The organism is Mesorhizobium sp. M0060, assembly GCF_040323155.1.
Taxonomy (GTDB): Bacteria; Pseudomonadota; Alphaproteobacteria; order Rhizobiales; family Rhizobiaceae; genus Mesorhizobium.
On sequence record NZ_JAMYUP010000034.1, the window covers coordinates 1 to 56,645 of the forward strand.

The following is a 56,645-nucleotide window of genomic DNA, read 5'->3' on the forward strand; positions in this document are numbered from 1 at the left end:
ATTGAGGATTGCGGCCCCGCCGCTGCCTGCCTTGTCGGCCTGTCCGAGCCGCCCCGCCGCTAACGGGCCGGATAGGTCGAAGCGCGGCGCGTCCGCCATCGTCACCTTGGCGCCGAAACGGCCGTAGCCGAGATTGGGCCAGTAGCAGACGTCGCCGTTGCGGATGCGGACGATGTCGGACAGCCCATCACCCGACATGTCCGCCAGGGCGACCGTTTGCATGGTGTCGCTCTGAAGCGTTCTCAGTCCGCCGGGACCGCCGTCCACGGGAAGCGACGCGCGCGTCGAGGGGCCGAACCCATCCTCGGCGAGCGAGGGGTGCCAGGTCAGCGCTTCGTTTTCGGTCAGCACTATGTCAGGCAGGCCGTCGCCGGTGAGGTCGACGAAGCGCAGGCCGGGATCGTTCCAGTCGACCTTCGGGGTAGAACGGAAGGCCTGGAAGGCCGCCCAGCCACCGTCTTCTGAGCGCTCGAAAAAGCCGGCTGCAGGGCTTCTCATGTCGACCAGGTCGACGCTGCCGTCGCCGGCGAGGTCGAGGAATTGCCAGTCGCGCAGGGATGGCGCGTTCGGCATCGCCTTTATCTGCTCGGCTGCCGCGAAACGGGCGGCATTGTCGTCGCCGGTTTCGCGCGCTAGCGGCGATTGGTTGCGCCGGTAAATCCAGCCGCCGGGATGGTCGGTTAGAAGGCCGGCGAGGCCCTCGCCGTCGAGATCGACCCAGCGGCTGTGCTCGCCGGCCGCATCGGCCATGTCGCCGAGGGTCACCGTGTCGAGCCCGCGCACCTCCTGGCCGACGACCGGCAGGCTGTAGTCGAACTCAACGGCGGGCAGGGATTTCCTCAGATAGCCGTCGCCCGTGCGCTTATAGCCCGATTGCGTGGCCGAGGCGAGGAAGGACGCCGCCGGCTCGCCGCGGTAGGCAAAATCCGTGGAGCGGACGAGGCCGTCGATGCCGATGTCGGGCTCGCCGGGAAAATGATGAAACATCAGAACGCGCTGGCACAGGCGGTACGTCCTGACGTCGAAACCGGCGCGGAAGGTCGAGAAAGGATCGTTACGGCGCAGCCAGTCGCCCGCGTCGCTTGGACCGGGAGCGACGGCGTCGTGTTCGCCATAGTCGAACACCACTTCGAACATCCAGTCCGCCGCGGCCAGAATGGCGGTGGCGATGAAAGGCGGGCGGCGGCCTTCGCCGTCGACGAGCGGCTTGCGATTGCCGTAGCGGATTGATTTCAGGTGGCGGTTCCCGACGCGCGGCGAGCCGTCGTCGTTCCAGCGGTTGCGCTCCTGTGGCGAGCGGCGGTCGACATCGCCGCCATCTTCGGCCTTGTAGGCGTAGACGATAGCGTTGCCCTTGTCGTCGCGGCTCTCGGAGATCAGCCAGGAGAAGACGCGGCTTTCGTCGGCCGGATCGTAAAGGCGGGACCCGCGGTCCTTGCCGTAGAGTGTCAGCACATTGTCCTGCGATAGGGATCGCCAATGGACATCGCCATCGGCGCCTGTCCAGCGCTCGATGCGGGCGAACGTGCCCTCGATCCGCGGCCGGTAGCGGTGGATGACATAGCCGTCGGCGGTCGTCTCGAAACGCCGGCCATCGGGCTGGAGCACCGGCACCAGATCCTCCGACGAGGATAGAAGGAAGACATCCGACTGGATTTCGTCCAGGTAAAGTGGCAGTCCCTTGTCGGTCTTGCGGGCGATGGCCGGAAGCGCAAGCGACCAACCGAGGCCGAACACGCCGTTTCCTGAACCGGAATTGTAGGTCAGCGTGAGGTTAGGCCCGAAGCCGGCACGGCCGGGGCTGGTGGCGATGGGGATCGACGCGGCCGCGGTGCCAAGTACGGGATTGCAGGTGAACTTCTCGCCTATGCCGCGAATGGCACCGCCGCCTGCGGGAAGGGAAAGCCCGGGAGCACGAAAGACATGCCCGATAGCGTCGCCGGCTGCCCCGTGGGCAGCGTCAGGAGGCCCTGCTGCATCGACAGACTCCGACTGGCGCACGCCGCACCTATCCGCGAACCCTGCCTGTCCCGAATACATTGAACACAGTCACGGCGTACTTTGCAATGATACCTTGTGGCCTCGCCTCTCAAGCGTCTTATATCCGGCGACGCGCATGGTCTTCACTAGCCGAGATTGGGCGGGCATCGTAAAGTTATCGACAAGCCGGCACAGAGATGGCCAGCGAAGTCGGACTTCAAGCTGCCGCGACACGCGAGATCTCGCGCCACGTTTGCAGGGCAGCGCTGCGCAGATCACGATGGTCGGCAGATGAAAGAGCGTGGCGCGGAAAGTGAAACAGATTGGCGATCGGGTCGTGGATGGAGGCAAACCGCTGAAGCTGGCCCGGTGACTTGAATCGCTTCATGATCCGTTCACGTCGTCGCATCGGCTGGTGTGAGTTCTCCGCCCGATTATTAAGGCCTTTGTGCCGGCGGTGCTCGACCTCCGGCATTATCTCTCTGCCGGCGGCGGCGTAGGAGCCGAGCTTGTCGGTTATCATCACGCGCGGCGCATGACCTTGTTGCTTGAGGAGCTTGCGCATCAGCCGCTTTGCAGCCTTGGCATTCCTGCGGCTTTGCACCAGAACGTCGAGGACGAAGCCGTCCTGGTCGACGGCCCGCCATAGCCACTGCTTCTTGTTCTTGCCGGCGGTGGTGACGACCATCTCGTCGAGGTGCCATTTGTCACCCAGGCGGCCGGCTGACCGTCGCCTGATCTCATTGGCAAAATGCCGTCCGAACTTCTCCGCCCATGTTCTGATCGTTTGATGCGAAACAATGATGCCACGGGCAGCTAACAAATCCTCGACCATCCGCAGGCTGAGCGGGAAGCGGAAGTACAGCCACACAGCATGTGCGATGATCTCGACGGGGAAGCGGTGACGACGATACAGCGGATCAGGGACAATCTTCGACATGTGCCTCGGATCGCAGATTTCCGTCAGCCTTCGGTTAACGTTACGGTGCCGTCGCCGCCTGCCATCTGGCTGAGAGTGATCACCGCCCGGTGATCTGACAACGAATGGCAGTTGGTCTTCCGAGAATAACGTTAAGCGCCGTCTGCCGGCGTCTGATCTCGCTGCGACGGGATTAGATTGGCCTACCACCACCCTCGCACGGCGGGGAGGCCGGAGCGGACGCGCGATTCGCGTCCGGGTGTGAAAAAGGTGAACTCCTGCGTGTCCAACAAGCCGTAGCGAGACGCGGATGTCGTAACAGCAAGCGGCCTCAACGCTGGCGGCGGCCTCTGCTCCACCGATGCAGGCCACCGAGCAATCCGATCTTGAAGATTACGAAAAGGGCCACGAGTGCAATCACTGTGTAAGAGATCGGATTTGAGGCGTCGCTTAGACCGCGCCACGATAGCCACCAGGGCGCGCCTGCGTGCATGGCGATCAGCGCGACAATGGCTAGCACTAGGCCTATGGTGTGCAGGTGGCTCATGGCTGCAGACCGTGCCGGGCCTGAGGGTTCTTCCGTGCCGAGAGCGACAAACCTATCGCGAATACGGGCGACGTCGGCGGCCGCCGTGGCTAGCACGAACTGCAGGTTCTTCGTGCCAACCGCGCCGCTAGCGACGATGTTGAGACCCGAGTCCCGGAATTCCGTTATGATGTCGTCGACTGTGCTGACGCCGTGATGGTGGAAGCGATCGATGAAGCCTCCATCCTGTGGCGCTTGCACGAAGTCGACGGCGAGTACGCGACCGGATGGCTTCAGGATTCTGTGTATCTCATGAGCCATCTGATTACGTCCATCGGCAGAAAGATGATGGAGCATCAGCGTCGTCGTTACGACATCGAATTCGGCATCCCGGAACGGTAATGCCTGGGCGGCGGCCTTTTCAAAGGTGACCTTCAGACCGACTCTTCGAGCCTTCGCACCCGCCCTGGTGATCATTTCCGGTGACGCATCGATCCCGTGCACGGTGCCCGTCGGCCCGACCTGCTGCTTGGCAAGTATAGCGAGCGTTCCCGTCCCGCACCCTATATCGAGGACGGACTCTCCAGGTTCGAGCTGCGTCAACCGGAGGATCTTTTCGCGAAAGGCGCGTTCGCGGCCTAAGGTGAACAGCCAAGTCATCAGATCGTAGCGTGCTGCCCAATGTATGACGCGGCCGGGCGCGCCGGCTCCGCTGTTGTTATGCCCATGTTTTCTCATCAGAGACTCCTTGGCCACTCTCGCCGGTTGATGGACATCATGTTCGGAAACTGACATGGTATCCGGGAACGCGTCAACGACCATTCGCGGCAGAATGTCCGGTACCGCACGGTCCTCTGCCATCTGAACGGAAAAAGCTCATGGGAACGGAAAAGACGATAGACCGCCGTGTCGCCCGGACCCGGTCGACTCTTCACCATGCGCTGATCACTTTGATCCTGAGAAAGGGATATGAAGCAATCACCGTCGAGGACATCTGCAATGAGGCAAACATCGGCCGATCGACCTTTTACGCGCACTTCACCAGCAAGGACGACCTCAAGCGCAGCGGCCTGGACGATCATCTGCGCGCCATGCTGGTCGAACGCCAGCGGCATGCGCTTGCAGCGCCAGGCGAGCTGAAAGATCGCAGCTTGGGGTTCGTGCTCGGTATGTTCGAGCACGCGCGTGAACATATAGATCTCTACCGAGCTCTGGCCGGGGGCCGCGGTGGGACTATTGTGCTCGGCAGCATCCGCGAGATTCTATGCGATCTCGTGCGCGCGGAGCTTGCCGCAAACAAGGACAGGAAGCACCCCGATGTCGTGCCGAACGAACTGATCGTCCAGTTCGTCGTGGGTGCCTTTCTGTCGGTGCTGATCTGGTGGCTCGACGGCGGCGCCAAATTGCCGCCGCAACAAGTCGACCAGATCTTCCGGCGTCTGGCCACCGAGGGCGTCCCGTCGGCTTAGATATCAGGCCGAAGAACTGTGTAGCAGTCAGTTGCACTTGCCGGCGTTGCCAATTCACCAACCACCGGCTTTGTTCGACGCATGTCCTTGAGGTCGCGATACACCGCCGTGAGGTCTGTCGACCAACGCCTCCGATACGTGGCTTGCGGCCGTCAGACGGCCGTCGGCGTGGACAGCAGCCACAGCCCGAAAACCGTATATCCGACCATAAAAACGGTCAGCGGAAATTGGCTGAGCGCCGCGCGGCTGCGCGCCGGATGCAAACGGAACGCCAGCCCATGCGCGACCAGAACGGCAAGTATATGGCCGCCGATGATCGCCGCCGCCTGAAAGTTCCAGATGATCCACGCTGCATCGGAGCCCATGATCACTCCCGCCCCGACATTCATGTGCGCCGTGCCGAATAGGTTCCATCCCCGATCAAACGGATCCGAAATAGCGACGAGCGCATTCTGGCCGTTCACCAGGAGGGCCGTCAGATAGTGGGAAAAATGATAGGCGAGCGCGATCGGGACGATCGACCAGACAAGGAGCCCGACCGCTTTTCCGAAAGAGATGCTCCCGGCCAACCGCTCACCGACAAACACTGCGGCGAAGAACACGGCGACAAGTGCGATAAACATCAGCACAAGACCGGCGCTGTTGATTCCGACTAATGCCGAGCGCCCCGGAAATTCGAGCGGATTGACACCATTCGCGCCCAGCCAAGAGAAGGTCTTCGACAGACCGTCGAAGGACACCGAGCTCAACGTCAGCAACAGAAAGAGCATACCGCTCGCCGGCAAGGCTTGCGCGCTCCACAATTTCGCTCCAGGCCAGCAGAGTGAGAGGGCGCGCCCCTCGCTTGGGTGGTCCGGCGTCGTTTCGACGATGGCGAAGCGTGACACCATGCGGAAGAACGCGGACAGAAACTCGCCGCGCCGGCTCCAGCCTTCGTAGCCGAAGATGATCATGCAGACGAAGGTCGAGAGCCAGTAGGCCATGAGAGCGAACGCAAGCCGCGCCGGATCTTCGGGCGCCGGATAGATCAGCTCGAACCAGGCGAAGCTTGCAAACAAAATCAACGCCGGCCAGTAAGCCAGTCCTTGTGGCATTGTGCGATCGCGGAATGCCGGGAAGACGCTGGAGAAAATGCGCCACGGCCCGTACCACGGGTTTGTCCACGACCAAACATTGCCGAATACGCCCTGAAGCAATGTCAGTCCGACCCAGACCAGCGTCCACACCGTTAGCGGAAGTGGATTCGACAGCGGATCTCGGCTGCCGAGAATTCCCGCCGCCACGAGTATGGCGAGAACCGCGAAGGCGAGCGTGCTGATCCAAATGCGCGCGGCGTCGCCGAATTGACCAATTGGCAGGCGGGATGCCGAAATGCGTTCGAGCAGCCTGGGCGGGAGGACAGCCAGAACCAGAAAACTCGCGGCTACGGCCACCGCCCCGCCCACGACATAATATCCGGTCGGCAGGAGCATGACATAGCCGCGCTCGGAAGCATGGGCAAAGGCTGGGGTTGTGAAATGCGGCACGAGGGCAGCAGCTGATAATGCGATGCCCAACGCTCTCGCAGAGATGCTTTTATGTTCGCTGTCCGCCGCCATCCATCCGTCTTGCCACATGGCATTTGCGAAGGAAAGCGGACTACTGCTCGCGCGAGTGGAGGTGCCAAAGTGGGTGCCCGACTTCGTGCTAGCCCCCAAAGCCCGCTTGGTGAACAGGCCGTATGATGCAGCTACGACTTCGAGTCGAGAGTTGCGTTGTGGACGACGTTCTCGTCCTCTGCCGTCTGCTGCAATACGTGGCAGCTGTGCCTGCGCCGGCCGGCGGCGCATTATCTTCGAAACAGGACCGGAGCGCCCACCGCCAGGATCGTCGACGTGCAGAAGTTGTGGGCCGAACATCTACCAATGGCCGGAACTCGCGGCGCTGTCGATCCTGTTTCGCGAACGCCTGGTGTATTCCTTCGAGAGTCGGCCGCGCTTGTTCGACATTATCTCGCGCAGCATCGAAGGCGTCGCCGGCCTGATCCTGGGCCGGCGTCGCGGTCTGGCAGGTCGCTGCGCGCTGACCAGGCCCCGGATGGATTTCTGATTTGCGTCTGCCCATCCGGCCGGCGCATGGGCTGGTGGGAGAGGTTCGCTAGTTCAGGATCTGGGCAAGGAACAGTTTGCTGCGCTGGTGACGCGGATGCGACAAGAATTCGGAGGGCGTGTTCATCTCAACGATCTCGCCCTGGTCCATGAAGACGACACGGTCGGCGACCTGGCGGGCAAATCCCATCTCGTGCGTGACACACAGCATGGTCATGCCATCCTCGGCCAGCGCGACCATGGTGTCGAGCACTTCCTTGACCATTTCAGGATCGAGGGCGGAGGTCGGTTCGTCGAAGAGCATGATCTTCGGGCTCATACAGAGCGCACGGGCGATGGCGACGCGCTGCTGCTGGCCGCCGGACAACTGGCCGGGATATTTATGCGCCTGGTCCGGGATCTTCACCCGCTCCAGTGCATGGCGGTCTGCTCGGCTTGCCCGCGCCGCATCCTGCGCACCCAGATCGGCGCCAGTGTCAGGTTTTCCAGAATGGTCAAATGCGGGAACAGGTTGAAGTGCTGGAACACCATGCCGATGTCACTGCGGATTACGTCGATCTGCTTCAAATCGTTGCTGAGTTCGACGCCTTCGACGACGATCTGCCCCTGCTGATGCTCCTCCAGCCGGTTGATGCAACGGATCATCGTCGACTTGCCCGAGCCGGACGGACCGCAGATCACCAGCTTCTCGCCGCGATGGACGGTCAGGTTGATGTTCTTCAGCACATGGAAGTTTCCGTACCACTTATTCATGCCGGTCATTTGGATAGCGGGCGGAGCGCTGGGATCGGGCATGGACGGAACGCGCGTTGGGGCGGACAATAACATCAAGGCATTTCCTAGTGGGCGGTCGGGCCGCGCCGCTCCAGGAAGTCGGCGAAGCGGGCGAACGAGAAGGAGAGCGCGAAGAAGATCGCGCCGATGAACAGGAATGTCTCGGCCGCCGGCGACGGCCAGTCCGGGTCAGCCAGCGCCGCTTTTCCGGAGCTGATCAGGTCGAAGAGACCGACGACCAGGACAAGGCTGGTGTTCTTGATCATGACGATGATGGTGTTGGCCAGCGCCGGGATCGCCATCCGGATCGCCTGCGGCAGGATGATGAGATATTGCGCGCGCCAGAAGGGCAGGCCGAGCGCTGCCGCAGCCTCGTACTGACCCTTCGGGATGGCCTGCAGGCCGCCGCGGATCACCTCGGCGAGATAAGCCGCGGCGAAGATGGTGAGCGCGACCAGCGCGCGCACGAATTTGTCGGGCAACAGGGCCTCGGGCAGGAACAGCGGCATCATGATCGACGCCACGAACAGGATGGACAGCAGCGGTAGTCCGCGCACCGATTCTATCAGGACCACGGCGCCTATGCGTATCGCTGGCATGGTCGAGCGCCTTGCCAGTGCCAAGAGAATGCCGACCGGGAAGGCGACGCCGATGGCAACGACGGTGAGGATGAGCGTCACCGGCAGGCCGCCCCAGGATGAGGTTGGAATCTCGGTCAGGCCGATGCCGCCGCCCATCAGCCAGAAGATCAGCACCAGCGCTGCGACCCAGAGCGCCAGCAGCCGCGGGGCCCAGCTGGCGGGCCGCACTGACCAGCCGAGCAGCGCCAGGATGAGCAGACAGACGATGGCGGGGCGCCAGCGTTCGTCGAGCGGATATATGCCGAACAGCAACTGCCCGGACTTGGCGTAGATGAAGCTCCAGCAGGCTCCGGTGGCCACCCGGCACGCGCTTGGATTGGGATCGAACAGCACGGCGTCGATTACCAGCCAGCGCAGCATCGGCGGTACCGTGGCGACGAGCAGAACCCCGAACAACAGCGTCAGGACGGCATTGAGCGGCGTGCCGAACAGGAGCATGGCTGACCGCCGCAAAGCGCCGAAGCGGATCTGTCCTGGCATTGGCTCGGCCGGAAGGGGAAGAGACAGGGCCTTCATGGTTCAGCGCTCCACGATGGCGATGCGACGGTTGTACCAATTGGCCGCGCTCGACAGGCTCAGGTTGAGGGCGAGATAGACGCCGAGGATGATGAATACGCCCTCGATCGAATGGCTGGACTTGCTGATGATGGTGTTCATGACCGCAAGGAAGTCCGGATAGCCGACCGCGATCGCCAGCGTCGAATTCTTGACGACGTTGATGTATTGGCTGTTGAGCGGCGGGACGATCACCCGCAGCATCTGCGGGATGATGATCAGACGCAATATTTTGCCGCGTGGCAGGCCGAGCGAATGACCTGCATCCCACTGACCGCGGCCGACCGAAAGCACGCCGCCACGCACGATCTCGGCGACGAAGCCGGTGGTGTAGATGGTCAGCCCGATGAGGATGGTGCTGAGTTCGGGCGTCAGGTCCTTGCCGCCTTTGAAGTTCGACCCAGTGAAGGTCGGCCAGTCGACGGAGAACTTCGCATCGGCAAGCCAGAGCCCGGCAATGCCAACCGCGAGGATCGCCGGCGCGGTCAGCGGTGGCAGCCATCCTCTTCTCGCCGCCGCCCAGCCAGCGGCCGCCAGTGCCAGGGCGAGAGCAATGACGAGCAATCCCGCGGTGGCGACGTCCATGCTGACGGCCGGCACCACAAAGCCGCGCATGGAGGCGTAAACGCCTGGCAGCGGATTGAGCGCTTCGCCGACCGGCGGCAGCACCTTCCACCACAGCGAGTAGAGAAAGATCAGAAGCACGATCGGCGGTGAATTGCGTGCAACCTCCACCCATACGCGGCAGGTGCCCGCCGCCAGGGGATTGCTGCTCAGCCGGGTGATGCCGACGACGAGGCCGAGCGCGGATGAAAAGACGATGACGACCGCGGAGATGAAGACCGTATTGGCGAGCCCGGTCGCGATCGCCCAGTAATAGGGGTCCCGCGACTTGTAAGTGAGGATTGCTTCCGAGATGACGATCCTTGACGGCATCGTCAGGAAATCGAAGCCGATCGGGATGCCGCGTGCCCTGAGATTGGCGAAAGTCGTGCTGACGAGCAGGGCAGCGAAAGCGGCAACCGCGGCGGCCAGGGCACACTGGATGATGATCGATCTGGTCTTGGCATCGCTCAGCATGTTGACCTCGAGGGTTCGCGGCGTTGGCAGGGAAGGGGAGCGCCGGGCCCGTTCCCCTCCATCATGCGGCTCAATCCCAGGGGAAAGGATAGTTGAGGCCCCCGTCCTTCCACAACGCGTTCAGACCGCGTTCGACCTTTAGCGGGCTGTCCTTGCCGAGATTGCGGTCCCAGATCTCGGCGTAGTTGCCCATTTGCTTGATGACGTTGTAGGCCCACTTGTCGTCCAATCCGAGCGGCTTGCCGAAGCCGGGTTCCTCACCGAGCACCCGTTTGACTTCCGGACTGCCCGACACAAGCTTTTCATCGATGTTCTGCGAGGTGATGCCGTTGGCCTCGGCCCAGAACAGGGCATTCAATGTCCAGCGCACGACGTCGAAGAGTTGATCGTCGCCGCGGGCGACCGCGACGCCATTGGGTTCGGCGGCTTTGCCGACCTTGATGATGTCGTAGTCGTCGGGGTTCTTGGCCACCGAAGCACGCTGTCCGGCTGCCGCAGTGCCGTCGGTGACGTATGAATCGCAGCGGCCGCCGAAGAAGGCGTCGCGCGCCTGAATGGTCGAGTCGTAATAGACTTTCTCCATCGCGATCCCGAACTCTTCCTCGGTTTCCTCGATCGCTTTCTCGGTCAGGCTGCCACCGCCTTGCAGGCAAACGGTCTTTCCATCGAGCAGTTTGGGCTCGGTAATATTGTCGGCCTTGCGCACGAGCATGCCGTCCGTGTCGTAGAGATTGATCCAGACGAAGCGGACAACCGTATCGCGACTGTAGGTGATGGTGGATGTGCGCGACAGAACGTCGATCTCTCCGGTCTGCAGCGCAGGAAAACGCTGGCCTGCGTTAAGCGGCACGTAACGGATCTTCTCCTTGTCGCCGAGGATGGCGATCGCGAAAGTGCGGCAAATATCGGAATCGAAGCCGCGATAATACCCCTTCTCGTCGGGCCGGGAGAGACCGGGCACGCCCTGGCTGGCGCCGCAGCTGACATAGCCGCGTTCCTTGATCTTGTTGATAACCGCCTGCGCGCTGGCGTCCACGGCGCCCGAAGTCAGGCTGGCCAATCCTATCGCCAGACCCGTGAGCCATTTCAGAACTTGATGTTTCATAGTCATTCCCCTTCTCGTTGAGGTTCTAATCATTCGGCGGCCTTGGCGTCGGCTGCTGCGGTTCCGTTGCGCCGGGCTTTAGCAAAGAGTTCGAAGGCCTGGGAAAGGTCGGCCAGAAGATCTTCGAGCGCCTCAAGGCCGATCGACAGGCGCCAGACCGGGCCGGGCTTCAGCCAATCGAGGCTGGCGCGCCCTTTGCGCGGATCGCTGACGGCAATCAGCGAATGCACGCCGCCCCAGCTTGCGCCGAGCCTGAACAGCCGCAGGCTGCGCAGGACATCGGATTGCAGTGGCGCCAGTTCCGGCCGCAGCACGAAGGAGAACACGCCCGCCGATCCGGCAAAGTCACGCTTCCAGATCGCGTGGCCAGGATGACCAGGCTCCGCGGGATGCAAGATCTGTGCGACTTCCGGGCGTTCCGATAGCCAGGCAATGATCTTCCGCGCGGTGGCGTCGGCATGACGCATGCGCACCGGCATGGTCATCAGGCCACGCTCGCACAGCGCGCAATCTTCCGGCGAGACGCCATAGCCCAGAAAGCGCGCTGTATCCTTCAGGCGCCGGAACAGGGCGTGGTCATGCACTGCGACCGAGCCCATCAGGAGGTCGCCATGGCCGCCGGCGTGTTTGGAAAGCGCCTGCATCGACATGTCGACGCCATGAGCGAGCGGCTTAAACAGCAGATGAGAGGCCCAGGTGTTGTCGGCCGCGACGAGCGCGCCGGCCTTGTGGGCCGCGGCCGTGATGGCGGGCACATCCTGGACTTCGAAGGTGGCCGAGCCAGGCGATTCTACCCAGACCAGCCGCGTTCTGCCGTCGATCACGGCCGCGATGCTCGCGTCCAGCCGTGGATCGTAGGAAACCGCCTCGATCCCGAGGGGGCCGAGAAAACGCTCGGCCATGTCGCGCGCCGGGCCATAGAGCGTCTCCGGGATCAGAACCCTTTCGCCGCCACGGCAGACAGCCATGGTCGCCAGCGTCATGGCCGCCATGCCCGACGGGACGACGAGGGCCCGCAATCCGCTTTCCAGCACGGCGATATGATCCTCGAGCTGCCGGCTGGTCGGTGTGCCGTAAAGTCCGTAGCTGAACCCGTCGTACAGACGCTCGACGCGACGCTCGAACGACTCCAGATCGTCAAAGACAACGGTCGAGGCTCGCTCGACCGGCATCGCCACCGCCTGGAACGGTTCCTCGGAGCGCTTGGGAGGGTGGACATGTGAAGTGTCGTCGCGTCGGTTCATGGGGGCAGCTTAGCCGGCTCACCCATTGCCATCCATGACCGCAGCGATAAAGTTAATTCGCTTTTGATATGGATGGACTATGAACCTGCGCGACATCGATGTCTTCAACGCGATCATGATCACACGCGGCGCCGGCGCGGCGGCCGCGCTGCTGGATACCTCGCAGCCGGCCATCAGCCGTTCGCTAGCCAAGCTAGAAGCCGAACTCGGCTTCAGGCTTTTCGACCGCATTCGTGGCAGGCTGGTGCCGACACGCGAAGGGGAGTTGTTTCATGCCGAGGTGAAAGCCAACCTGGTCGGGCTCGACCGGCTCAAGCTGCGCGCGGCACAGATCAAGGAGGTCGGCACCGGTACCATCCGTGTCGCTAGCCTGTCGGCGCTCGGGCATGGGCTGGTGCCGCGCGCCATAGTAGCGTTCTCGCGCCGGCATCCGCAGGTGCGCATCAGCTATCAGGTCCGCACCTCCAACATCGTGCGCGACCTGGTGGCGTCTGGCAGTTTCGATATCGGGCTCGCGGCCGACGAGGTCGACACCAGCGGCGTGCTGCACAGCATCTTCACCACGCCGCGCGCCGTTTGCGTCATGCCGAAGAACCACCGGCTGGCGCGGAAGCAGATGATCACGCCGGCCGATCTCGCCGACGAGACTTTCCTGGCATTGTCGCCGGAAGATACGGCTCGGCTCGCGATGGACAAGATCCTGGCCGCGCATGGGGTACGGCCGCGCATCCTGATCGAAACGCCCTACGGCCTGACCATCGCTATCCTTGCAGCGAAGGGCATGGGGATTGGCTTGGTCAATCCCTCCGTCATTGCGGACCGCATGATCGGCGGCATTTTGGCCAGGCCATTCGAGCCGGCCGTCAATTTCCGCGCGCTACTCCTGCGCCCGCCGGACGGCATCAATTCGACCTTGATCACCGACTTCATTGCCGAACTCTATGCCGCCCGCAATATGCTATCGAGCGAGGCATAGGCAATGTGGCTCGCCGCCTAAACATAGACGCGACCGGTCTTGCCTCAGTAAGGCGCGGACGTCCATGGCCTCACGCAGCCTCGCACGGCGCAAATTCGTGTTCGCCCTTTAGCCGGCTTCCTCGTTTGCAAGAAACCGGACGATCTCGGCGAACGCGGAGCTATCCTGCCAGAGAAATAGATGGCCACCTTCGAACATGCGCAAGGTCGCCCTCGGGAGTCTTCCCACCATGCATTCCTGAGATGACGGTAGAGCGATCCCGTCGTACCACCCGCCACATATTAGAACTGGGGACCCGATTTGGTCCAGGCGCTCCCAGGGGCGTTGTCACGGTAACCGCGTGTCAGGGATCGCTGCGATAGATGCTGGGGACGAACACTTCGCAGATCAGCTACAAACGGCATCGGTTCCCACCCGAGATCATCGCCCACGCGGTGTGGCTGTATTATCGATTTCCGCTGAGCCTGCGTCGTGTCGAAGAAATGCTGCTGGAGCGCGGCATTGTCGTTTCCTACGAGACGATCCGTCGGTGGGGAAAGAAGTTCGGGCTGGACTACGCCCGGCGCCTGCGCCGCAAGCAGCCCAGTCGAAATGATATCTGGCACCTCGACGAAGTCGCCATCATGATCGCCGGCAAGAAGCATTGGTTATGGCGGGCCGTCAACCAGGACGGCTATGTGCTCGACGAGATCGGCTAGACCCGGCGCAACACTAAGGCCGCCAAGCGCGTGCTGACACGGCTGTTGAAGAAGCAGGGCCAGGTGCCGAAGCGCATGATCACCGACAAGCTCGGCTCCTATGGAGCAGCGCGGCGTCTAGTCATGACGGACATCGAGCACCGGTCGCACAAGGGCTTGAACAACAGAGCGGAGAATTCGCATGTGCCACTGCGAAAACGAGAGCGGATGATGCAAGCTTTTCGATCACCGGGGAGCCTCCAGCGTTTCGTCTCGACGTTCTCTGCAGTCCGCAATCTCTTCGTCCCGCCCCGTTCAAAACGCTCCGCCTTTCAGATCCATCTTCACCGCTTGAATGCCATGGCGCAATGGAAAGCTGCTGCCGGCGTGATCGCCTGAAATCATTCCCAAAAGTCACAACGACAGCCCATCTCCGTTTATGTGACATCACCTCTTGGGGTTGATGATGCTCCCGCGGGTCGAATAGAGGTCGCCAAAGAGGTAGCGGCGCCGTCTTTCCCGGCACAAACCAGCTCCTGCGCTCGTCGTTCCACCTCGCTCGCGGAAACGCCCCCGAAATCGCTCGACGGTCATTCGGTCATAAGGAAAGTTCGCCAAGGCACCGGGCGTGTCTTGTTTCTGAGGCGTAGAATGATGCTTGGATTCCTCCACGGTCGTGCCGTCAGGTGTTGGATCCGCAGAGCAACGTCCCGCCGGCCTAATGGTTCACACGCGAGCCAGAACTCTGGGCGCGCTGGGATTGGGCAGGCTAGTACTCCGTAATCATTCGGCGCGGCGGAGCGCAATTAGGAGTCTCGCGAGTGCACCGTGGACTTGCGAAGCCCGTGAGCAAATCGCCGATGGCGGTAACGAATCCGGAAACTCGTCCCGGCTGCGTTGTTCAGCGCTGGCGCCTGATTCCTGGCCGAGGAACGCTTGCCGCGCCAACCCTGCAACCTAGATCACCTCGTGCTGCGCGACTTTATAGGCAGCACAGATTGCGCGAGCCATGGCCGAAAGATTTAAGGCAGAGATCTTGAAAACTTCCGCAGCTGAAATGGTACACGCTTACATTGCTAGACGGCACGCCTCCGTTCCGGCAAAGCTGCGAATCGCGGGGCCAATGGCAATCCGCAGGTCGGCGGGTTCGGGCAACGCTCATTGAAAAATGGGCCGCCGACTTTCCTTTTGGCTGTAAGCTCGCTTCATGGCGCTTGGACACGCTAGACTAACTCTAGCAATCAACTGTAGCGGCCACCTGAACGAGTAAGTAGCGCCATTACCGGACCCTCACCGCCGCTCTCAACAGCGGACCTTCGCTCTACGGCCGGAGTCGACCCGAAGACGACCTTGGCCCGCCGGGTCATGAATGGCAGCCCTACTCCCGCAACTGCCCTTTCCGACCCCCGCGCTGGATCCCGATATCTGCCACGCGGGCCCTTGCAGTTGTTGTCCGGCTGTTTGCGCATGTCACATGTCAATAGCCACAGCCGCGTGACCGCGATCCTGGTTCATTGAGGTCGAACCGTCCGGAAGAAACGCCCTCTCCGAATCGTTCTTCCGCGTCCTTAACGAAATAATTGACAGTCCAACCAAAACGGCGCTCCGTGGTTCGACGGGGATGGATCTTGGCACTCTTGGCGATGCCGGACTTCGCCGTCACGATAGGGAGGATGCAATGCCGACAGTCATTGGCCACCATAACATCACAAAAGGAGCGAAGCACTGGCTCGACTCGCCGAAGCGCAAAGAGCTTTTTGGTCCGCTCGGCGTGACCAACATACGAACATTTGTAGATCCACAAAATCCGACCCGGGTGGCCGTTCTTATGGACGTTCCGGACATGGACGCCATGATGAAAGCTATGCAGAGCAAGGAAGCCGCGGATGCGATGGCCTTCGATGGAGTGGTGCCAGAGTCCTTGGTGATCCTGGTCGAATCGTAAAGGTGATTGCTCCGCTGGCCAAGGTTAGAAGGGTTTGCTCAGCGATTGCCGTGCGGTTCCGGTCATTCTGGAAAGCGCCCATTATTGGCGTAGAGCCCGCTGGGCACTGGCTTCAAGAGCCGGTCCTGCGCGTGAGCGCCGCCGTTGGTCTCGGTCGTGCCAAGATCAGCCGCTACAGCTTGCGCAACCTAATGCCGGCTCAGGTCCGCAAAGCAACTGTTCCGCGCGTTCACGCTGGACTTCCGCTTGCCACCCCGAGGCTGCCATTGCGCGCATACGCAACGCTGCGAATTTGGCACTTCAACCGAACAGGAAAATGCCTTTCTCTGCGCGGGATTAAGATTACTTAATGGCGACTTTGAGCCGACCGGACCTGAGTGATATTCATAGAGGTGACTGGGTGGATCGCCGGCTGCCGCGTGCATGGCGGCCCTACACGCGGCTCGCGCGGCTGGATCGGCCAGTGGGCATATGGCTGACGTTGTTCCCTGTTGGGCCGCATTGATCCAAGCGGCACATGGTATCCCCGCCGTTCAGCAATTGGCGCTATTCACCCTTGGCGCGTTTCTGATGAGAAGCGCCGGGTCCACGATCAATGACATTGCCGATCGCAGGTTCGACGGCCACGTTGAGCGGACCCGCTTTCGCCCTCTGGCAAGCGGCCAGATCGGCATGGTCCCAGCAATCGCCTTTCTGGCAATTCCGCTTGCGCTTGCGGCGTCGCTCCTGCTCTTCCTGACGCCCTACACGCGCCTGATCGCCACTTGCGTATTGCCGAAGGGCTGGCGGTTTCTAGTTATCGCGTCCGGGAGCCCAGGATCCCGAGTCACGCTATGTGAGGAAAAACATTCCTCATTTAGGGTGAGATAGGCGAAAAATTGCTTCACTAGGCCAAAAAAGGCAACATTGAATGCATCTAAATTCAATTCGGTAGATTTGACGCGAGTTCAACGGAGGCGGAAATGACCAAACCTCATTTCATGAAACTGCTCGGCGCACTGGTCGCCACATCTGTCCAGTTCGGCACGCTCGGTTTCGCGTTTGCCGATACCACCATTCTCAACGTGTCCTATGACCCGACGCGTGAGCTCTACAAGCAATTCGACGAGGCTTTCACCGCCCACTGGAAGTCCGAGACCGGCGAGACCGTCACCGTCCAGCAGTCGCATGGCGGATCGGGCGCTCAGGCTCGCGCGGTAATCGACGGCCTCGACGCCGACGTGGTGACGCTGGGGCTGCAAGGCGACATCGACGCGATCGTCTCGAAAACGAAGAAGATCAATCCCGACTGGCGGACGAAGTTCGAGAACAATTCGGCGCCTTATACCTCGACCATTGTCCTCCTCGTCCGCAAGGGCAACCCCAAGGGCATTCACGATTTTGGCGATCTCACAAAGGACAGCGTCCAGGTGATCACGTCCAATCCCAAGACCTCCGGTGGTGGCCGGTGGGCCTACCTCGCGGCCTGGGCCTGGGCCAACACCAATGATGGCGGCGATGAAGCCAAGACCAAGGAATTCGTCGGCAACCTCTATTCCCATGTTCCGGTGCTTGACACCGGCGCGCGTGGCTCGACCGTGACCTTCGCGCAAAAGGGCCTGGGCGACGTGCTGATCGCCTGGGAAAACGAGGCCTATCTGGCGCTGGACGAGTTCGGCGCCGATCAGTTCGAAATCGTCATCCCGCCGACCTCGATCCTGGCCGAGCCGCCGGTCGCCGTTGTCGACGCCAATGTCGATGCCAAGGGCACACGGAAAGTTGCCGAAGCCTATCTGGGCTATCTCTATTCCAAGGAAGGCCAGACGATCATCGCCAAGAACCACTACCGTCCGGCGAAGCCCGACCTGGTGCCTGCGGAGGATCTCGCCAAACTGCCGGAAATCAAGCGGATCAGCATCGACGATCCAATTTTCGGCGGATGGATGAAGGCGCAGCCTTACCATTTCGGCGACGGTGGTATATTTGACCAGATCTATAAGCCGGCCCAATAGCATTTAGATCAGGACGACATGACCACAGCACGCCCGCCAAGGCGGGGTGGCGGTTCAGACAGCCGAGCGTCATTCCGGGTTTCGGATTGACGCTCGGCTTCTCGCTTGCCTTCCTCACCCTCCTCATTCCGCTGTCCGGGCTGATCTGGCGCTCGGCGGCGCTCGGCTGGACCGACTTCTGGGCGATCGTCACCGATCGCCGCACCATCAACGCGCTTGAAATCAGCTTCGGCACCGCCTTCATTGCCGCCGCTGTCAACGTCGTCTTCGGCACGATCGTCGCCTGGGTGCTGGTGCGCTACAACTTTCCCGGCCGCCGCATCGCCGATGCCATGGTCGACCTGCCCTTCGCGCTGCCGACAGCGGTGGCCGGCATCGCGCTGACCACGCTTTACGTACCGAACGGCTGGATCGGAAGCCTGCTGATGCCGCTCGGCATCAAGGTCGCCTACACGCCGCTTGGCATCGTCATCGCGTTGATCTTTATCGGCCTGCCTTTCGTCGTTCGTACCGTGCAGCCGATCATGGAGGAGATCGACAAGGAGGTGGAGGAAGTGGCCGCAACGCTCGGCGCCAATCGCTTCCAGATCATCAGCCGCGTTCTGCTTCCCGGACTGGCGCCGGCCATCGTCACCGGTTTCGCGCTGGCTTTCGCGCGCGGCGTCGGCGAGTACGGTTCCGTTATCTTCATCGCCGGCAACCTCCCCTACAAATCCGAGATCGCGCCGCTTCTGATCGTCATCGCGCCATCTCGGTCGTGTCGGGCCACATACGCGGGCTAACCAACACCATGCCGCTGCATGTTGAAATCCTTTATAACGAGTACAATGCCGCCGCCGCCTTTGCCGTCGCTTCGCTGCTTGCCGGCCTGGCGCTCGTCACGCTGGTCTTGAAAACACTTCTCGAGATGCGCTACGGCGCCGAGATCGCCGCGACGCGCGGACACTGACAAATGCATGTCGCCCAAAAGTGTGTAGCGGTTTTTGGACAACGACATGCATGAAACAAAGATTTGATGTCGCCCAAAAGTGGGAACCGGTTTTGGGATAACGGCATGCATCAACTACAAAAGGGATTTGCATGGAAGTTCGCGTTGCCAACGTGCGCAAGGAGTTTGACCGGTTTCCGGCCCTCCACGACGTTTCTCTCGACATCAGGTCGGGAGAACTGATCGCGTTGCTGGGGCCATCCGGCTCCGGCAAGACGACGCTGCTCAGGCTGATTGCCGGCTTGGAGCGGCCGACCCGCGGAAAAATCTTCTTCGGCGAAGAGGATGCCTCTCAAAAGTCGATCCAGGAGCGCAATGTCGGCTTCGTCTTTCAGCATTACGCGCTGTTTCGCCACATGACGGTCGCCGACAACATCGGCTTCGGCCTCAAGGTCAGGCACGGGCCGTCACGCCCGTCGGCGAAGGAAATCCGCCGCCGCGCCTTGGAACTTCTCAACCTCGTCCAGCTTTCCGGTCTGGAAAAACGCTATCCGGCGCAGCTTTCGGGCGGCCAGCGCCAGCGCGTGGCGCTGGCCCGCGCCATGGCGATCGAACCGGCCGTGCTTTTGCTCGACGAGCCGTTCGGCGCGCTCGATGCCCAGGTGCGCCGCGAACTGCGCCGCTGGCTGCGCGACATCCACGACGCCACCGGCCATACCACGGTCTTTGTCACCCATGACCAGGAAGAGGCGCTGGAGCTTGCCGATCGCGTCGTGGTGATGAGCCAGGGCCGCATCGAGCAGGTCGGCACCGCCGACGAGATCTACGATACCCCGAACTCGCCCTTCGTTTATGGCTTTATCGGCGAATCGAGCTCGATCCCGGTCAAGGTCGAGGACGGCCAGGTCTGGATCGCCGACCGCCCGATCGGGCTCTCCGCGCCGCACGCACCGCAAGGCGAAGCGACATTGTTCTTTCGCCCGCACGATGTCGAACTGGTGGACGAATGCAACGGCTGCATCGCCGGCACGGTCGCCGCCAGCCGCCGCGTTGCCGGCACCAGGCGCGTGGAACTCGAAATCGGCGGCGAACGTCGCCGGGTCGAGATCGAATTGCCCGTCGACCATCCGGCGGCGCAGAAAAGTCGCGTGGCTTTTAGGCCGCGGCGCTGGAAGCTTTTTCCGGCTGGTTGATTACGAGGCGATTACCAACTTGTGCACAACAAGACGTTTCGGCCCGCTCTTTCAACGCGCCTTAGCGAGAGCGCAAGGGTCATCGGATTTTTCGGGGAAGCCGCAAAGCCGTAGTGCTCGTAGAAGGCTTTCGCTTCGTCCGATATGGCATGAACAAGAAGGCCGCGAATCCCGAGGATCGTCGCGGCGTAACGCGTGCGCAGAACGGTGTCTTGCAACAGCGCGGCGCCTAACCCCTTGCCTTGCCAGCTTGTGTCCACGCTGCTCGAATGTCGCGCGGTATACGTCGAGCAGCCTGATGGAGCAGGTCTGCACGGCCTTGCCGTTCAAGATGGCTTTGGTGGACCGCGATCACGTTCCCGGCGGAAACTCGCTGTCGGTTGTCTCCCATCCTTTGATGGGCATCCACGTCATCGACCGGAGCAAGCGCTGCGTCAGCGGATAGTGGTGTCGATCCACGCGTCTTCGCCACAGCGGCGCCAGGAGCCACCATTTCCGGCGCTTCTCCAATACTGACCTTCGCGCGCTACGGCTTGACGCGATTCGGAGCTGACCTTCAAAGATATTTTGACCGATTGAAATCTCCTTGGGGTGCTCATGGCTCTAGATGTCATTGGTGCAGGCATGGGTCGCACTGGCACATATTCGCTGAAGCTCGCGTTGGAGCATCTTGGGTTCGGGCCGTGTCATCACATGGCAGATGTCCACGCCAATCCCGAGCAGAAGGCGCTGTGGCGCGCCGCCGGACAGGGACAACTCCCGACCTGGGATGCGGCATATGCCGGCTATCTTTCCGCGGTCGATTGGCCAACGGCGCATTTTTGGCGCGAAGTGAGTGACCACTACCCTCATGCAAAGGTTATCCTGACAGTTCGTGACCCGGAAGCCTGGTATGACAGCATGGCGCAAACAATAGGGCTCACGATGGATGCTGCTACCAATGATCCACAGTCCTTTGGTGTGGCGGTGGTTGGAAACACTGTCTTTGGCGGTCGATTTGATAACCGTGAACACGCAATCGCTGTCTATGAAGCACATAACGCTTCCGTGAAATCAACGCTGCCACCTGAACGCCTTCTTACTTATCAGGCCTCCGAAGGGTGGGAGCCGCTTTGTGCCTTTCTCGATGTACAGTTGCCTTCCGAACCGTTTCCACGCACCAATTCGACTGCCGAATTTCGTGCTCGCATAGGGCGCTGAACGGCGGTTTTCCACCCCGGCCGGACCTTCCCGAGCCTCATCAGGCAATCTGATCTATGAACGCGCCAACCGACCACATGCGCCAGTAGCAGTCATCCGATCGGACGAATCGAATGACCGCTTTGGCTAGTTCGGTTCGAAGCCTTAGGCTTCAAAGAGATGCGCTTAAACATCTTGGATTCGAACGCGCAGCAGTTTTGCCGAATTCAGGAACACCAGGACATCTGGCCCCAAGTGCAAAATCGCTGCCTGGATAGGACCGATCCAGCCCATCAGCGCTGCGGTAATGCCCAAAACATGCACAACACCAACGCCGACGAAGATATTCTCCTGAATTGTCCGGTAAGCGCGTCGCGCAATCGCGCGGGCGCTGACAATTCTTGCCAGGTCATCCTTCATCAATGCGATGTCGGCGGCTTCCAGCGCTGCCTGCGTGCCGCCGCCCCCCATCGCAATGCCGACATCGGCGCGTGCCAGCGCCGGCGCGTCGTTGATCCCGTCGCCGACCATCGCCACGCGATGGCCCTGCTTTTGCAATTCGGCGATGGCGGCGACCTTGTCCTGCGGCATCAGATTGGCACGCACTTCATCCACGCCGAGCTCGTTGGCGATGGTCCGCGCTGTGGCCTCATTGTCACCCGTCACCATCACCATGCGCTTGACCCCGGTTGCACGGAGCTTTGCCAGCGCTTCGCGCGCACCTGGTCGCAATGTGTCGGCAATAAAAATCACGCCAGCGAATTTCCCATCGACCGCGACGTGAACCGGCGTCTGTCCGCCCTTTTCGATCGCATCGGAAAGCGGCACGCCGGCCTCGCGCAACAACAATGCGTTCCCGACCAGCACGGTGCGTCCGGAGACCGTCGCCTTCACACCGCGCGCCTGCAACTGCTCGTACTGCTCCGGTTCCGGGACATCGATTTTCATCCGGGCGGCATAGTTGACGACCGCTTTCGCCAAGGGGTGAGCGGAGCGCCGATCGGCGGCGGCGGCAAGGCTGATCAGATCAGCTTCCGAAAGCGTGCCGTCCTGCATCTCCACGCCGACAACCTCGGGCTTGTTCGCCGTCAGGGTGCCTGTCTTGTCGAACACCAGGACGTCGACCTTGGCCAAAGACTCCAGATAGACGCCCCCCTTGACCAGAATTCCACTGCGTGCGGCTCGCGCAATGGCTGCGATAATCACCAGAGGAGTCGCCAATCCGAGTTCGGCAGGTGATGTGAAAATCAGCAGAGTGACGATCATCCGAACGTCGCGGGTATAAAGATAAACCGCAACGAGGAAGATCAGCACGACCGGGATCAGCCATGACGCGACCTTATCCGCCAGTTTCTGGACGGGTGCCTGTTCCGCTTCGGCATTCTCGACCAGACTGATGATGCGGGCAAAGGTGGTGTCGGCACCAACCTTCTCGGTCTCGATGTCGAGGGCGCCGGATTCGACGATGGTTCCGGCAAAGACATCGGCGCCATCGCTCTTGTCCTTCGGAATGCTCTCTCCTGTGATCGATGCTTCGTTGACCGAAGCCGCTCCACCGACGACGGTGCCATCGACCGGGATCTTCTCGCCGGCCCGCACCAAGACAACGTCGCCCGCGCGCAAATTCTCGATCGGGACCATGCGTTCGCCACCTGCGTCCCGCACAAGCGCCACCTGCGGCACTGAGCCGATCAGGTCTTTGATCGAGGCTCGCGCTCGTTCCATATTCACATCGGCGATGAACTCCGCGATCAAAATGATCACCATGAGGACCGCGCCGGCGACGGTCTCGCCTCCGATCAGCGCCACCACCGTGGCAATGGTGACGAATATTTCGGTACCGATCTTGCGCTCTTTTACGAGATCAACGACGCCGGTCTTGACGAGCGGATACAAGCCGATGGCAACCGCCACCCACAAGGCTTGTATTGGAATGAGCTGCTGCCAATACAGCAACGCCATCAAGCCGGTAAAAAGGATGCGCGCGACTTCGGTCCAGCGTTCGCGCGTCATCAACACTCGCCAACCCGATGGAACCGTCTTAGGCGCCGGCTCAACGCTTTCCGTGGCTGCTGTCTCGGATTTCATGATTGGCTCGCTATCTCGGATTGCGGTCTTGGGTTGAAGCATGAGCGCATCAGGCCCCCGCGGCGGATAGTCCTGTCCAGCCATGGTATCCGACATAGAGGCCAACGGCGATGAGAAATAGCGCGCCCAGCGCGCGCGACGGTCGGCGGCCCCTACCGTGACGAGAGTAATCCCGAAGCTTGGCGATCCTGTCCCACATGCATGCCTCACGTCCACACCCGGAGGGATTGCTCCAGCCTGTCGGCGATCTGTATGACGACATAGGCGATCACCATGTAGATCACGACGGCAATCACAAAGGCTTCGAGGTAGTAGAAGTTCAGCGCGGCGGTCAGTTGGGACTGCGCGAAGATATCGACGACCTCGATGGCGAATCCGAGTGAAAGCGCCTTCATGATGACCTCATCGAGGTGGTCAGCTCGGGAATTGCCGTGAGGGCCACCTGGGGAAATAGGACCCGTCGGAACAGTTGGCTGCTTGTGTAACCCAGCGAGTAGGGGGTCGGAACAAGAACCGTTCCCAGCGACACGCTAACGTCGAACGGAGCATGAACGTCATGCGGCGTGGCGTAACCGAGCCGGAAGTCTGAGCGAACGGAATCCTTCAGGCATCTGATGTTCTGCATCCCAGGTGTAGATGCCGGTCAGGTTGATGTGCTCCCAACTCAGCCGCGATACGTGCTTGAGCAGATGATCCGGAATCTCGCGATGCGTTTTGCGTAAGTAGGTAACGGCCCGTTCGATATAGACCGTATTCCTACGATCGCACTGACGACGAGGTTGAGGCCGGAGGCGCGGAACGCCTGGCTTTCGAACGACCGGTCACGGATTTCACCACGCTCGTGGAAGAAAACGGCGCGCTTCAGCTTATGCGCAGCCTCACCCTTGTTGAGGCCGGCCTGGCAACGCCGGCGTAGCGCCGAACTTGAGTACCATTCGATCATGAACAGCGATCGCTCGACCCGGCCGAGTCCCGTAGCGCTCGTGCGAGTTGGCTTTCCTTCGGAGATGCGGATAGTTTCTTCAGGATCGTGGACGGCACTAAGGATCGCGTGGTGATCGACGCCGCCAGATGGAGGAGATCATCCCAGTGCTCGAGGATCAGGGTGGTGTTGATCGGCGCCCCGATGTGGTTCGACAGCGCCGGGTATGCATCGCCTTTCTCGAACGTGTGGAATTTCCGGTCCTTGAGGTTGCACAGTCGCGGCGCGAAGCGTTTGCCTATGAGGGCGAACAGACCGAAGATGTGATCACTCGCGCCGCCCCTATCGGTAAAGTGTTCCTGGATGTCGAGGACCGTGTCCTGATCGAATAGCCCATCGAGCACATAAGCAGCCTCACTTTCGGTCGGACTGATGGGCAGAATGCTGAAGTAGCCGTACTGATCGGAAAGGTGGCTGTAGAACTTTGAGCCGGGTTCGCTGCCGTAATGCAGATTGATGTCGCCGCGCTTTGCGGCTCGGTCGCTCGCGCGGAAGAATTGGCCGTCAGATGATGACGTCGTGCCATTGCCCCAAAGGCGAGAATGCGGATGGCGGGTGTGTGCGTCCGTCACGCAGGCCTGCGCCGCGCGGTAGGTCTCCGACCGTGCATGGAAGGTTCTCATCCAACTGATCTGGTGAGCGCTGATGCCTTTGGACGCGCTGGCCATCCGTTTCGGACCAAGGTTGGTCGCATCCGCCAGTACGCCGGCCAGCATGGCCGAGACATTTCTTGGGACGTCGCCGGTGCGAACATGCGTGAAGCTATCCGCAAAGCCGGTCCATTCATGCACTTCCCTCAACAGGTCGGGAACCTCGACCATTGGATGCGGCGTCCATCCCTGGATGGCAATCCCGGCACAACACCCAGCGGGGATTGCGAACCTCCACTGTGCCGAACACCGTTTGAATTCGACGCGTCGTATAGTCCTTGACTGGCCGAAAATTGTGGCAATCCGGACAGACCCGTCGAAACAGGGTGTAGGTTTTCGCCTCCTAGACTAGGTCGCGACCACTGTTTGCAGGGCGGCCATGATCTTCTTGCCATCCTCGATCGACAGGTCAAGGTCTCCGCCACGCGGACGCTCATCGCTTTTGTCGATCCGGACCTCGTTTCGACATCGCCGAATTCGTTCCTGCTCTCGATCGTGATCGTCCATTCCACCGCCATCGCCGCCGCCTTAAACAAAGTAACGGTGATGGCCCAGTCGGCGCTAACAAATCGTGGCCGCGCTCACCCCAGAGAAGTTACCGGTCCCAATGCCTCGATGCCCTCGAGCGCTTCATCCACCGAGTTACTGCGCAAGAACGTTGCTGATCTCGACCAGGTTCGAGCGCACGCGCAACATGTAGAAGCCAATTGTCGTTAGGTGATTCGGCAACAGCCAGCCATCCTCGCGGCCATTGGCGATGATGAAGGGCTGGATGCGCAGCGCCGAGACGAACTGCGAGTCCATCGTGTCCCACAGGCTCTGCAGGTGCTTTTCCTTGATCACGTCCTCGAAATCGGCCTCGGCGCCTTTCATCAGCCCGTAATAGGCATAGAGCTGGCCATAGGCGAACCAGAAGCGATCGTCGGCGCGGAAATCGAACCAGCCATTGTTGTAGTGCTCAGCGCGCTCCTTGAGGATCGCCGAGGTCGAACCGATGTCGGACGAGATGCGGTCGATATACTGCTTGAGATTGTCAGCGCGGGCATCGAACACCGTCTGGCAGGTTTCCAGCCGGGCGTTGAAGGCGCGCAGCTTGCGCACCGCATCGCGATAGTAGCTCGGCGTCGGCGTCTTCGGGCCGAACGGGTTCAGGCCGAAATACCAGGTCTCTTCATCGAACTGCAGATTGCCGCGCGCGTCCTGAAGATCGGCGTCGATCTGCGAAGTGGTGCGCACGCGGCCGAGATTGTCGGCAAGCTCGGTCGCCGTGCGCCGCACCGCCTGGTTGATGCCGCGCTGGAACGAGGCCTTGTTGTCCATCCACGGCGTGTGGTCCCAGTCGATGCCGAACAGGCCGAGCTTGTAGAGGATCATCGACGACACCCAGGCATTCTGGTTGACGTTGAAGTCGGTCAGGTCGGCCGCCAACTGGGCGATCGCCGAATTGCCACAGGTCCTGGCGGCGTCGGTGCCGGCACCGGCGGCGACCTGCTCGCCGGCCGACAGGTTGCGCTTCTCGAATATATAGGTGTCGGGATAGTTCGGGTTGAAATTGTTCCACCACTGGGTGGCGTAGAAGAAATTGGCGTAGAGGCCGATCAGCATCAGCAGCGCCAGGCCGACCACTGCCTTCAGGATCCAGCCGCGCTGCGTATACCAACGCCCGGCCCACACGAACGGCCACAGGATGACGCCGATGGCTAAGCCGATGCCGCGGCCGATCCACTGGAAAATCCGGGTGAAGAAATTCACGATCGGATCAAGCATGGCGATGTCACCCCCTCAGTCAGTCAAGCCGTAGAGGCGCATGCCAAACGCCACCTTGTCTTTCAAATATGTGGTTTTCAGAGCGTCGCGCTGGGTAAGCCATTCTCAGTTTGGAGCCGCATGGTTATCGACACACGATACCTCGCTTGGCCATCTTGCACGCGACCGGCAATTCCGGCGCGCTTTATGAGTTCGCTTGAGTGCACTGTTTGCTTCCATCTGATGTCGATAGATGTTCGCCAAATGCAAGCGGAATTGGTCTCATGACAGCCAGCTTTTCCGGCATAAATCTGTCCTGCCATCCGACGCAGGTTCGCGAGTGTCCGGCCACCAACCACGATCATTTCGTGCCATCGATGAGAAGCGCCTTGAGTTCTTCGAGCCTGTCGTTGGTGAGCCAGCCGTAATAGTTCTCGACGGGCAGGGTGCGGCCGGTCTTGTCGGTCACGGCTTGCCTCAACTCACGTGCACGTCTGCGCGGCTGGCCAACATTGTAGAGCGTGGCGGTGATTCCGGGATTACCGGATATATCGAACCCCTGTTCCCGATAGGCATCGATCGAATCCCGGATGATCGCGGCGATGTAAACAAGACTGCGATCAGGATCCATGACGTCGCGATAGATCGCCTGCGGGCGATCGGGCAACAATCGGGGAAGCTTGCTGACCCGGCTGACCATGTCTGTGACCTGCAGGGCTGCAAGCGGGCTTATCTGTCCCAGGCCGAAGGTCTGCCCCGCATAGAAGGGTTGGAAGAAGGCCCGCTGGAACGTGATGGGTTCGTAGTCGACGCCATCGACCTTGCGACCCCGGAATGTCTCTTCCCAGACCTGGTCACGGCAGCTCCAAATCAGCGCGCTGCTTTCGAGAGAAGAGCAGGATGCGAATTCGGGCCGCTGGACGAATGACTGGACCGGAGTGCCCCTGTAGCTGAAGGAGAACTTCAGATCGGCATAGGCGAGCGCCTTGACGTAATAGGTCTGAACCGAGTCGACCACGCTGATATTGTAGGTGTGCTCTCCGACGAGAGCCGCGACGATGTGGATCGGATCGATGCCATAGGCGAGCGCCGCCTTCCTGATCTTGCCGACGAGTTTGCGGTCGTCCCGTATCAAGGCGGTTATGGCCCGATACTTCTCCTCGTACGTCGTGTTGAATGCCTTGGAACGAAGCGCGGACGCTCTTGGGATCACCGGTTGCTCGGCAAGACGATTGCCCGTCGGGACGACTGTGACAGTCTGCGCCACGGCTGGGGCCGTTCCGACACAAGTTGCAACGATCGTCACCGTCATCAAAAAGGGCTGCAGCTTGGCTGTTGGCATGAGGCTCCGTTGGCAGCCTCCGGCTCCGTGAAGGGATGCAGGGTGTGCCGTCATATGGTCATGGCAGTGTGCTTTCGAGCCTATAACAGAGAGGCGGAGGTTTTGCGAGCCGGCAAGGTGTTCGGATGCAAGGACGCTGGAAAAAATGTTCGGCATCCCGTTACCTAAGCGCGCCGACGAGAAGATTGTCTTCGCTTAAGATGGAAACCCACCGTCTCGTGTTGTATTCCGCTTGGCGCTTCAGGTAGTGATGGTTCGTCTCGTACCAGGGACGAACCCTATTGGTCAGATTATCGAGAATGAAATCGCCCTTGTCGGTTCGAACCGCCAATACAGCGTGCCCTTCGCCATCGGACTTGCGCACTGCCGTCAAGAGCAGACTGGAGACGCGAAGGCCTTTCGCATCAGCGTTCGCCGATTTTCCAGTGCATAATCCTCGCAATCACCCAGATTATCGTCAGGATAGGACCAATATTCTGGAACTCCATTGTGTTCCATGTCGCTCACCGGCTTGACGCGGTGGTTTACGGATACGTTGACGCCTACGAGCGATCGCAAAAGTCATCGGTCATGGTCGGCGAATGCAGGGCAGCTCACATTCATGCGAACAAACGGACGGACAACGCAGCGATCGGTCATTACGAATACTGTCGGAACTATCGCGATGATTGCTCGATCGTCACGCGCGACCCGAAGCCCGTCGAACTGACCCGCTCCTTGTGTGAGACGCTGATCGAAATCAACAACAGGGCCAACACGACGATCATGGCCATGACGGACATAGATACCCGGTGTCGAGGAGAAATGGGAGTATCCCTATAAGGGATTTGGCGACTGCGACGACATCGTGCTGGAAAAACGTCGCGAACTGATGAGACAGGGCGTGCCCCCGCAAAACCTTTTGGATAACGGTGGTCAGGCAGTCGAGCGGCGAGGGGCACGCGATGCTGAGCGTCAACACGACCGCCGGTGACTTCATTCTCGACAATCTGGAGCGAAGGTCCTGCTGTGGTCGGACACCGGATATACCTACCTGAAGCGCCAGTCGCGATCCAACTCCGGCCATTGGGAAGCGATCGAATCCCAACAGAACATTCTCGTCAGCGGCACGAAATAATCTCAGGACGCTGACAGGAGACCGGCGCCAAGAAGCAGAAATATCGAGGCGCCGAGCCCGATCCGATAATAGACGAAGCGTATGTAGCTGCGCGTCGAGACTAGCTTCAGAAAACCCACGATCGCGACATAGCCGACCGCGAAGGACAGCAGGGTGGCCAGCGCGGTCGGACCGGCGCCGACCGGACTGTCTGCCCCCCAACTCGCATAGAGCTGGAAGAAGCCCTAAGGCGAGCACGGCAGGTATCGCCACCAGGAAACGAATACCTGGCGGCGGCCTCTCGCGTGTAACCCATCAGCAGTCCGGCGCTTATAGTGCCTCCCGATCGCGAAACGCCCGGGATGAGGGCCATCGCCTGGGCGGCGCCGAACAGAAAGCCGTCCCACCAGCCCAGATCGCGCAAAGCCTTGCGCTTGGCGCCCAGCCGGTCGGCGGCCGCGAGAACCAGCGCGAAGACGATCAACATGGTTGCCGTGAGATAGAGGTTGCGGGCCGGACCTTCGATCAGGTTCTTCAGCAATAGTCCTAGGATGCCGATCGGCAGGGTCCCTATGATCACCAGCCATCCCATGCGGGCATCCGGGTCCAGCCGTTCACGGCGGCCGGCCAGGGAACGCAGCCATGTGGCGATGATGCAGATGATGTCATGGCGGAAATAGATCAGGGCCGCGATCTCGGTCCCGATCTGCGTAATGGCGGTAAATGCGGCGCCGGGATCGCCGGCCGGTGGCAGGAATTCACCAACGATCCGCAAATGCGCGCTTGAGCAGATCGGAAGAAATTCCGTCAGTCCTTGAACCACTCCTAGGATCGCCGCCTCGCTCCACCCGATTTCAGCCAATTGCACTTCCTTTGCGTCCGTCACGATCTCACGATCTTCCGGCAACCTGAACCGACGACTGTCTTGGGTGTCAACGGCGATAGAGCATTGGGCATAGGTTTTGTTGGCTTTTGACGAAACCGTTTGCAAGGACGAGCAGTTTCCTAATTCGGGCTGCGGTGAGAATTTTTGATGAGCACAAATCGGTTCAGTTTCTGAGTGCCTGCGCCGGCGATTGCCGGTATGCAAGCATCGACGGCACCAGAGCGATCAGACCCGTGATAGCCAATAACACAAGGGCGGACTGCCAGTCCTCGCTGCGGAACTCGACGGGCAATGTAAAGCCGCTGGCTCCGCTCAAGAGGTGCGCACCCGTCCTGGCGGCCGTGTAGCCCAGCCCGAAGCCGAGAAGCACCCCTGCTGCGATGATTGCGAACGTCTCCAGCCAGACGATTTCAAACACCACCGCGCGCGGCGCCCCGAACGCGCGCAAGGCACCAATCTGCCGGCGCCGCTGCATGACGTGAAGGACCACGACAAGCAGGATCGCGGCGGCGACAAGCGCCTGCGCTCCGCCGGCCACCAAGGAAAGCACGCGTCGCGCATCGCCGAGCGTCCCGTAGAGCCTCGTCAGCACCTCGCCCGGGAAGATCGCGACGGTCCGATCGTTGCGGTGCGCCTGTCGCAGCTTATAGGCGTCAGCGACCGTACGCGGTTTGACCACGATGGCTGGCAGGCCGGGTGTGGATGGATCGAGGACGGCCTCCGGATGGATCGGCTGGTCGAACTCGCTTGTCTCTGCGGCCCCTTGGGCGGCAGCCTGCAGGAGCGGCGATCCTGTTCCCGCCCGATCGCGTTCATGAATGTGCCAGACCGCTTCGATCGGAACGATGACGGCTCGGTCCCAGGCGGTACCGGTCGGCCTCAGCCGTCCCACGACCGCGTAGGTGACATCATTGTGCATTGCGGTCGCCTGACGGACCTGGCCGTGCGCCGGGTGAAAGCGGCTTCCCATGTTCTTCGCCACGGACGCTCCGACAAGCGCTTCGCCGAGCTTCTCGAACGTGCGTCCTTCGGAGACGCCGCCCAGTCCGTCGACCAGCGCTTGCGTCGTGCCGACGATCGGGAAATCCTCGACGAAATCACCGAACCCGACGGGGGCCGCCCAGGCCACACGTTCGTCCCTGATCAGCCCCGCCAGTACATTGCCCGGCATGAGCGTCAAGGGCGCTGCCTGCAGGAACACGGCGGACAGCAGCAATTGGGTCTCGCTGCCGGGCGCGCCGACTACCAGATCGAAGGCGCCCGCCGCATGTGCGCTACCCAACCGAAGCGCCCGCTCGCCGAGCGTGACAGCGACGCCGAGCGCGGTCGCGAGCGCGATGAGCAGCGCCACCGCAGCCACGCCGATCCAGTGTCGCTTCAAGTCCGCAGCGACAAACCGCAACAAGGGTCATTTCCTTCGCGTGAGGGCGGCCGCAGAACCGGCAGTATGGTTACCTCGGCTGATGGGATTCGCGACCGATCGTGCGCGGACGTCAAAGAAACGCCTCATCATGCGTGGCCGCGGGCTTGCCGGTGTCGCTGACGACGGCGCCAGACTCCAGATGGATCACGCGATCGAGGCTTTCGATGAGGCGTTTTTGGTGGCTCGCCACGATCAGCGTCGCACCCGCCTGGTTGGAGAGTCGCAGTAACAGATCCGCGACAGAGGCCCCGGAATCGGCATCGAGACTGGCTGTCGGTTCGTCGGCCACGATGATTGCCGGCCGCCCGACCAATGCCCGAGCCACCGCGACCCGCTGCATCTGTCCACGAGACATGGTTTCGACCGGCTGATCGGGACGATCTATATCGACCAGTTCGAGCAACTGCATGCCGTCCGCTCTGAAGTCGGTATTCGAACGGAGCCGCGACAGTCGGCTCGGCAACAGCACGTTATCGAGCGCCGAGAGGCCGGGGAACAGGTGGATCTCCTGCATGACAAGGCCGACATGCATAGCGCGCCAACGGTCGCGACCAGCTTCCGAAAGACCGGAAAGATCGGTCTCGCCCCATCGAACCGAACCGTTCCGAACGCGATCGAGCCCGGTGACGACGTTCAGGAAGGTCGTCTTCCCGCACCCGGACGGACCGGTAACGGCAACTTTTTCGGTTGGCGCGATTTCCAGCGCGGACAGAGCCAGCGCAGGCCTGCCAAGACCCTGAAACGACATCTCAAGGTCACGGATCGTCAAACGGAGCATTTGCGGTCAGGCCGTGCGGAAATGCGCATCGACGATGCGAAGGAGGCTGACGAAGCCGGTTTCCGGGTCGGTCCATGAACCGACCTCCAGCCGCCCGCTCACCTCGATCGGGGCATTGGCCTGCTCGAAGGTCTGCGCCTCGTCGAGGTAGATGACCACGATGTTGTCCGGCCAGTCGGCGTCGGAGGAACAGAACGGGCAAAGCGCCATCGGGATTTCCGTGAGCACGAAGAAATTCGCCTCGGCCTTGAGCGGCGGCGCCATGAAGCCTTGCATGGAGACTTCCGCTTCCGCGAGCCCTTTCACCTTGTCCGAAAAGCTGAGCCCGAGAACGCTGATCTTTCCATAGAGCTCATCGAAGCCAAGGGTTGCCGTTGCCGTGGAAGCGGAACTCGCGCCAGTCATCTTGACCAGTGCGACGGCCGAGCCAAGCAGCACCAATTTGCGGCGGGTGATCGGGCGCTGTTTCATGAGCGAAACTTGCTTCCGGCGTTCTGCTCCAGGCGCCGTAGCGTCAGGAGCCATGTCGCGACTTGGTCCATCAAGCCAGATCGGCTAAAGTGCATCAGTTCGTTGCCGGCGCAAGAGCCAGGGCATCGGCAAGCACGCGATAGACGTCGCTCTCTTCCATATAGCCCTTGAATTCCTCGGCGCCAGGGCCGGTCGCCTGGAGCACGACATCGTCAACGGCGTGGACGGCCGTGTCGGCCGTCTTCGGCAGATTGCCGACGCGCAGGACCGCACCCGGAACGTCCTTGTACTTCTCGTTGGCGATGTACTGCTTCGCCCCGTTCTGCACGGCCGGCTCGAACGGACCATCCAGCTTCGGACGGAAGGTTTCGTAGTAGTCGGGAAAGTTGCTGGCGAATATAGCCAGTCGCCGCGTGACGTCCACCTTGTCGGGATAACCGTCGCCGTTCTCGTCGGTGTAGTTCGGGAAGCCCGCATCGGCATAGACGCCGACCTTGTCGCGCATCTCCTCGCCCGGTTTCTGGTCGTCGATGGTACCGATGATCGACACGCCGTGCGTGTGATCGCCCGTGGCGACGATCAGCGTGTCCGGATGCGTCTTGGCGAACTCCATCCCGATGCCGACGGCTTTGTCGAACTCGATGGTCTCGAACAGCGACCGCTCCCAGTCCATCGGATGCGACATCTTGTCGACGGACGCCGCTTCGACCATGAGGAAGAAGCCGTCCTCGTCCTTGGAAAGCTGATCGAGTGCGGTCTGCGTCATCTCGACAAGGCCGGGCTGGTTCGGGAACTTCTCGACGCTGCCCTTCTTGAGGAATTCACGGTCGAGTGTCGTGTCCATGTTGCCGGTGTGGAAAAGGCCGAGGATCTTGCCGGTGTTGGTTCCCTTGGCGGCCACGAGTTCGGTCTTGTCGGTCGCCAATGTGTAACCGGCATCCCTGAACATTGCGATGTAGTCCTTGTCGTCCTTGCGCTTCGAGCCCGGCGTGCTCTGCGGCAGGAAGTAGGCGGAGCCGCCGCCAAGGACGATTTCGGGCTTGACGACGAAGAACATGCCGACAATGTCAGCCTTGTCGGCGCGCAGGCGGGTATGGGCGACGACCGCCGCAGGGGTGGCGTCTTCCACCTCGGCGGTTGAGACAACGCCGATCGACTTGTTGCCGGTGCGCCGCAGCGCCTCTGCGATCGTCTCGACCCTGGGGTCGTCAAGGCTGGCCTTGGTGCGATCCGCATAGACGCCGAGCGCGTTGACAGCCGTCTTGTGGCCCGTCATGTAAGCCGACATCGTGTTGGCGCTATCGGTTGAGATCGCATTGGTCGCGGACGTGCCTATGAAGGCCATGTGATCGAGGTCGTCCATGTTGAGGCGCCCGTTGGCTTTGCCTTCCGTCATGCCCTTCGACATGATGCGGGCGCCGGTGCGATGCGCGACCGAAAGCCCGTCGCCGAGGAAGAAGATGACGTTCTTGGCCTTGGGCGTTGCCGGGGTGCCGAAAACCTGCCAGCTCACCGACTTCATTTCGTCGCCGGCCTTCGCCTCCAGCTTGTAGGTACCAGGCTGCGAAATGCTGGCTGCGCGGATCAACAGCGCCGAAGCGTCGAAACCTTCTTCCTTCTCGATGAATTCGAATTTCTTGCCCAACACGGTTTCCGCCGGCTGGCCGTTGATCGTAACCGTGACTTGGTCGGCGCTAACGACCTTGTCGAACTCGACCTTCACGTCGAAAGGCGACTGCGCCAGGATCGTGGCCCGATCAAGCGGGTAGACCGTCGCTGCCCCCGCAACGGTGTTCAAGCTTGTTGTTATTGCGAGTGCAGCGATAAGACGGTGCATGGCAGGCTCCGGGTGGGTTCACGGACAATGTTCGGCGATGTCCGTGTCAGGGATGTGACATGGCAGGAAACGCGCGCCGACCAAAAACGACGAATTTGCCACGTGTCGACGTCACAGACCACGAACAAGCGGTCATTATTGCGTCCGAGCGGTGACAATCGCGACCCATCTCGCGCGTTTCGAGGCGCATGGTGCGCAGCTCGTCTCGGGCTGTCTGTTCATCGGATCGTCGAAGAGCCGACGTTAGCCGGTGCGGGCCTGCAGATAGGAGAGCATGAGGAACTGTGGGGCGGTCACGCAGCTTTGCTGCGCTGATCGGGTCTTGGATTGTCGTTTGCCATGCCCGGATACCATTCCGCGAAGACTGCTTTGAGACTTCCGTCGAGTGTCCGGGTGCGGCCATTGCTTCGCCCGTTGCCTCGTGGGCGCTCAACGCGAGGTGCAGTCGTGATCCAAAAGGCGCTCGGCCGCTGAGCTTTCCCAATTGGTCAGGATGTAAAATCCCGGTCTTGCGCCGGCGAGTTCGGCGCCAACGACGACGACATTTACGTGATGCATGGCGCGCCGGGCCTGCGGCAGGCCGGAAGCGATGATGCCGACTACGTTGGTCGTTTCCAAATCCGACTTGTCGACTGCCTTGATCCAATAGCGTTTCCCCATCAGAGCCAAAGGGAGAAGCTGCCACGGACCTTCCACCTTCGGCCCCTTCAGGACAAGTTTCTTTTCCACCGACACCGCAACGCAATCGATATGGATGTGGAACTGATCCTGGGATCGCTCAGTCCTGGAATTCACAGCCATGGCGATGGCCGTTCGTGGAAGGTGACGTCCGAGGCTCGCCGAGACCTTGCTTCGTGCTTTCCACGCCCGATTCCAGAGTTGGGAACTGCCCTGCCAACGGACAGACGGGCTTTCAAGGCCGGCAACAGCCGTAAGTGGCGTCAACAGAAACTCGGTCCGGTATCGGGGTGATTTAATGAGAGCTGATCCAGGCACGCCCTGCCTGGGCAGGATCACTTCCTCGCAGGGGAAAGCGCTGCCAAGATGCGCTGCGGCAAGAGCGCAGGTCTGCACAACCTGCCAGAGCGCGTTGCGATGCGCTGAAGCGGAGCCGACGTCGGTGACCGCCGCAGTCAGCAACGCGATTGTCAAACAGAGCACGGCTGCAGCACGGCAGTGGTGGAACAATGGTAACCTGTGAAGGGATTTTACAGCGAGGGGAATGCCCGAGATGAGGTTTTGAGTCCCGGCGCGCAGTCGGCGAAACCGAAACGGTGAAGGTGGAGCGGCTGGGAGCCTCGCGATGGTTCCGATGGGCGACTGCTCTTCTGCCCGATCACTGGTTTGATGACGTTTCGGCATTAAACCTCGCATCCTTGGCCGTGACCGACGTCAGTTCAGATTCTGCGCCCCGCTCAGCGGCCGGATCGAGATTGCTGTCCTTCCCTACTATGGCCTTGTCAGCGCTTCGCGGCACGTCCTCCATCGCATTCTGAAGCATCGAGCGGGTTTCCTGCAGGTCGAGTTCCTTGTCGGCTTGACGTACGGCGTCGTCAAACTGCTTTCGAAAATCGCCCGCAATCCGATTGAATGTCTTCATCATTGCCCCCGCCGATCGCATGACTTTTGGAAGCTCCTCCGGGCCGAAAACAACCAGCGCCACCACGAAGATAACCAACAGGTGGGTCATGCCAAGTCCGAACATCGGTACGTCCTCTCGCGCATATCGCCGGCAGCGACAACCTCTCCGCGGTTTGCGGCGACCGATCCGGTTGAATGCCTCGACCTACGGCGCCAAATCCAACCATCATAGCCTCTCGCCTGAGCCATTCCAGTATGCGGCCGCGGGAATGTCGTTCATACTACGAGCCATGTGGCACCACTCGTCAACCCGAATATCAGGCGCACGTCTGGTAGGGATATTCGCAACCGTGCTCGCAGCAAGCGGACTCCTCGCTGGAGCCGATGGCACAGGGCCCAGAATATTTGAAGCAGGCGCCTACTCCTTTTCCGACGAACTCGGCGGATTCCGGATCATTGCCGCTTCGGGAGCCGGAACAAGGGCCGATCCCGTCGTGATCACCGAGGAACTCGAGTCGGCAAGCCCGGTAACCCTCACCATACGCGCCATCCGGCCGGTTCAGCCATTCGGTGCCTCCGGCAACTATGCCACCGGGTTCATTTCCCTAAGGATCGTTGCCCTCAACAACAGCGGTCACGCCTGGGTCGAATTCGAGTTCGAGTTGCAGGAGATTCTCAACCAGCCAAGCGATTCCAGCGACGGGCTTTCGTTCGACCAGGCGCGCCGCGAAACGGATGCAATTCGGTCCGATAGTTTCGCCGAATTCAGTCGTGAATTCGAACCTTATGACCATCTTCTGTTCCGGAAAGGCGAGGTCCATCCGCTGAGCACGGTTTCGTTCTCATTCCTGGTGACTGATTTCACGCCGACTGCGCGGCTCTATCTCGTTCAGGACCCGCGCATTCCCTCAACATGAACGTGTCGCGCATCATCGCGGCCGTTGGTTCGAACAACGCTGCTCGTCATGTATGCCGGCAGTTTGGCAGGTGTCGTTGGGCGCGGCATGCCGATGGATTTGCTGGTCATTTTGGTCGCTTGGCCGTGCCTTTGATTCGGGCCACAAAATAGGGACAACAGGGCAAAAACCGACGCGAACGACGATTGAGGATCGTGAGCGCCCGCGGTACGAGTTCTCCGCCGAGTTACTTGTGAAGCGTTCACACTAGCGACAGTTCCGGATCGTGCTATGATCTTGCGCATGAGGACGATCACGGCCTCTTACATTCTGGTTTTCGCGGCGCTCGCTGCAACGCCCGCGCGGGCCGAATGCCAGTGCCTCGCCAACGGCCACATTTTCCATCACGGCGAAATCGCTTGTCTGCAATTGCCGTCAGGTCCTGAACTCGCGCAGTGCGACATGGTTCTCAATATTTCGTCATGGAAAAAAATTCAGGATGGATGCCCCGAGGCGACGGCGCCGTTTGGCTTGCCTGTCAAAGGGGACGAGCAGAAACCAGGCGAAGGCGGAGATAAAGCCAACGATTTGGCTTTATCAACAGCAAACGCCCGGAGCTAAAGCGAAGCGCAGTTTGCGCGCATCCAACAGTGCGACGCAAGCCCAACGCATACCCTAGCGGTGTTCCAACACCGCTAGGAACCAGCCCTATGGATGAGCTTCCTGTTGAGATTCTGCTTTCCTGTCAGTCCTTCTTGTTCCGGTAGCTTTCAATGGCTTTGCCAACCATGTCGATGGCGACGTTGGCGCCACCAAAGCCGTTCAGCTCAACGGCCTTGCGGCCTTCAGGTAGCTGCTTGTAAACTCGAAAGAATGCCTCGATGCGCTGTCGTTCGATGGCCGGAAGATCATCGATGGTCTTGACCCCGTCATATTGCGGATCGATATCCGTAGCCGGCACAGCGATGATCTTGTCATCCGCTTCGCCGCCGTCGACCATGTTGAGCACGCCGATGGCGCGGACTTTGATCAGAGCACCGGGCACAACGGGTTCCCGGGTGAAGACAAGCGCATCCAACGGGTCGCCGTCGCCGCCCAACGAACTGGTAACGGAACCATAGTTGGCCGGATAGACGACCGGCATGGACTGATATCGATCGACGACGACATGGCCTGTCTCGGCATCGATCTCATATTTGGTGAAGCTTCCCGCCGGAATCTCGATAACCGTGTAAAATTCGCTGGTGTCTTTCGGCTGCGGAAAATCGAAAGCTGTGACGAATTCGGCGAAAGCGGGCTGCGTGCCCAGCAGGGCCGCAAGCGCCATGACAGTCGGCAACGCGCGCATGGTTGTCTCCAAAGGTTGGACGGGCAGGGCGCCCTGCATCCGCCTAGCCACCGTATGTGACGGCAGCATTACAGGGTTCCGTTATTGAAATTGGATGACCGTATTTGCACCGATCCTGCGGCGAGCAGAAATGGGCCGAGATAGAGCGCTGACGAGTGATGAGCGTCTATGGGCGTTTGCGTTTATGGGCGTTTAAGAGACGGTGGCCGCTTCAAATGTGCTATTTCAGGCGAGCCCATTTCCGGCAAGGGGATAGCTTGCGTCGTAACTCCTGCCAATCGGGCACGCTACACCCACAACACGCCGTTCGGCGAGAGCTGCCACGTAGACGCCTCGCGGCTCAGTGCGACGTTGTGTGGCAATCATCAAAAAGCAAGTGAAACTCCAACTTCAGTTGAAGTCCTTCGGAGACTACGCCACCTTGACCTTGAATCATTGCCAGGGTTCGAAATTCGTGAACGAAGAGACAACAACACCACGTCCGCTATACTCCACTGAAAGGGCTGCTTCATGTCGGGAATGTCGCGCAGGGGATTCTTGCTGGGCGGCACGGCAGCAGTAGCTGTCGGCGCTGCAGGCGGGCTGATTGCCGGCAGGGCCGTAGCAGCCGATCTGACCTTGCCGGTTTCAGCGATCAGTCGGTCGATTTTGCCCGGCACCGTCACCAAAGGGATGATGAGTTTCGGTGCGGGCGGGCCGCCGCCCACTCTGCGTTTATTGCGAGGTAGGCCGTTTTCCATAGACGTGGTCAATGATCTCGATGAAGCGACGAGTGTGCACTGGCATGGATTGCGCATCGCCAATGCCATGGACGGCGTGCCTTATCTCACCCAGCGTCCCATCGCGGCGGGCGAAAGCTTCCGTTACACTCTGACACCGCCGGATACCGGCACCTATTGGTATCATCCGCATTGCAACACGCTCGATCAGATGGCCCGCGGTCTGACAGGCATGCTTGTTGTCGAAGATGACGAAGATGCCGGTTTCGACCAGGATTTGCCGCTCAATATACGCGACTTCCGTCTCGGCGAAGACGGCCAGTTCATCGAATTGTTCAAGGCACGCAACGCTGCGCGCGGCGGCACGCTGGGTACGGTCTCGACAGTAAATTGGGAAGTCACCCCGATTTACGATCTGCCGGCGGGCAGCCTTGTGCGCCTGCGTTTGGCAGTCACGGATGTCACCCGTATCGGCACTTATGACCTCGATGGCGGAACGGCCAAAGTGATCGCTCTTGATGCCAACCCGCTGCCGCAGCCTGTTGCGCCTCGGGGCATTGTCATCGCGCCCGGCCAGCGCGCCGATATCGCCCTCCGCGTGCCTGATGGCGAAGACGAGATCGTCAGCCTGAATCTCAGAACAGCCAAGGGACCTCGCGTTCTCGTCCGATTCCGGCCTATCGGCGCCAGCGCGGGGCGGACGCTTGGCGAACTCAAGCCGCTGCGGCCGAATCGCGTACCGGAGCCGGATCTTACCGATCCCGAGACAATGGACTTCGTCTTTGGCTGGTCGCCCAATGGTGATGCGCCGGCGCCGGGTGTTTGCGGCACGCTCGGCTACACCTTCTGGTCGATCAACCGCGTCGCCTGGCGAGGGGACGCGCCGGGGCCAGTTGATCCGCTCGCGGCTCTAAAACGAGGCAAAAGCTATGTTCTGCGCCTTCGCAACGAAACGCCGAACGATCATCCGATCCATTTGCACGGTATGTCTTTCCGTCTGCTACGCTCCGACAAGCGCAAAATTGCGTCGCTTGTAACAGATACGGCCCTTCTTAAATCGCAAGAAGTGATGGAAGTGGCGTTGGTCGCTGACAATCCGGGTAATTGGGCATTCCATTGCCACGTCATTGAACATCAGAAGAGCGGCCTGACCGGTTATTTGCGTGTGGAATGACGCGGTCCTCATCCAGGGTTGCGTTGCCGAGGGCGTGAGAGGGTCGAAATTGGGCGAGGCGGAGCGTCCAAGTTCTCGCCGCGCTAATGGCGCTACTGCTCACGGGCGCCGGAGCGGCCGGCGACGGGTGCTGATCTGTGCATCTGATCGAGCCTCTGCTGAGTGGCCTCCCGGGCTCGCTCGCCAACGCCGGTTCCCATGCCACCGCGGTCGCGATTGCGTTCGTCATCATCACGGCGCTGTAGCTCATGCTGGGCGATCTGGCGCCCGCTCCGGATCGTGCTATGATTTCGCATGAGGACGTTCCATGCCTCTTGCATCCTGGTTTTCGCGGCGCTTGTTGCAACGCCCGCGCGGGCAGAATGTCAGTGCCTCGCCAACGGCCGGACGTTCCATCACGGTGAATTCGCCTGTCTGCAATTGCCGTCTGGACCGGAACTCGCGCAATGCGACATGGTTCTCAACATTTCGTCATGGAAAAAAATTCAGAGCGGCTGCCCGGAGGCGACAGCGCCATTGAGTGTGCTCGTCGAAGGGGGCGAGCAGCAATCAGGCGAAGCCGGACACAAAGCCTTAACAACGACGAACACTCCGACCTAAGACGAAGAGCAGGCTGCGCATCAGCCACAGAGATCTCTTTCGGCAAGGCGTCAACTTTGGGGTGAACTGTTACACTACCGTCACTTGATTGCGCTGACCAGCGGGTTGTCGCCATCGAGGGAGACCCAGCGCCCCGTGTCGGTGCCGGCTTGCCTCTTCAGGAAGCGGTAGCCGGTCTGGTCCCAGCGGCGCACCGTGTCGGTGAGGTTGTCGAGGATGAAGTCGCCCGTGTCGGTACGAACAGTCAGCACTGCATGACCCTCGCCGTCGGGCTTGCGAACAACCGTCATCAGCAGATCCGACACAGGAATGCCGCTGTTTATCAGACGGCGACGCTTTTCCAGCGCATAGTCTTCGCAATCGCCGAAACCACTGTCCGGATAAGCCCAGAATTCGTCCTGTCCGTACTGGTCGAGATCGCTCATCGGCTTGACGTTGTTGTTGACCGTCAGGTTAACGCTCGTAATCTGCCGCCAGAGTTTTCCGGTCATGTGCTCCGGACCATTGTCGCGTGAGCGGATCTCACATTCGGCCCGATGGGATTTGCAGAAATCGTAGTGACCGATCGGCTGCGAGGTAAAGCCACCGATCGGCATCGATTGTGAAGCCGTCGCCGCCGACCACGTGGATATTATCGCAATGATTGCAACGACCGCACCGCCGCCCAACCGTACGCACAACCGCACTCGTGAGGAACTCATCCGACCCGCCCAACCACCTTTGTTAAGAATGAGTTAAGGTCGATCCCGTGGGTTCTGTCAATCAGAGCGGGAGGAAGATCCTTCTGAATGGTTACTTGCGCCGTGTGCGTTGCTCGGCCGCTACACGTCTGCACGATTTCCGTTTCCTGCGCGGCAGGTCTTTGCCAGAGGGACCGATATGGTGAGATGTCAACCGTCGGTCACGCTTGGTGCGAATTGGAAAGTGATGAATGAGCCTCGATGAGGTCACGCAAGCGACGATCGCGTTTATCCGGACGCATGAAGCATGGGGTGTTCCGCTGGTGCTCGTGCTGGCCTTTGGGGAATCGCTGGCGTTCATCTCTCTGTTGTTGCCTGCAACCGTGATCCTGATCGGTGTCGGTTTTCTCATCGGCGAAAGCGGTATCGCATTCTGGCCCCTGTGGCTTGCCGCCGCCATTGGGGCGGCATTGGGGGACTGGCTGTCCTTCTGGATCGGCACGCGGTTGGGAAACGGGGTTTCGCACTATTGGCCCCTGTCACGTTATCCAAACCTCATTCCGCGCGGTCACCTGTTGTTCGAGCGATCGGGGGGTGGCCGGGGTGTTCTTTGGGCGCTTCTTCGGTCCTTTGCGCGCATCCGTGCCATTGGCGGCGGGCATCTGTAAGATGCCCGCCTTGACGTTTCAGATTGCCAACATCACCTCAGCCTTCGTCTGGGCCACAGGTATTCTGGCTCCCGGCGCCTTCGGCCTCAAATGGCTGCAGGCGTGGATTTGATGGGCACCAAAGGCGGACCGTCATTGTCTGCCTCTGGCAAGGGCAGGAATCAATCGTAGGCGGCGCGAACGGGTATGCTCCCCAGTTCAGTTCGAGTTCGAATTTCGAAGGCGAAACAATCCGCAACTCAAGAGAATTAGGCACGGTTTCGTCTTGAACTCGTAGCTGGTTCCTTTGACGCCGCTGGCGCAACCGTAGGAGCCAACTTGCCGCCGCTACTCGAGGCCAGATTTGCAGATTTCTAGTGCGACAAAAGGACAGGCAGGCGCAGATCGCCCAGAACGCCCTTGGTTGCGCCACCCACGACAAAATCTCTCATCCGGGAATGGCCGTACGCACCCATGACAAGCAGATCGGCGCCCATGCCGACAGCGCGCTCCTGAAGCGTAACGCCAATGGGGCGATCTTCCGCATCGATTGAGACTCCCTCAGCGGGAAGGCCACGCATTCTCAGGCTTAAAGCAAGGCTTTCGCCAATATCGCGCAGCGGCTTTTCGATTGTCACCGTCAGTACGGTTATCTTTGCCGCACATTGCAGAAACTCATACGCGTCGGCAACGGCCCGGGCCGCAACGCGACTCCCATCCCAAGCGATGATAACATGATCGATTGCACCAACATTTGCGCTTTCCGGCAGAATTATGGTCGGTCGGCCCGAACCAAACACAACCGCGTCAACGGTCATGCGCGCAGTCTGGTTATTTGGCTCCAACCCAATCAAAGCAAAATCGAAATAGCGTGACTTCACTGCCGCAACATCGCTGACAGATGCCGGCTGAACAGCAATCTCCTCGGTTGTCAGGGACGATCCGACACGTGCCGCTTCAGCTTTCAATGCCTCCAGCAAATCGAGCCCGTGCTTGCGGCTGGTCGCTTCTGTCTCCCGGATCATTTCGGGAAGGTTGATCAAGTATCTCGACACCGGGTTGGAAATACCCGGGATATCGACATTGATCGTTAATGCGTGAAGCGCCGCGCCAATGTGCTTGACCACCGCGATTGCGTTTAATGCGATTTTGGTGGAATTCGCTTCCGGATACGTCACCAGAGGAAGTAAGGCAATCTTATTCATCAAACCTCAGCTCCATGATTTCGGCCGCTGTCGAGCGACCAATGGCCCAACGCGTGTTACACACCTCAAGCCTCCTACTTCAGCCCGCCAAAAAACTCAGACGACCGAGGTTCGCTATCGCCTACCTCGATATTCCAAGGCGATCTTGCGCCGCATCGATTCCGTCCTGAACGGTCGTGGCTATAATGGCAGGCATCGATGACGAGAAATGTCAACAAAGATTAGCCCGTTTGTTGCCATGAGCGCAGTGGCGCCCGCAAGCATTGTTTTGACAGTAACGGCAGCCGAGGATGTGGCGGAAACTCCGCTGTTCACGATCCGCGCCGGGGACCATCGGGGTTTGACATCTGGGGATCCGCGTTCTGCGATCATCCTTCCTGAATCCGGATACCGGCCAAACCTGGATGCCTAGCGAAGCTGTAACGCAGCCTGGCGCAACCGACGCGCCAGTGTTGTGGTCCCTACATTATGTCCGGCAGGCTCCAAGCAGACACAAGAGCGGGAGGGGTTGAAGCTGTCGATCGCGCGCTTTCGATCCTCGGGTGCTTCACAGAGCGCGACGAAGGTTTAAGCTTGGCCGAGATTTCTTCTAGAACAGGCCTCTACAAAAGCACGATCCTTCGGTTAACGGAATCCCTTGTCCGGAGTGGCTACATTGTTCGCATGGCGGACAAGCGCTTTGCTGCCGGCCCTACGCCGATGATATTGGGCTCATTCTACCGTCGTCGTTTTAGAGGCCTTCGTTCGGCCTCTCCTTTTGAGCCTTGTTGAACAGGCGAATGAAAGCGCATCGTTTTTTTCGAAAGGAGGGAAATCGCAGCATTTGCCTGTTTCGTGCAGACTGTCGCCATTTGATCCGGGATCAAATCCGAGAGGGCGATGTGCTTTCGCTTGACCATCATGCAGCTGGCCAAGTGCTTGCTCGGTTTAGTCTCGCTAAGCCTAGAATGCGAATAGCTCTTATGGCGAAGATTCCGTTTGTATCGCTCGGGGAGGGCGATTCTGAAACAGCGACGATGGCCGTACCGGTTTTTTCAGGCAGCGAGGGCTTGGCCGGAGCGCTGGCTGTTTCTGGACCGCTGACCAGATTTACACCGGAAAAGCTGGTCAACATGAGACCGCTTTTGCTGGAATTTGACGAACGCCTATCGACATCCCTTGCGAGTAGCCAATATTTACAAGCGCGCTCATAGAATGGTCGTCACTAGAGCGTGTGTGCCCAAGGGCACGGGAGCAGCAGTTGGGGCGGATTGTAGCCTTCTTGCCTTTGGAAGCGGTTAAGCGTGATGACAAGCGAGGCTCCAAATCGGCTACTCTGCTCGATTCATGGCAAGCGGCCCCGCCAAACATGATTGGAATCGACATCGGGCGCTTGAGGACATGACTGCCAGTGAGTGTCCGAGCAACAACGCGCACAATCAAAGCGATAGTGGCGATCTGATCCGCTGGGCGGTGGCTGCTTTCAATTCCGGTAATCACGACCAAGCGATGCATCTGTGCGCATTGGGCCTGGGGCAGCACCCGGGCGATCCAGCGCTTTGCCATCTTCTGGCGGCGGTCCTGTTCGCAAGGGCAGACATGCCGGGGGCTCGTGCGCGCATCGAAGCGAGCCTTGCCGTTCGCCCGGACAATGTGCCTGCCTTGATTCTGGCATGCAGGATTGCCCGGGCCGAAGGCAGGTTTGAAGCGGCGTTGCAACAGCTGGATCGCGCAGCCAAGCTATCATTGCAGGCGGAAATCCTCATCGAGCGAGCACGTACCCTTGATCAGGCAGGCGACGCCCCGGCCGCGCGCGAATGCTGGACACTTGTCTTGCAGCGGGATCCGAAATCCCAGGAGGCGGCGGCGCGCCTCGGGCGCCTTGCCTGGCAACGCGGTGCGCCTGCCGAAGCGGAGGGCTTCCTCGAACGCGCTGTCGCCGGCGGTGGGCATCCGGCTGCGTGGTTTGACCTCGGGCTGGTGCGTCAGGACATGCGCAAGTTCGGCAGCGCCGCTCAAGCCTATCGGCGGGTGCTGAAGATGAGCCCGGACGCCCCGGAAGCTGCCGTCAATCTGGGTGTCGTCCTGCAGGAAGTCGGCGACCTCGACGGGGCCATGGCTGCGTATTCGATTGCCTAGAGTCTGCGCCCATCCACGTTCGGCGTCATCGCCATGGCACTCACATCGGCGTCCGGCGGCCGGCTATGGCTTGATGAGGAAGCGCTGCGTCGCTCACTCGCTGGTGGAGCGTCCCCGCCTGGCGCGAAACCGCTTGCGGTACACACCGGGCGTTGACAGGACATCGGCGACCGTCTGCGCATACGATGCCTGCCGCTTTTCATCGAACACCCGGTATTCCAGCTGCGGCTCAACCCGTGGAACCGCAAAGCACTGCGCGACCGGGGTTCCTTTCCTGAGCAAGCCGGAAAACTCGGGCTCAGTCCAGACCGCCGGGAAATTAATGCCTCCATCGTTGAACCGGTCGGAATCCACCAGGCCCGTCACCAGCCTGAAGGGCAGATCGTCGCGATTGACCGGATGCGTCGCGAACAGCGACCAGCCGTCCTCGACCTGTATGGTCCAGAAGCTGTTGAATTTGAGGGCGGCTTGACCGGGAGTGGCAAACGGGCTGCCTGCGAGTTGCCCCGGCGTGTGGAAGCTCAAAGGCGCTCGGGGGTGGTTCCCGGTGACCGGGTCCGGAATCTGCCAGTCCTAGGAAAAGGTCCCTTTGTCGGCGATGACGTCGCACGGCAGGAGGATCATGAAGCCATAGGTCATCGCATCGATAACGGGCGGGCACTGCTTGAGCGTGCGAATGTCGCGGCCGTGGATCGCCGAAAAGGAAGTAGCGGGCATTGTGCGCAGCCAATCCGGCAACGCGCCGCGCGCGAGGATCGGGCGTGGCAAATGCTCGACCAACATTGGATCACATCGGAAAATGACACGCATCGTCGCCTCCCGGCATTGCGATACCACGATTGCCGATCACACTCCAAGCGGCGATAAGGCAAGGGCAATGCTCCGTTGACACTTTGGACAAGTTGGCGAGTTTTTTTAATACAGGCGAAACCCATCCGTCCGCTAGCCCAAGCCGTTCCAAAGGCCATCAGGGAAGGGAGCCACGCAGGCAACCAACTGCCGCGTCATCATGACTAACGGCAGAATCACCACCACGACTGCCGGGTTTGCGGGATAAAGGAAGGGCGCCGCCGAGCAACCACGCAAAAATGAAAATGACGACGCCTGTCTTGCAGGAATCCGGGCATTCTTACTCCGATGTTTCTTGCCGCCCCGTGGGAGAGTTCCTTCGTGCGAGCAGTTTGTCGATCCGCCGGCCATCCATGTCCACGATCTCGAAGTGCCAGCCGCCATAATCAAAATGTTCCCCGACCTCAGGCAGATGCCCTAGTCGAAACAGGGCAAATCCTGCGATCGTATGGAAGTCGCCTTCAGTTGGCCGTGCCCGAAAACCAAGGCGATCGAAGGCGTCCTGGGCCGACATCATACCATCCACGAGAAGGGAGCCGTCTTCACGCTCGACGATATCCGGCTCTTCGCCTTCGATGTTGGGCAGGTCGCCGGCGATGGCTTCGAGCAAATCGGTCTGGGTAACAATTCCTTCCAGACTTCCGTACTCGTCGAGGACCATTGCTATGCGGACGGGCGCCTTCCTGAACTGCTCCAGCACTTTGAAAATCGGCGTTGATTCATGAACGACGAGCGGCTCACGGATGATCGCCATCGGATCGAGAACCTGCCCGTCAAGAACCTGGTCGAGCATGTCCTTCTTCAGAACCATGCCGAGCAGTTCATCGATACCGCCCTTGCCGACAAGGAGCTGCTCATGGCGGCAATCGCGGATCGTACGAAGAATCTCGGTTCGGTCATCATTCACGTCGATCCAGTCGATATCCGGCCGAGGCGTCATGATGTCACTGATGCGGCGCTCGCCGATATTGAAGACCCGCTCGACCATCTCCCGCTGCGCCTGCTGCAACAGCCCGCCTTCCTGACTGGCCGAGATCAGAAGCTTCAGCTCGTCTGGCGAGTGCAATGAATCCTCACCGGTTCCCGGGCGCAGGCCGCAGAGTCGCAGAACGAGGTTGCCGAGACCATTCAGCATTAGAATCGCCGGCCTGAGCAGAAAGAGGAACAGACCGAGCGGACGCACGACCCAGAGCGCAGTGTCTTCGCTGCGCTGGAGCGCCAGACTCTTTGGTGCGAGCTCGCCAAGCACGATGTGAAGCGCGGTGATGATGATGAAAGCGATCGCGACGGCGACAGTGTGTGAGCCCGCAGTCGCCAACGACCCCAGCAGCCCGATCAAGAGAGGCTCGACGAGATGCGCGAGAGCAGGTTCGCCGATCCAGCCGAGCGCCAGCGATGAAATGGTGATGCCGAGCTGGGTCGCCGCCAGATTGGCATCGAGATTGTCGACGGCCCGCTGGAGCGCTGCCGCGTTCAGCCGCCCAGCCGCAGCGAGTTCGGCAACTCGGCTTCGGCGCACGGCGACCAGGGAAAACTCGGCGGCGACAAAGAAGCCGTTTGCGGCCACGAGTAGGAGAACCGATAAGATTCCAAGAATGTCGCTCAAACTGCCATCGCCTGTCGGCATGATATCCTCTTAATGACGCAATTGGATACGTCTCTGAAGCGCAAATGATGGCATTGCGCAATCGCTATCAGCATCACGATCGCCAGAAGCATAATCCCCTGATGGCGATGGTGGTGCATCTACTAGCGACTGATCACGGTGCGGTCGAACACGTTGAATGCGGCAAGGTGCATGGTCCAGCCGTGGCTTGCAGCGCGGGTCATGTACCGACGCGCCCCGTTCTTGGCGTGGATGCGCAGATCACATGAAGGCAGACGCCATCACGCAGCCCGTCGATAAAGCTCAAATGATTGGACAGCTTGAACTGCTGACGGTAACAGGGCTGAAGCCAACGCGTGATCTGCAGATGATGTCAAGCGCCTCTCCGCAAAGAGGTGACGCTTGATAGGCGGCTGCTTCCGTGCAAATGCTCCGGCATGCGAATTCTCCTCGTCGAAGACACGCGCGACGTTGGCGAGGCTATCAGCCGCCGCTTCGAAACGATCGGCCACGCAGTCGATTGGGAGACGGACGGCCGTGCTGCCGCAGAGATCCTCGATTTCACCTGCTACGATCTCGTCATCCTCGACGTCATGCTGCCCAGCCTCGACGGGTTTGAAATCGTTCGACGGCTCCGGCAGGCAAGGAATACCACCCCGGTTCTGATGTTGACGGCCCGTTCCGAGATAGAGGACCGCGTTGGCGCGCTCGATCTCGGCGCCGACGACTATCTGGTCAAACCGTTCGATTTCCGGGAATTGGAAGCGCGCGCCCGTGTTCTGCTCCGGCGGAAAAGCGGCGAGGCGACCAACATCGTACAGTGTGGCGATGTCGTGCTCGACCGCGGCAGCCGCTCAGTCCGAGTAGGCAGGCGCGAGGTGCAATTGAAACGACGCGAGATGACGTTGCTTGAGATACTGGCGTCGCGGCCAGGCCGCGTCTTCAGCAAAGATGAACTTATCGATCAGCTTTTCGGGTTTGACGAGCCGGCCAATCAGAACGCGATCGAACTTTATGTCGGGCGGCTGCGCAAGAAGCTGGAAGGCGCCAAGGCGCAGATCGTTACCGTGCGGGGCGTGGGATATCAACTGGCTTCCGATGATACCGGCTGAGCCTTCCCTTTTCACGCGCCTGGCGGTCCGCATCTCGCTGGTGCTGGGCCTGGGTGCGGCTCTTCTGGTGAGTGCGGCGTCGTACTACGCACGTACCGCCGCCGATGACGCCTATGACCGGCTTCTGCTTGGTGCGGCCATCCAGATGGCAGACAGCCTTACGGTTGAATCCGGTTCGCTTATTATCAACCTGCCGGTATCAGCTTTTGAACTCCTGGGCCTCGCCAGCCGCGATCGCATCTTCTATCGCGTGATCGGCCCTTCCGGCGCGACGCTGACAGGTTATGCCGATCTGCAAACAGAAGTTGATCTGGCCGCAATACACGATGTCCCGGTATTGGAATCGGCGCATTATCGCGGCGAACCGGTTCGGATTGCGGTGGTGGCGCGCGCACTGTCCGATCCAGCCGTATCCGGTTGGGCGCATGTCATCGTTGGGCAGACCACGGAAGCCCGCCGCGCGCTCGCGGGTGAATTGACTCTCAGGGCGACCGTCCTCCTGGCGATCATGAGCATATTGGCATTGGCTGGAGCGATGATTGCTATTCGCTATTCTCTGCAACCGGTCAAGCATCTCGGAGCGACGCTCCGCCGTCGCGATCCACAAGACCTGACGCCGGTAACGGTCGTCGTACCGAGAGAATTGCGGCCCTTCGTTACTTCCATCAATTATTTCATGAGTCGGCTCGACGAGCGCGTGGAACTCCTGCAGCGCTTCATCGCCGACGCGGCGCACCAGATCAGAACGCCGCTGACGGCGCTAACGGCGCAGCTCGATCTGTTGAGTCAAGCCAAGCTGGACAAGTCGAGCCGCCAGCATCTCGATCGCGTACAGCAGCGCGCCAGCGAACTTGCGCGCCTGACCAACCAGTTGCTCAGCCACGCCATGGTCATCCATCGTGCCGATTCCGTGCAGCTTCAGCCGCACGATCTGGCAGATGTCGCACGGCGCGCTTTCCGTGCGGCGGTTCCGATAACTATCGATCCGGACATCATCGTCTCCTTCGAGGCGCCTGACGACGAGCCGGTCGTGCTTGCGGACGCCGTCAGCCTTCGCGAAGCGATCGTCAATATCATCGACAATGCCTTGCGCCATGGAGTGGTGTCGCGCCTTGAAGTCAGAGTACGCAGCGACGGTACACGTGCCCATCTCGAGGTCGAAGATGACGGACCGGGCATTCCGCGGGGCGAGTGGGAGCGGGTTACGCAGCGCTTCGAAACGTCCAAATCTCATGACGGCAGCGCAGGTCTTGGTTTCGCCATCGCGTCGGAGGTTGCGGCGGCTCACGGTGGCGCGCTGACCTTTCGCGAGACAAGCAAGGATGGCGGGAAGGGCACGCAAGGGTTCACCGTCACCTTGACGTTGCCCATCGCGACGGAGAAGACCGGATGATAACGGGAACATTGCCGACATTCGGTTTGATGGCTGCCGTCGTCTTATGCATCGGTCACGCGGCAAGAGCTGCTGAAGGAAGCAGCGCATTTTTTCCTTCGTCTCAGCCGGAGAAGAACCGACTGTCGATCCACGCCGCGACCGATCTGGCGGCAATGGAACCACTGATCCGGGATTTTCAGTCCGTTTTCCCCAACGTGGCAGTCGACTATGTTGAATATGTCACCAACGACTTGCAAAGGAGTGCCAGTGAAGCCTGTCGGACGGACGCGGTGCTGGGCGACATCTTGTTGTCTCCGTCGGTCGACCAACTTGTGAAGCTCGCCAATGACGGCTGCGCGGCGCCGCACGTGTCGGCCGAAACCGCGCATGTCGCCAATTGGGCAAACTGGCGCGACGAGGTATTCGGCTTTACCTACGAACCGGCCGTCTTCGTCTATAACGCCCGCCTCGTGCCGTCCGGCGACGTACCGCGCACCCACATCGAACTCGCCGATCTTCTCAGGCGGCGGATCGATTTTTATCGCGGACGGGTCGGAACGTTCGACATCCGACTTTCGGGCATCGGCTACCTATTGGCGTTCAGTGATGCGCGGCAGACGACGGCGGTCTACGGTCGGCTTCTGGAAAGCATGAGCCGAGCGGAAACTGTGGTGCGTTGTTGCACCGCGGAGACCCTTCAGGACGTTGCAAACGGGAGCCTATATATAGGCTACAATATGATCGGGTCATACGCCTACGCGGCGGCCAGGGGCAATTCCGACTTGAGGGTCGTTGTCCCGCGGGACTATGCGCTGATACTCAGTCGTGGCGCGCTCATTCCGAAGACGGCGCCGAATATGGACGTTGCCAAACGATTTCTCGACTACCTTCTGTCGGCCCGGGGACAGAAGGTTGCCAGGGATAGCGCCTTCTTCTTTGCCGAGAACGGGCAATTGCCTGAGGGAGCGGACGGCCCGGAAAAACTTGGGGAGTCTGGTATCGCGCGCGCCATACGCATCGGCCCTGCGTTACTTGCCGTACAAGACGAGGCGTTGCGCCGCCGCTTCATCGAGGATTGGAGCAAGTCCATGATCGATGCGCAGGGCCAGCGACCGTGACGCGTAGGATGCCGCCCCAAGATTTCAGCAATCCCGCAATACGTCGATGTGGCCGATCCCGCTGTCATCGACAATCTGATCACGACCCATCGGGCCTAGTCGGCTGAGCAAACCTCGACATCGCCGTGACAGGTTGGTGACAGGTCAGGATGATACTCGCCTTTTGTGCCTGGAGGAGGTACGATTTAGGCGAACTTGGAGGAGACCCTAATGAAAAATCGTCTTGCGACGATGATGGCCGCGTTTTCGCTGTCAGCCGCTTTTGTGACGCTTGCCGCCGCTGCCGAGATCCCCGCCGGGTATCCGGACAACTACAAGGATCTAGTGGCCGCCGCCACCGCGGAAGGACACCTCAGCATCTATTCGACGACCGATGCGGCGCTGGTCCAGCCCTTGCTCAAGGACTTCGAAGCAGCATTCCCCGGCATCGCCGTCGAATATTCCGACCTCAATTCCACCGAACTCTACAATCGCGTCATTGCCGAAACCGCTTCGGGCCAAGGCACGGCAGATGTCGCATGGTCTTCGGCTCCGGATCTGCAGATCAAACTTGCCGCAGACGGCTATGCGCGGGAATACAAATCCGTGGAGGCGGCCCACCTTCCGGCCTGGGCGTCCTACAAGGACATGGTCTATGGTACCACCGCCGACCCGGTGACTTTCGTCTACAACAAGCGTCTCGTGCCTGAAGGCGATGTTCCCGCAACCCACGCCGATCTTCTCAAGCTGATGACTGGGAAGACCGCAGAATATGATGGCAAGATCGCGTCCTACGATCCGGAAAAATCCGGTGTCGGCTTCTATTTCTACAACCAGGACGCCAAGAACTGGACCGATTCCTGGGCGCTTAACAAGGCTTTTGGCAAGGCCCATATCAAGCTCTACAGCTCCGCCGGCTCGATGATCGAGAAGGTCACGTCTGGCGAACATTCCATCGCCTATGGCATCTTCGGCTCATATGGCCTCGCCAAGCAGGCCAAGGACGAGAACCTCGGTGTGATAATCCCGAAGGACTATGTCCTGGTGACCACCCGCGCCACCGTCATTCCGGCGGAAGCCCAGGATCCCAATGCTGCGAAGCTATTCGTAGACTATCTGCTGTCGGCGCGCGCGCAGAAGCTGATCGCCGACGACATCAAGCTCTATGCCGTTCGTGATGACGTTGAAGGGGCAACCACGCTGGCGTCCATAAAGGCCGCCGCCGGTGAAAACGTTCACCCGATCGCGCTCGACGACAAGCTGCTCGAAGGTCTCGACGAGACGACACGGCTGGCGTTCCTCAACGAGTGGCAGAAAGCCATGAAGGGCGAGTAATCGCTTGATCGGGAGTGCCTCCACAGTCGGCTCTCTCACCCTTCTTGCTATTAAGAATCATCGGAACGGCGCGCTTGCGCTCTTGCTAGCGGACGGCCCCCGGCTTTGTTCGAGGCGATCATGCCCTTCCGTGTCTTTCGTGTCAGCACCAACCTCCTCGCCATCCTGGTGGTGCTGGCGCCGGTCACCCTGATCATTTATCAGAGTTTTCTGTCCGCGCCTTTCTTCCAGAAAACCGCGCATCTGTCGCTGAACGCCTACAGCTTCATCCTCGCGGACGCGGATTTCTGGCTAGCGCTGACGACTTCGCTCAAGCTCGCGGTGGGCATGACGGTGATCGCAGTTCCGGTGGGAATCCTGCTGGCGTTCATCATCGTGCGCACCGACGTGCCGGGCAAGCGCTGGCTGGAGCCGATCATCCTGATCCCGGTTTTCATGTCGGCGGTGGTGCTGGCCTTCGGCTATGTGATGACACTGGGACCAGTCGGCTTCGTCTCGCTGGCGGTCAAGTCGATGATCGGCTACGTGCCCTGGAATGTCTATTCGGTGACATCGATCGCGATCATTGCCGGGCTCACCCATGTCCCACATGTCTATCTCTATGCATCGGCGGCGCTCCGCAACGTTGGCGCCGACCTCGAAGAGGCGGCACGCACCGCCGGCGCTGGCCCTTGGCGCGTCGCCGCCAGTGTGTCGCTGCCCATGGTGATGCCGGTGGTGCTCTATGCGGCGGTTCTGGTGTTCTTCCTCGGTTTCGAACTTTTCGGCCTGCCGCTGGTGCTTGGCGATCCGGAAGGCGTGCTGGTTCTCGCCACCTATCTCTACAAGCTCACCAACAAGCTCGGTGTTCCTTCCTACCAGTTGATGGCCGTAGTGGTGGTGGCGATCATCATGATCGCGCTGCCGCTGGTCGTGCTGCAGCGCTACATGCTGCGCAACGCCAGCCGCTATGTGTCTGTCAAAGGCAAGGGCAGTCGGCACAACCCCATCCGGCTGGGCGCTCTTCGCTGGCCGGCCTTCGCGCTTGTGGTGGCCTGGTTCGCGGCCACCGTGATCATACCGGTGGGCGGCGTCGCAATTCGTTCACTGGTGACAAGCTGGGGCGTCGGGGTGAATATCTTCCAGGTGCTGACGTTGGATCACTATCGCGATCTCGCCGACTATCCGAATGTCATCAGCGCCATTCTCAACACGGTCGGCGTCGCGGTGGTCGGCGGCGCGGCTTCGATCGCGGCCTATACTGCCGTGGCACTCGCCGGTCACCGCTCGAACGCACCCCTGACTAAAGTCGTCGATTACGTGGCCATGATACCGCGGGCGATGCCGGGCATTGTGGCTGGCCTGGCCATGCTGTGGATATTTCTCTTCTTCAAGCCGATCGCACCCCTGCGTGCCACGATGATCTCGGTATGGCTCGCCTATACCATTGTCTGGTTCGCCTATGGCATGCGGCTGATTTCCGGAACGCTCCTGCAGATCGGCAAGGAGCTCGAGGAAGCCGGCCGGTCAGTTGGCGCCAGCGAGGGCCGGGTCGCCCGGGACATCACGCTGCCGCTCATCCGCGGCGGCATGTTCTCGGCCTGGCTGTTGATCTTCCTGATCTTCGCCCGTGAATATTCGACGGGCGTCTATCTGCTCGGACCGGGAACCGAAGTGATCGGCTCGCTCATGGTTTCCCTTTGGGGCACCGGCGCGATCGATCTGGTCTCGGCTCTCGCCGTCATCAACACCGTCATCATCGTGACCGGTCTTGCCCTCGCGATGCGCTTTGGAGTCCGCCTCAATGACTGACATCATCATAGACGGCCTGCGCCTCAGTTACGGCAACCTTGAAATCCTGAAAGGTGTGTCCTTCTCGGTCGAACCGGGTCAGATCGTCGCCTTGCTCGGCGCGTCCGGGTCCGGCAAGACGACGCTCTTGCGAGCGGTCGCCGGTCTGGAGACACCCAACAGCGGCAAGATACTGCTCGGTGACAAGCCGCTTTTCGATGCCGGGCAGAACATCAATCTGGCGCCGGAAACGCGCGGTCTCGGGCTGGTATTCCAGTCCTATGCGCTGTGGCCTCATCGGACGGTGTCCGAGAATGTGGGTTATCCCCTGAAGCTGCGCAAAGTGTCCCAGGCAGATGTTGCGAGCCGCGTCCAGAAGGCTTTGGACAGCATCGGCCTCGGCAAACTGGGCGAACGCTATCCGCATCAGCTCTCCGGCGGACAGCAGCAGCGCGTGGCGCTGGCCCGCGCGCTGGTCTATGAGCCGAACGTGATTCTGCTCGATGAGCCGCTGTCAAATCTGGACGCCAAGTTACGCGAAGAAGCGCGGATCTGGCTGCGCCGCCTCATCACCAATCTCGGGCTATCGGCGCTGTGCGTCACCCATGATCAGGTGGAAGCGATGGCGCTCGCCGACCGCATCCTGCTGCTCAACGGCGGCCAGATCGAACAGGACGGAACACCCAAGCAAATCTACAACAAGCCGAAGAGCCTGTTTGCAGCAGAGTTCATGGGTGCCAGCAATCGCCTTGACGGCGTGGTCACCGCCATCAACGGCAACCGTGCGGAAATTGTCGCCAACGGCATCCATCTTGTGGGCAGCGCCCAGCAGGAGCTGACCGTCGGCGCCAAAGTCACCGCACTCGTCCGGCTTGAGCGGGTGACGTGGTCCGGGGAGGACGGCCCTGGACGTATCGCCATGACCTGCGTCGAGAGCCTTTTCCTTGGCGATCGGCATGAAGTCATTTTCGAAAGCAATGACCTGACCATCCGGACCTATTCCCGGGACGCCCTTCCGTCCGGCCAATACCATGTCGAGTTCCCGTTCGAGGATCTGATGGTCTTCGCGGCGGAATGAACTCCGGCGTTCACCACGAAGAGGATCATTCTTGCCAACCGGCATAAACATCGTCGAGCGGCTGACCTGCCACGGGCAATTTCCTCCATCTGAGATTAGAGTCCGGCTCGATTGAAGGGCGGACTGATGAAAAGAAAGCGGTTTACGGAAGAGCTGATCATCGCGGTCCTGCGTGAGCATGAGGCGGGGCAAAAGCGGGCGACCTGGCGCGCAAGCATGGGACCTCCGAGGCGGTTAGCCTTACACACGTGTTGAACGCGTGTTCGCTTGCGCATCACCGGGTATCAAAGCTAATGAAACCCGGAGAGGACTTGGCTGCTTCTGCAGGTGAAAAGTGCTGATTTTCTCATGGTTCTATCTCGCGTCGTGCCTGCTTGCGCTTATAGCGCTCGTCGCCGTTCTCGAACTCGGGCTGCTTCCGGCACTGCTTTCGGGCCTTCTCGTGTTCAATCTCGTTCATTTCGCCGCACCGATGCTCCATCGAATCGGCGTTTCCAACAGCCTGACGAAAAGCCTTGCGCTGACCTTGGTGGCATTGATTTTCACGCTCCTGATAGCCGCCGCTATCTTTAGCGGCATGTCGCAATTGACTGGCGGTTCGGAGAACGTCGTGACGCTCCTCAAGAAGATGGCCGAGATCATCGATACCGCGCGCGTCCATCTCCCGACCTGGGCGATGACCTATTTTCCGTCGAACATCGAGGAACTGGAAGTCTTCGCGGCCCGGTGGCTCCGCGAACATGCCGGCCAGCTTCAACTCGTCGGGCGGGATGTCGGCGTCCTGGTGGTCCACATTGTCGTCGGCATGGTGATCGGCGGCTTGATCGCGGTGAGCTCGGCGGCGCCATCGCGCGAGCCCGGCCCACTGGCGGTCGCGCTGGCGGATC

At 60.5% G+C, this 56,645-nt stretch carries 49 protein-coding genes and 12 pseudogenes (1 of these 61 running past the window's edge); 31 read left to right on the top strand and 30 right to left on the bottom strand.

Translation table 11 applies throughout. From position 1 onward, the window contains the following. The 3 genes from NKJ94_RS25325 to NKJ94_RS25335 all read right to left on the bottom strand — a co-directional run. Positions 1-2,001 (bottom strand): SpvB/TcaC N-terminal domain-containing protein (locus NKJ94_RS25325; protein ID WP_352528928.1); only part of this gene is annotated, 2,001 nt, incomplete at its 3' end. A gap of 196 nt (positions 2,002-2,197) precedes the next feature. Then, on the bottom strand, positions 2,198-2,920 hold the full coding sequence (locus NKJ94_RS25330; protein WP_352528930.1) for an IS6 family transposase: 723 nt from the start codon (positions 2,918-2,920) through the stop codon (positions 2,198-2,200). Between the two features lie 310 nt (positions 2,921-3,230). Then, on the bottom strand, positions 3,231-4,247 hold the full coding sequence (locus NKJ94_RS25335; RefSeq protein WP_352528932.1) for a methyltransferase domain-containing protein: 1,017 nt from the start codon (positions 4,245-4,247) through the stop codon (positions 3,231-3,233). A gap of 56 nt (positions 4,248-4,303) precedes the next feature. Between NKJ94_RS25335 and NKJ94_RS25340 the strand changes: the two genes are divergently transcribed. Further along, on the top strand, positions 4,304-4,894 hold the full coding sequence (locus tag NKJ94_RS25340) for a TetR/AcrR family transcriptional regulator (protein WP_352528934.1): 591 nt from the start codon (positions 4,304-4,306) through the stop codon (positions 4,892-4,894). Between the two features lie 152 nt (positions 4,895-5,046). Here the strand turns inward: NKJ94_RS25340 and NKJ94_RS25345 are convergent, their stop codons facing one another. The 6 genes and pseudogenes from NKJ94_RS25345 to NKJ94_RS25370 form a co-directional block, all read right to left on the bottom strand. Beyond that, the gene (locus NKJ94_RS25345) at positions 5,047-6,492 is read right to left on the bottom strand and encodes a hypothetical protein (RefSeq protein WP_502896155.1); all 1,446 of its coding nucleotides are present in this window, start codon (positions 6,490-6,492) and stop codon (positions 5,047-5,049) included. A 538-nt stretch (positions 6,493-7,030) separates the two neighbouring features. Beyond that, positions 7,031-7,776, bottom strand: a pseudogene (locus tag NKJ94_RS25350) (amino acid ABC transporter ATP-binding protein). 44 nt (positions 7,777-7,820) lie between these two features. Continuing rightward, positions 7,821-8,912 carry an amino acid ABC transporter permease gene (locus NKJ94_RS25355; protein WP_352528938.1) on the bottom strand — a complete coding sequence of 364 codons (1,092 nt, stop codon included), beginning with the start codon at positions 8,910-8,912 and terminating at the stop codon, positions 7,821-7,823. A gap of 3 nt (positions 8,913-8,915) precedes the next feature. Beyond that, complete coding sequence (locus NKJ94_RS25360) at positions 8,916-10,031, bottom strand: amino acid ABC transporter permease (RefSeq protein WP_352528940.1); 1,116 nt, start codon at positions 10,029-10,031, stop codon at positions 8,916-8,918. 70 nt (positions 10,032-10,101) lie between these two features. Continuing rightward, positions 10,102-11,136 (bottom strand): transporter substrate-binding domain-containing protein, encoded by a 1,035-nt coding sequence (locus NKJ94_RS25365; protein WP_352528942.1) that lies wholly within the window; start codon positions 11,134-11,136, stop codon positions 10,102-10,104. A gap of 29 nt (positions 11,137-11,165) precedes the next feature. Next, a complete protein-coding gene (locus NKJ94_RS25370) occupies positions 11,166-12,380 on the bottom strand; it encodes a trans-sulfuration enzyme family protein (protein WP_352528944.1) in 1,215 nt (404 codons plus the stop codon). Positions 12,381-12,459: 79 nt separating this feature from the next. Between NKJ94_RS25370 and NKJ94_RS25375 the strand changes: the two genes are divergently transcribed. From NKJ94_RS25375 to NKJ94_RS25410, 8 genes and pseudogenes are all read left to right on the top strand, one after another. Beyond that, the gene (locus NKJ94_RS25375; RefSeq protein WP_352528946.1) at positions 12,460-13,356 is read left to right on the top strand and encodes a LysR family transcriptional regulator; all 897 of its coding nucleotides are present in this window, start codon (positions 12,460-12,462) and stop codon (positions 13,354-13,356) included. A gap of 362 nt (positions 13,357-13,718) precedes the next feature. Continuing rightward, positions 13,719-14,432 (top strand): annotated as a pseudogene (locus NKJ94_RS25380) (IS6 family transposase). Between the two features lie 1,279 nt (positions 14,433-15,711). Further along, positions 15,712-15,978: a hypothetical protein gene (locus tag NKJ94_RS25385; protein ID WP_023680946.1), complete on the top strand. Its 267-nt coding sequence runs from the start codon at positions 15,712-15,714 to the stop codon at positions 15,976-15,978. 349 nt (positions 15,979-16,327) lie between these two features. After that, positions 16,328-16,755 (top strand): annotated as a pseudogene (locus NKJ94_RS25390) (UbiA family prenyltransferase); the annotation flags it as partial. A gap of 185 nt (positions 16,756-16,940) precedes the next feature. Next, complete coding sequence (locus NKJ94_RS25395) at positions 16,941-17,969, top strand: sulfate ABC transporter substrate-binding protein (protein WP_352528948.1); 1,029 nt, start codon at positions 16,941-16,943, stop codon at positions 17,967-17,969. Further along, a pseudogene (gene cysT, locus NKJ94_RS25400) lies at positions 17,966-18,712 on the top strand (sulfate ABC transporter permease subunit CysT); the annotation flags it as partial. The gene NKJ94_RS25395 and the pseudogene cysT, both read left to right, overlap by 4 nt. A gap of 47 nt (positions 18,713-18,759) precedes the next feature. After that, positions 18,760-18,918 (top strand): hypothetical protein, encoded by a 159-nt coding sequence (locus tag NKJ94_RS25405; protein ID WP_352466292.1) that lies wholly within the window; start codon positions 18,760-18,762, stop codon positions 18,916-18,918. A gap of 131 nt (positions 18,919-19,049) precedes the next feature. Continuing rightward, positions 19,050-20,090 (top strand): sulfate/molybdate ABC transporter ATP-binding protein, encoded by a 1,041-nt coding sequence (locus NKJ94_RS25410; protein ID WP_352528950.1) that lies wholly within the window; start codon positions 19,050-19,052, stop codon positions 20,088-20,090. Positions 20,091-20,101: 11 nt separating this feature from the next. Here the strand turns inward: NKJ94_RS25410 and NKJ94_RS25415 are convergent. Continuing rightward, a pseudogene (locus NKJ94_RS25415) lies at positions 20,102-20,353 on the bottom strand (GNAT family N-acetyltransferase); the annotation flags it as partial. Positions 20,354-20,388: 35 nt separating this feature from the next. Between NKJ94_RS25415 and NKJ94_RS25420 the strand changes: the two are divergent. Continuing rightward, positions 20,389-20,535, top strand: coding sequence for a hypothetical protein (locus tag NKJ94_RS25420; protein ID WP_352453916.1), 147 nt, complete (start codon positions 20,389-20,391; stop codon positions 20,533-20,535). Between the two features lie 152 nt (positions 20,536-20,687). Continuing rightward, the gene (locus NKJ94_RS25425) at positions 20,688-21,290 is read left to right on the top strand and encodes a sulfotransferase family protein (protein ID WP_352528952.1); all 603 of its coding nucleotides are present in this window, start codon (positions 20,688-20,690) and stop codon (positions 21,288-21,290) included. Between the two features lie 165 nt (positions 21,291-21,455). Here the strand turns inward: NKJ94_RS25425 and NKJ94_RS25430 are convergent, their stop codons facing one another. From NKJ94_RS25430 to NKJ94_RS25460, 7 genes and pseudogenes are all read right to left on the bottom strand, one after another. Continuing rightward, positions 21,456-23,282: a heavy metal translocating P-type ATPase gene (locus tag NKJ94_RS25430; RefSeq protein WP_352508712.1), complete on the bottom strand. Its 1,827-nt coding sequence runs from the start codon at positions 23,280-23,282 to the stop codon at positions 21,456-21,458. Between the two features lie 281 nt (positions 23,283-23,563). Then, positions 23,564-23,853 (bottom strand): annotated as a pseudogene (locus NKJ94_RS25435) (ABC transporter permease subunit); the annotation flags it as partial. 58 nt (positions 23,854-23,911) lie between these two features. Further along, positions 23,912-25,166 (bottom strand): annotated as a pseudogene (locus tag NKJ94_RS25440) (Tn3 family transposase); the annotation flags it as partial. A gap of 171 nt (positions 25,167-25,337) precedes the next feature. After that, complete coding sequence (locus NKJ94_RS25445) at positions 25,338-25,496, bottom strand: hypothetical protein (RefSeq protein ID WP_352495673.1); 159 nt, start codon at positions 25,494-25,496, stop codon at positions 25,338-25,340. 135 nt (positions 25,497-25,631) lie between these two features. Continuing rightward, positions 25,632-26,756: a DUF2333 family protein gene (locus tag NKJ94_RS25450; protein ID WP_352528954.1), complete on the bottom strand. Its 1,125-nt coding sequence runs from the start codon at positions 26,754-26,756 to the stop codon at positions 25,632-25,634. 340 nt (positions 26,757-27,096) lie between these two features. Next, the gene (locus NKJ94_RS25455; protein WP_502896157.1) at positions 27,097-28,047 is read right to left on the bottom strand and encodes a DUF1402 family protein; all 951 of its coding nucleotides are present in this window, start codon (positions 28,045-28,047) and stop codon (positions 27,097-27,099) included. Between the two features lie 190 nt (positions 28,048-28,237). Then, positions 28,238-28,575 (bottom strand): annotated as a pseudogene (locus NKJ94_RS25460) (transglutaminase-like cysteine peptidase). Between NKJ94_RS25460 and NKJ94_RS25465 the strand changes: the two are divergent. The 3 genes and pseudogenes from NKJ94_RS25465 (at position 28,567) to NKJ94_RS25475 (ending at position 29,194) form a co-directional block, all read left to right on the top strand. Further along, positions 28,567-28,899, top strand: coding sequence for a transglutaminase-like cysteine peptidase (locus NKJ94_RS25465; RefSeq protein ID WP_352528956.1), 333 nt, complete (start codon positions 28,567-28,569; stop codon positions 28,897-28,899). The pseudogene NKJ94_RS25460 and the gene NKJ94_RS25465 sit on opposite strands and share 9 nt — an antisense overlap. Then, a complete protein-coding gene (locus tag NKJ94_RS25470) occupies positions 28,862-29,050 on the top strand; it encodes a transglutaminase-like cysteine peptidase (RefSeq protein WP_352495720.1) in 189 nt (62 codons plus the stop codon). The genes NKJ94_RS25465 and NKJ94_RS25470 overlap by 38 nt, the downstream gene beginning before the upstream one ends. Beyond that, a pseudogene (locus NKJ94_RS25475) lies at positions 29,022-29,194 on the top strand (transglutaminase-like cysteine peptidase). Before NKJ94_RS25470 ends, NKJ94_RS25475 begins: the two are co-directional and overlap by 29 nt. 2 nt (positions 29,195-29,196) lie before the next feature. Here NKJ94_RS25475 and NKJ94_RS25480 read toward each other — a convergent pair. From NKJ94_RS25480 to tatB, 7 genes and pseudogenes are all read right to left on the bottom strand, one after another. Next, positions 29,197-30,026: pseudogene (locus tag NKJ94_RS25480) on the bottom strand (undecaprenyl-diphosphate phosphatase). A gap of 196 nt (positions 30,027-30,222) precedes the next feature. Beyond that, on the bottom strand, positions 30,223-31,464 hold the full coding sequence (locus NKJ94_RS25485; protein ID WP_352528958.1) for an ABC transporter permease: 1,242 nt from the start codon (positions 31,462-31,464) through the stop codon (positions 30,223-30,225). An 88-nt stretch (positions 31,465-31,552) separates the two neighbouring features. After that, complete coding sequence (locus tag NKJ94_RS25490; RefSeq protein WP_352528960.1) at positions 31,553-32,260, bottom strand: ABC transporter ATP-binding protein; 708 nt, start codon at positions 32,258-32,260, stop codon at positions 31,553-31,555. A gap of 6 nt (positions 32,261-32,266) precedes the next feature. Then, complete coding sequence (locus NKJ94_RS25495) at positions 32,267-32,731, bottom strand: hypothetical protein (protein WP_352495676.1); 465 nt, start codon at positions 32,729-32,731, stop codon at positions 32,267-32,269. A 94-nt stretch (positions 32,732-32,825) separates the two neighbouring features. Beyond that, positions 32,826-34,568, bottom strand: a complete 1,743-nt coding sequence (locus tag NKJ94_RS25500) for an alkaline phosphatase (protein ID WP_352528962.1) — start codon at positions 34,566-34,568, stop codon at positions 32,826-32,828. A 429-nt stretch (positions 34,569-34,997) separates the two neighbouring features. Then, entirely contained in the window at positions 34,998-35,930 is a 933-nt protein-coding gene (locus NKJ94_RS25505; protein WP_352528964.1) for a CDP-diacylglycerol diphosphatase, read from the bottom strand. Then, positions 35,905-36,273: a Sec-independent protein translocase protein TatB gene (tatB, locus tag NKJ94_RS25510; RefSeq protein WP_352528966.1), complete on the bottom strand. Its 369-nt coding sequence runs from the start codon at positions 36,271-36,273 to the stop codon at positions 35,905-35,907. The genes NKJ94_RS25505 and tatB overlap by 26 nt, the downstream gene beginning before the upstream one ends. Positions 36,274-36,499: 226 nt before the next feature. Here tatB and NKJ94_RS25515 point away from each other — a divergent pair, with 226 nt between their 5' ends. Further along, entirely contained in the window at positions 36,500-37,066 is a 567-nt protein-coding gene (locus tag NKJ94_RS25515) for a hypothetical protein (protein WP_352528968.1), read from the top strand. 282 nt (positions 37,067-37,348) lie between these two features. Further along, complete coding sequence (locus NKJ94_RS25520) at positions 37,349-37,666, top strand: hypothetical protein (RefSeq protein WP_352495680.1); 318 nt, start codon at positions 37,349-37,351, stop codon at positions 37,664-37,666. A gap of 124 nt (positions 37,667-37,790) precedes the next feature. Here the strand turns inward: NKJ94_RS25520 and NKJ94_RS25525 are convergent, their stop codons facing one another. After that, entirely contained in the window at positions 37,791-38,393 is a 603-nt protein-coding gene (locus NKJ94_RS25525) for an inorganic diphosphatase (protein ID WP_352508708.1), read from the bottom strand. 510 nt (positions 38,394-38,903) lie between these two features. Between NKJ94_RS25525 and NKJ94_RS25530 the strand changes: the two genes are divergently transcribed. Next, positions 38,904-40,286: a multicopper oxidase family protein gene (locus tag NKJ94_RS25530; RefSeq protein ID WP_352495682.1), complete on the top strand. Its 1,383-nt coding sequence runs from the start codon at positions 38,904-38,906 to the stop codon at positions 40,284-40,286. Between the two features lie 294 nt (positions 40,287-40,580). Next, a complete protein-coding gene (locus NKJ94_RS25535) occupies positions 40,581-40,886 on the top strand; it encodes a hypothetical protein (RefSeq protein ID WP_352495683.1) in 306 nt (101 codons plus the stop codon). A gap of 80 nt (positions 40,887-40,966) precedes the next feature. Here NKJ94_RS25535 and NKJ94_RS25540 read toward each other — a convergent pair whose 3' ends face one another. After that, entirely contained in the window at positions 40,967-41,587 is a 621-nt protein-coding gene (locus tag NKJ94_RS25540; protein ID WP_352495684.1) for a transglutaminase-like cysteine peptidase, read from the bottom strand. 230 nt (positions 41,588-41,817) lie between these two features. Between NKJ94_RS25540 and NKJ94_RS25545 the strand changes: the two are divergent. Beyond that, positions 41,818-42,346: pseudogene (locus NKJ94_RS25545) on the top strand (DedA family protein). A gap of 241 nt (positions 42,347-42,587) precedes the next feature. Here the strand turns inward: NKJ94_RS25545 and NKJ94_RS25550 are convergent. Beyond that, on the bottom strand, positions 42,588-43,418 hold the full coding sequence (locus tag NKJ94_RS25550; RefSeq protein ID WP_352495685.1) for a universal stress protein: 831 nt from the start codon (positions 43,416-43,418) through the stop codon (positions 42,588-42,590). Positions 43,419-43,886: 468 nt separating this feature from the next. Between NKJ94_RS25550 and NKJ94_RS25555 the strand changes: the two genes are divergently transcribed. The 3 genes from NKJ94_RS25555 (at position 43,887) to NKJ94_RS25565 (ending at position 45,536) form a co-directional block, all read left to right on the top strand. Next, complete coding sequence (locus NKJ94_RS25555; protein ID WP_352495686.1) at positions 43,887-44,189, top strand: helix-turn-helix domain-containing protein; 303 nt, start codon at positions 43,887-43,889, stop codon at positions 44,187-44,189. 191 nt (positions 44,190-44,380) lie between these two features. Beyond that, a complete protein-coding gene (locus NKJ94_RS25560; RefSeq protein ID WP_352508350.1) occupies positions 44,381-44,611 on the top strand; it encodes an IclR family transcriptional regulator in 231 nt (76 codons plus the stop codon). A gap of 187 nt (positions 44,612-44,798) precedes the next feature. Further along, entirely contained in the window at positions 44,799-45,536 is a 738-nt protein-coding gene (locus NKJ94_RS25565; RefSeq protein WP_352528970.1) for a tetratricopeptide repeat protein, read from the top strand. A 93-nt stretch (positions 45,537-45,629) separates the two neighbouring features. Here the strand turns inward: NKJ94_RS25565 and NKJ94_RS25570 are convergent, their stop codons facing one another. The 3 genes from NKJ94_RS25570 to NKJ94_RS25580 all read right to left on the bottom strand — a co-directional run bounded on the left by NKJ94_RS25570 (position 45,630) and on the right by NKJ94_RS25580 (position 48,012). Beyond that, a complete protein-coding gene (locus NKJ94_RS25570) occupies positions 45,630-46,061 on the bottom strand; it encodes a hypothetical protein (protein WP_352528972.1) in 432 nt (143 codons plus the stop codon). A gap of 48 nt (positions 46,062-46,109) precedes the next feature. Then, positions 46,110-46,319 carry a hypothetical protein gene (locus NKJ94_RS25575; RefSeq protein WP_352466305.1) on the bottom strand — a complete coding sequence of 70 codons (210 nt, stop codon included), beginning with the start codon at positions 46,317-46,319 and terminating at the stop codon, positions 46,110-46,112. 346 nt (positions 46,320-46,665) lie between these two features. Further along, entirely contained in the window at positions 46,666-48,012 is a 1,347-nt protein-coding gene (locus NKJ94_RS25580; protein ID WP_023680195.1) for a hemolysin family protein, read from the bottom strand. Positions 48,013-48,056: 44 nt separating this feature from the next. Between NKJ94_RS25580 and NKJ94_RS25585 the strand changes: the two genes are divergently transcribed. The 9 genes and pseudogenes from NKJ94_RS25585 to NKJ94_RS25625 form a co-directional block, all read left to right on the top strand. Continuing rightward, positions 48,057-48,260, top strand: a complete 204-nt coding sequence (locus tag NKJ94_RS25585; protein ID WP_352528974.1) for a hypothetical protein — start codon at positions 48,057-48,059, stop codon at positions 48,258-48,260. Positions 48,261-48,428: 168 nt separating this feature from the next. After that, a complete protein-coding gene (locus NKJ94_RS25590) occupies positions 48,429-49,103 on the top strand; it encodes a response regulator transcription factor (protein WP_023722098.1) in 675 nt (224 codons plus the stop codon). Beyond that, positions 49,090-50,496, top strand: coding sequence for a sensor histidine kinase (locus NKJ94_RS25595; protein WP_023722099.1), 1,407 nt, complete (start codon positions 49,090-49,092; stop codon positions 50,494-50,496). Before NKJ94_RS25590 ends, NKJ94_RS25595 begins: the two co-directional genes overlap by 14 nt. Next, complete coding sequence (locus NKJ94_RS25600; protein WP_023722100.1) at positions 50,493-51,596, top strand: ABC transporter substrate-binding protein; 1,104 nt, start codon at positions 50,493-50,495, stop codon at positions 51,594-51,596. Before NKJ94_RS25595 ends, NKJ94_RS25600 begins: the two co-directional genes overlap by 4 nt. Positions 51,597-51,806: 210 nt before the next feature. Continuing rightward, entirely contained in the window at positions 51,807-52,910 is a 1,104-nt protein-coding gene (locus NKJ94_RS25605) for an ABC transporter substrate-binding protein (protein ID WP_352528977.1), read from the top strand. Between the two features lie 120 nt (positions 52,911-53,030). Beyond that, positions 53,031-54,701 carry an ABC transporter permease gene (locus tag NKJ94_RS25610; protein WP_352508356.1) on the top strand — a complete coding sequence of 557 codons (1,671 nt, stop codon included), beginning with the start codon at positions 53,031-53,033 and terminating at the stop codon, positions 54,699-54,701. Next, the gene (locus tag NKJ94_RS25615; RefSeq protein WP_023722103.1) at positions 54,694-55,758 is read left to right on the top strand and encodes an ABC transporter ATP-binding protein; all 1,065 of its coding nucleotides are present in this window, start codon (positions 54,694-54,696) and stop codon (positions 55,756-55,758) included. The genes NKJ94_RS25610 and NKJ94_RS25615 overlap by 8 nt, the downstream gene beginning before the upstream one ends. A gap of 126 nt (positions 55,759-55,884) precedes the next feature. Next, positions 55,885-55,991, top strand: a pseudogene (locus NKJ94_RS25620) (transposase); the annotation flags it as partial. 101 nt (positions 55,992-56,092) lie between these two features. Beyond that, positions 56,093-56,645 carry the 5' portion of an AI-2E family transporter gene (locus tag NKJ94_RS25625; protein WP_352528979.1) on the top strand. 455 nt of this gene lie beyond the right edge of the window, so only the first 553 of its 1,008 coding nucleotides appear in the window; its start codon is at positions 56,093-56,095; its stop codon lies beyond the right edge, outside the window.

What these genes read in the sequence shown, in the direction of transcription:
- NKJ94_RS25395 (WP_352528948.1), top strand. Translation starts at nt 16,941, where the DNA reads ATGACCAAACCTCATTTCATGAAACTGCTCGGCGCACTGGTCGCCACA.
- NKJ94_RS25365 (WP_352528942.1), bottom strand. Translation starts at nt 11,136, where the DNA reads ATGAAACATCAAGTTCTGAAATGGCTCACGGGTCTGGCGATAGGATTG.
- NKJ94_RS25375 (WP_352528946.1), top strand. Translation starts at nt 12,460, where the DNA reads ATGAACCTGCGCGACATCGATGTCTTCAACGCGATCATGATCACACGC.
- NKJ94_RS25410 (WP_352528950.1), top strand. Translation starts at nt 19,050, where the DNA reads ATGGAAGTTCGCGTTGCCAACGTGCGCAAGGAGTTTGACCGGTTTCCG.
- NKJ94_RS25610 (WP_352508356.1), top strand. Translation starts at nt 53,031, where the DNA reads ATGCCCTTCCGTGTCTTTCGTGTCAGCACCAACCTCCTCGCCATCCTG.
- NKJ94_RS25495 (WP_352495676.1), bottom strand. Translation starts at nt 32,731, where the DNA reads ATGAAACAGCGCCCGATCACCCGCCGCAAATTGGTGCTGCTTGGCTCG.
- NKJ94_RS25605 (WP_352528977.1), top strand. Translation starts at nt 51,807, where the DNA reads ATGAAAAATCGTCTTGCGACGATGATGGCCGCGTTTTCGCTGTCAGCC.
- NKJ94_RS25490 (WP_352528960.1), bottom strand. Translation starts at nt 32,260, where the DNA reads ATGCTCCGTTTGACGATCCGTGACCTTGAGATGTCGTTTCAGGGTCTT.
- NKJ94_RS25385 (WP_023680946.1), top strand. Translation starts at nt 15,712, where the DNA reads ATGCCGACAGTCATTGGCCACCATAACATCACAAAAGGAGCGAAGCAC.
- NKJ94_RS25370 (WP_352528944.1), bottom strand. Translation starts at nt 12,380, where the DNA reads ATGAACCGACGCGACGACACTTCACATGTCCACCCTCCCAAGCGCTCC.
- NKJ94_RS25550 (WP_352495685.1), bottom strand. Translation starts at nt 43,418, where the DNA reads ATGAATAAGATTGCCTTACTTCCTCTGGTGACGTATCCGGAAGCGAAT.
- NKJ94_RS25580 (WP_023680195.1), bottom strand. Translation starts at nt 48,012, where the DNA reads ATGCCGACAGGCGATGGCAGTTTGAGCGACATTCTTGGAATCTTATCG.
- NKJ94_RS25600 (WP_023722100.1), top strand. Translation starts at nt 50,493, where the DNA reads ATGATAACGGGAACATTGCCGACATTCGGTTTGATGGCTGCCGTCGTC.
- NKJ94_RS25340 (WP_352528934.1), top strand. Translation starts at nt 4,304, where the DNA reads ATGGGAACGGAAAAGACGATAGACCGCCGTGTCGCCCGGACCCGGTCG.
- NKJ94_RS25500 (WP_352528962.1), bottom strand. Translation starts at nt 34,568, where the DNA reads ATGCACCGTCTTATCGCTGCACTCGCAATAACAACAAGCTTGAACACC.
- NKJ94_RS25450 (WP_352528954.1), bottom strand. Translation starts at nt 26,756, where the DNA reads ATGCTTGATCCGATCGTGAATTTCTTCACCCGGATTTTCCAGTGGATC.
- NKJ94_RS25590 (WP_023722098.1), top strand. Translation starts at nt 48,429, where the DNA reads ATGCGAATTCTCCTCGTCGAAGACACGCGCGACGTTGGCGAGGCTATC.
- NKJ94_RS25530 (WP_352495682.1), top strand. Translation starts at nt 38,904, where the DNA reads ATGTCGGGAATGTCGCGCAGGGGATTCTTGCTGGGCGGCACGGCAGCA.
- NKJ94_RS25560 (WP_352508350.1), top strand. Translation starts at nt 44,381, where the DNA reads ATGGCGAAGATTCCGTTTGTATCGCTCGGGGAGGGCGATTCTGAAACA.
- NKJ94_RS25355 (WP_352528938.1), bottom strand. Translation starts at nt 8,912, where the DNA reads ATGAAGGCCCTGTCTCTTCCCCTTCCGGCCGAGCCAATGCCAGGACAG.
- NKJ94_RS25455 (WP_502896157.1), bottom strand. Translation starts at nt 28,047, where the DNA reads ATGACGGTGACGATCGTTGCAACTTGTGTCGGAACGGCCCCAGCCGTG.
- NKJ94_RS25405 (WP_352466292.1), top strand. Translation starts at nt 18,760, where the DNA reads ATGCCGCTGCATGTTGAAATCCTTTATAACGAGTACAATGCCGCCGCC.
- NKJ94_RS25575 (WP_352466305.1), bottom strand. Translation starts at nt 46,319, where the DNA reads ATGTTGGTCGAGCATTTGCCACGCCCGATCCTCGCGCGCGGCGCGTTG.
- NKJ94_RS25555 (WP_352495686.1), top strand. Translation starts at nt 43,887, where the DNA reads ATGTCCGGCAGGCTCCAAGCAGACACAAGAGCGGGAGGGGTTGAAGCT.
- NKJ94_RS25520 (WP_352495680.1), top strand. Translation starts at nt 37,349, where the DNA reads ATGAGGACGATCACGGCCTCTTACATTCTGGTTTTCGCGGCGCTCGCT.
- tatB (WP_352528966.1), bottom strand. Translation starts at nt 36,273, where the DNA reads ATGTTCGGACTTGGCATGACCCACCTGTTGGTTATCTTCGTGGTGGCG.
- NKJ94_RS25540 (WP_352495684.1), bottom strand. Translation starts at nt 41,587, where the DNA reads ATGAGTTCCTCACGAGTGCGGTTGTGCGTACGGTTGGGCGGCGGTGCG.
- NKJ94_RS25565 (WP_352528970.1), top strand. Translation starts at nt 44,799, where the DNA reads ATGACTGCCAGTGAGTGTCCGAGCAACAACGCGCACAATCAAAGCGAT.
- NKJ94_RS25615 (WP_023722103.1), top strand. Translation starts at nt 54,694, where the DNA reads ATGACTGACATCATCATAGACGGCCTGCGCCTCAGTTACGGCAACCTT.
- NKJ94_RS25430 (WP_352508712.1), bottom strand. Translation starts at nt 23,282, where the DNA reads ATGACGCGCGAACGCTGGACCGAAGTCGCGCGCATCCTTTTTACCGGC.
- NKJ94_RS25585 (WP_352528974.1), top strand. Translation starts at nt 48,057, where the DNA reads ATGATGGCATTGCGCAATCGCTATCAGCATCACGATCGCCAGAAGCAT.
- NKJ94_RS25330 (WP_352528930.1), bottom strand. Translation starts at nt 2,920, where the DNA reads ATGTCGAAGATTGTCCCTGATCCGCTGTATCGTCGTCACCGCTTCCCC.
- NKJ94_RS25360 (WP_352528940.1), bottom strand. Translation starts at nt 10,031, where the DNA reads ATGCTGAGCGATGCCAAGACCAGATCGATCATCATCCAGTGTGCCCTG.
- NKJ94_RS25445 (WP_352495673.1), bottom strand. Translation starts at nt 25,496, where the DNA reads ATGGACGATCACGATCGAGAGCAGGAACGAATTCGGCGATGTCGAAAC.
- NKJ94_RS25425 (WP_352528952.1), top strand. Translation starts at nt 20,688, where the DNA reads ATGGCTCTAGATGTCATTGGTGCAGGCATGGGTCGCACTGGCACATAT.
- NKJ94_RS25345 (WP_502896155.1), bottom strand. Translation starts at nt 6,492, where the DNA reads ATGGCGGCGGACAGCGAACATAAAAGCATCTCTGCGAGAGCGTTGGGC.
- NKJ94_RS25535 (WP_352495683.1), top strand. Translation starts at nt 40,581, where the DNA reads ATGAGGACGTTCCATGCCTCTTGCATCCTGGTTTTCGCGGCGCTTGTT.
- NKJ94_RS25505 (WP_352528964.1), bottom strand. Translation starts at nt 35,930, where the DNA reads ATGCCGAAACGTCATCAAACCAGTGATCGGGCAGAAGAGCAGTCGCCC.
- NKJ94_RS25525 (WP_352508708.1), bottom strand. Translation starts at nt 38,393, where the DNA reads ATGCGCGCGTTGCCGACTGTCATGGCGCTTGCGGCCCTGCTGGGCACG.
- NKJ94_RS25335 (WP_352528932.1), bottom strand. Translation starts at nt 4,247, where the DNA reads ATGGTCGTTGACGCGTTCCCGGATACCATGTCAGTTTCCGAACATGAT.
- NKJ94_RS25420 (WP_352453916.1), top strand. Translation starts at nt 20,389, where the DNA reads ATGGAGCAGGTCTGCACGGCCTTGCCGTTCAAGATGGCTTTGGTGGAC.
- NKJ94_RS25595 (WP_023722099.1), top strand. Translation starts at nt 49,090, where the DNA reads ATGATACCGGCTGAGCCTTCCCTTTTCACGCGCCTGGCGGTCCGCATC.